44 protein-coding genes, 4 tRNA genes and 1 pseudogene (1 of these 49 running past the window's edge) are annotated in these 57,671 nt (G+C 42.4%); 21 read left to right on the top strand and 28 right to left on the bottom strand.

All coding sequences use genetic code 11. From position 1 onward, the window contains the following. A protein-coding gene (locus G561_RS0105930; RefSeq protein WP_028858727.1) for an AmpG family muropeptide MFS transporter crosses the window boundary here: on the bottom strand, window positions 1-742 show its start. Its footprint begins 1,130 nt before the window's first position; the window shows 742 of its 1,872 coding nt (coding positions 1-742); its start codon is at window positions 740-742; the stop codon falls past the left edge of the window. Between the two features lie 278 nt (window positions 743-1,020). On the opposite strand from G561_RS0105930, the gene G561_RS0105925 reads away from it, so the two are divergent. Both G561_RS0105925 and G561_RS0105920 read left to right on the top strand, forming a co-directional pair. Beyond that, entirely contained in the window at window positions 1,021-1,950 is a 930-nt protein-coding gene (locus G561_RS0105925; RefSeq protein WP_028858726.1) for a LysR substrate-binding domain-containing protein, read from the top strand. A gap of 325 nt (window positions 1,951-2,275) precedes the next feature. Continuing rightward, window positions 2,276-3,277: an LLM class flavin-dependent oxidoreductase gene (locus tag G561_RS0105920; RefSeq protein ID WP_028858725.1), complete on the top strand. Its 1,002-nt coding sequence runs from the start codon at window positions 2,276-2,278 to the stop codon at window positions 3,275-3,277. A gap of 196 nt (window positions 3,278-3,473) precedes the next feature. Here G561_RS0105920 and G561_RS0105915 read toward each other — a convergent pair whose 3' ends face one another. The 3 genes from G561_RS0105915 to mnmG all read right to left on the bottom strand — a co-directional run bounded on the left by G561_RS0105915 (window position 3,474) and on the right by mnmG (window position 6,899). Further along, window positions 3,474-3,821, bottom strand: coding sequence for a hypothetical protein (locus tag G561_RS0105915; RefSeq protein ID WP_051584394.1), 348 nt, complete (start codon window positions 3,819-3,821; stop codon window positions 3,474-3,476). 82 nt (window positions 3,822-3,903) lie between these two features. Beyond that, on the bottom strand, window positions 3,904-4,893 hold the full coding sequence (locus tag G561_RS0105910; protein ID WP_028858723.1) for an AEC family transporter: 990 nt from the start codon (window positions 4,891-4,893) through the stop codon (window positions 3,904-3,906). Window positions 4,894-5,003: 110 nt separating this feature from the next. Next, window positions 5,004-6,899, bottom strand: coding sequence for a tRNA uridine-5-carboxymethylaminomethyl(34) synthesis enzyme MnmG (gene mnmG, locus G561_RS0105905; protein WP_028858722.1), 1,896 nt, complete (start codon window positions 6,897-6,899; stop codon window positions 5,004-5,006). A 576-nt stretch (window positions 6,900-7,475) separates the two neighbouring features. Here mnmG and G561_RS0105900 point away from each other — a divergent pair. Together G561_RS0105900 and G561_RS0105895 are read left to right on the top strand one after the other, a co-directional pair. Further along, complete coding sequence (locus tag G561_RS0105900) at window positions 7,476-9,008, top strand: M16 family metallopeptidase (RefSeq protein WP_028858721.1); 1,533 nt, start codon at window positions 7,476-7,478, stop codon at window positions 9,006-9,008. A 70-nt stretch (window positions 9,009-9,078) separates the two neighbouring features. After that, the gene (locus G561_RS0105895) at window positions 9,079-10,596 is read left to right on the top strand and encodes a M16 family metallopeptidase (RefSeq protein WP_028858720.1); all 1,518 of its coding nucleotides are present in this window, start codon (window positions 9,079-9,081) and stop codon (window positions 10,594-10,596) included. Window positions 10,597-10,777: 181 nt separating this feature from the next. Here the strand turns inward: G561_RS0105895 and G561_RS0105890 are convergent, their stop codons facing one another. Continuing rightward, window positions 10,778-11,290: a hypothetical protein gene (locus tag G561_RS0105890; RefSeq protein WP_028858719.1), complete on the bottom strand. Its 513-nt coding sequence runs from the start codon at window positions 11,288-11,290 to the stop codon at window positions 10,778-10,780. Window positions 11,291-11,585: 295 nt separating this feature from the next. Further along, complete coding sequence (locus tag G561_RS0105885; RefSeq protein ID WP_227674060.1) at window positions 11,586-12,431, bottom strand: D-Ala-D-Ala carboxypeptidase family metallohydrolase; 846 nt, start codon at window positions 12,429-12,431, stop codon at window positions 11,586-11,588. 320 nt (window positions 12,432-12,751) lie between these two features. On the opposite strand from G561_RS0105885, the gene rodA reads away from it, so the two are divergent. From rodA to G561_RS0105865, 4 genes are all read left to right on the top strand, one after another. Further along, the gene (gene rodA, locus G561_RS0105880; protein WP_028858717.1) at window positions 12,752-13,894 is read left to right on the top strand and encodes a rod shape-determining protein RodA; all 1,143 of its coding nucleotides are present in this window, start codon (window positions 12,752-12,754) and stop codon (window positions 13,892-13,894) included. Between the two features lie 297 nt (window positions 13,895-14,191). Next, a complete protein-coding gene (locus G561_RS0105875) occupies window positions 14,192-15,460 on the top strand; it encodes a putative DNA modification/repair radical SAM protein (RefSeq protein WP_028858716.1) in 1,269 nt (422 codons plus the stop codon). A gap of 43 nt (window positions 15,461-15,503) precedes the next feature. Further along, entirely contained in the window at window positions 15,504-16,361 is an 858-nt protein-coding gene (locus G561_RS0105870; RefSeq protein ID WP_028858715.1) for a TIGR03915 family putative DNA repair protein, read from the top strand. A gap of 108 nt (window positions 16,362-16,469) precedes the next feature. After that, the gene (locus G561_RS0105865; RefSeq protein WP_028858714.1) at window positions 16,470-17,663 is read left to right on the top strand and encodes a glycosyltransferase family 4 protein; all 1,194 of its coding nucleotides are present in this window, start codon (window positions 16,470-16,472) and stop codon (window positions 17,661-17,663) included. A 366-nt stretch (window positions 17,664-18,029) separates the two neighbouring features. Here the strand turns inward: G561_RS0105865 and G561_RS0105860 are convergent, their stop codons facing one another. Then, window positions 18,030-19,184, bottom strand: coding sequence for an endonuclease/exonuclease/phosphatase family protein (locus G561_RS0105860; RefSeq protein WP_028858713.1), 1,155 nt, complete (start codon window positions 19,182-19,184; stop codon window positions 18,030-18,032). Window positions 19,185-19,581: 397 nt separating this feature from the next. Between G561_RS0105860 and asd the strand changes: the two genes are divergently transcribed. Continuing rightward, entirely contained in the window at window positions 19,582-20,727 is a 1,146-nt protein-coding gene (asd, locus tag G561_RS0105855; protein ID WP_028858712.1) for an aspartate-semialdehyde dehydrogenase, read from the top strand. 122 nt (window positions 20,728-20,849) lie between these two features. Here the strand turns inward: asd and G561_RS0105850 are convergent, their stop codons facing one another. The 12 genes from G561_RS0105850 to rimO all read right to left on the bottom strand — a co-directional run bounded on the left by G561_RS0105850 (window position 20,850) and on the right by rimO (window position 35,904). Beyond that, window positions 20,850-22,211 (bottom strand): sodium-dependent transporter, encoded by a 1,362-nt coding sequence (locus G561_RS0105850; protein ID WP_028858711.1) that lies wholly within the window; start codon window positions 22,209-22,211, stop codon window positions 20,850-20,852. A gap of 241 nt (window positions 22,212-22,452) precedes the next feature. Further along, complete coding sequence (gene lpxA / locus G561_RS0105845) at window positions 22,453-23,232, bottom strand: acyl-ACP--UDP-N-acetylglucosamine O-acyltransferase (RefSeq protein WP_028858710.1); 780 nt, start codon at window positions 23,230-23,232, stop codon at window positions 22,453-22,455. A gap of 58 nt (window positions 23,233-23,290) precedes the next feature. Next, a complete protein-coding gene (gene fabZ / locus G561_RS0105840) occupies window positions 23,291-23,788 on the bottom strand; it encodes a 3-hydroxyacyl-ACP dehydratase FabZ (protein ID WP_028858709.1) in 498 nt (165 codons plus the stop codon). A 185-nt stretch (window positions 23,789-23,973) separates the two neighbouring features. Then, on the bottom strand, window positions 23,974-25,026 hold the full coding sequence (lpxD, locus tag G561_RS0105835; protein ID WP_028858708.1) for a UDP-3-O-(3-hydroxymyristoyl)glucosamine N-acyltransferase: 1,053 nt from the start codon (window positions 25,024-25,026) through the stop codon (window positions 23,974-23,976). A 132-nt stretch (window positions 25,027-25,158) separates the two neighbouring features. Further along, a complete protein-coding gene (gene bamA / locus G561_RS0105830; RefSeq protein WP_028858707.1) occupies window positions 25,159-27,642 on the bottom strand; it encodes an outer membrane protein assembly factor BamA in 2,484 nt (827 codons plus the stop codon). 307 nt (window positions 27,643-27,949) lie between these two features. Further along, window positions 27,950-29,422, bottom strand: a complete 1,473-nt coding sequence (gene rseP, locus G561_RS0105825) for an RIP metalloprotease RseP (protein ID WP_028858706.1) — start codon at window positions 29,420-29,422, stop codon at window positions 27,950-27,952. Further along, entirely contained in the window at window positions 29,422-30,666 is a 1,245-nt protein-coding gene (gene ispC, locus G561_RS0105820; RefSeq protein ID WP_028858705.1) for a 1-deoxy-D-xylulose-5-phosphate reductoisomerase, read from the bottom strand. Before ispC ends, rseP begins: the two co-directional genes overlap by 1 nt. Before the next feature lie 124 nt (window positions 30,667-30,790). Continuing rightward, entirely contained in the window at window positions 30,791-31,600 is an 810-nt protein-coding gene (locus G561_RS0105815) for a phosphatidate cytidylyltransferase (protein WP_028858704.1), read from the bottom strand. A gap of 63 nt (window positions 31,601-31,663) precedes the next feature. Next, window positions 31,664-32,434 carry a polyprenyl diphosphate synthase gene (gene uppS / locus G561_RS0105810; RefSeq protein WP_028858703.1) on the bottom strand — a complete coding sequence of 257 codons (771 nt, stop codon included), beginning with the start codon at window positions 32,432-32,434 and terminating at the stop codon, window positions 31,664-31,666. A gap of 248 nt (window positions 32,435-32,682) precedes the next feature. After that, window positions 32,683-33,237 (bottom strand): ribosome recycling factor, encoded by a 555-nt coding sequence (gene frr, locus G561_RS0105805; RefSeq protein ID WP_028858702.1) that lies wholly within the window; start codon window positions 33,235-33,237, stop codon window positions 32,683-32,685. Window positions 33,238-33,380: 143 nt separating this feature from the next. Then, the gene (gene pyrH / locus G561_RS0105800; protein WP_028858701.1) at window positions 33,381-34,106 is read right to left on the bottom strand and encodes a UMP kinase; all 726 of its coding nucleotides are present in this window, start codon (window positions 34,104-34,106) and stop codon (window positions 33,381-33,383) included. Between the two features lie 256 nt (window positions 34,107-34,362). After that, window positions 34,363-35,904, bottom strand: a complete 1,542-nt coding sequence (gene rimO, locus G561_RS0105795) for a 30S ribosomal protein S12 methylthiotransferase RimO (RefSeq protein ID WP_028858700.1) — start codon at window positions 35,902-35,904, stop codon at window positions 34,363-34,365. A 502-nt stretch (window positions 35,905-36,406) separates the two neighbouring features. Between rimO and G561_RS14065 the strand changes: the two genes are divergently transcribed. The 4 genes from G561_RS14065 (at window position 36,407) to G561_RS0105775 (ending at window position 40,117) form a co-directional block, all read left to right on the top strand. Further along, window positions 36,407-37,660, top strand: a complete 1,254-nt coding sequence (locus G561_RS14065; RefSeq protein WP_037031804.1) for a two-component system sensor histidine kinase NtrB — start codon at window positions 36,407-36,409, stop codon at window positions 37,658-37,660. 85 nt (window positions 37,661-37,745) lie between these two features. Beyond that, window positions 37,746-39,503: a sigma-54-dependent Fis family transcriptional regulator gene (locus G561_RS0105785; RefSeq protein ID WP_028858699.1), complete on the top strand. Its 1,758-nt coding sequence runs from the start codon at window positions 37,746-37,748 to the stop codon at window positions 39,501-39,503. Between the two features lie 246 nt (window positions 39,504-39,749). After that, window positions 39,750-39,834, top strand: a tRNA-Leu gene (locus G561_RS0105780). 198 nt (window positions 39,835-40,032) lie between these two features. Next, window positions 40,033-40,117 (top strand) — tRNA-Leu (locus tag G561_RS0105775). A 166-nt stretch (window positions 40,118-40,283) separates the two neighbouring features. Here G561_RS0105775 and G561_RS0105770 read toward each other — a convergent pair. Continuing rightward, window positions 40,284-41,264 (bottom strand): serine/threonine-protein kinase, encoded by a 981-nt coding sequence (locus G561_RS0105770; protein ID WP_028858698.1) that lies wholly within the window; start codon window positions 41,262-41,264, stop codon window positions 40,284-40,286. A gap of 175 nt (window positions 41,265-41,439) precedes the next feature. Here G561_RS0105770 and G561_RS0105765 point away from each other — a divergent pair, with 175 nt between their 5' ends. Continuing rightward, on the top strand, window positions 41,440-42,327 hold the full coding sequence (locus tag G561_RS0105765; protein ID WP_028858697.1) for an ATP-binding protein: 888 nt from the start codon (window positions 41,440-41,442) through the stop codon (window positions 42,325-42,327). Here G561_RS0105765 and G561_RS0105760 read toward each other — a convergent pair. The 4 genes from G561_RS0105760 to G561_RS0105745 all read right to left on the bottom strand — a co-directional run bounded on the left by G561_RS0105760 (window position 42,324) and on the right by G561_RS0105745 (window position 46,763). Next, a complete protein-coding gene (locus G561_RS0105760; RefSeq protein ID WP_028858696.1) occupies window positions 42,324-43,391 on the bottom strand; it encodes a ribonuclease Z in 1,068 nt (355 codons plus the stop codon). The two genes, G561_RS0105765 and G561_RS0105760, sit on opposite strands and share 4 nt — an antisense overlap. A 2-nt stretch (window positions 43,392-43,393) precedes the next feature. Beyond that, a complete protein-coding gene (locus tag G561_RS14060) occupies window positions 43,394-43,882 on the bottom strand; it encodes a MaoC family dehydratase (RefSeq protein ID WP_037031802.1) in 489 nt (162 codons plus the stop codon). Between the two features lie 199 nt (window positions 43,883-44,081). Next, entirely contained in the window at window positions 44,082-45,371 is a 1,290-nt protein-coding gene (locus G561_RS0105750) for an adenylosuccinate synthase (protein ID WP_028858695.1), read from the bottom strand. A gap of 96 nt (window positions 45,372-45,467) precedes the next feature. Further along, window positions 45,468-46,763 (bottom strand): ATP phosphoribosyltransferase regulatory subunit, encoded by a 1,296-nt coding sequence (locus G561_RS0105745; protein ID WP_227674061.1) that lies wholly within the window; start codon window positions 46,761-46,763, stop codon window positions 45,468-45,470. A gap of 950 nt (window positions 46,764-47,713) precedes the next feature. Between G561_RS0105745 and G561_RS0105735 the strand changes: the two genes are divergently transcribed. Together G561_RS0105735 and corA are read left to right on the top strand one after the other, a co-directional pair. Further along, window positions 47,714-48,100, top strand: coding sequence for a DUF2237 family protein (locus tag G561_RS0105735; RefSeq protein ID WP_028858692.1), 387 nt, complete (start codon window positions 47,714-47,716; stop codon window positions 48,098-48,100). Window positions 48,101-48,200: 100 nt separating this feature from the next. Further along, on the top strand, window positions 48,201-49,304 hold the full coding sequence (gene corA, locus G561_RS0105730; protein WP_028858691.1) for a magnesium/cobalt transporter CorA: 1,104 nt from the start codon (window positions 48,201-48,203) through the stop codon (window positions 49,302-49,304). A 71-nt stretch (window positions 49,305-49,375) separates the two neighbouring features. Here the strand turns inward: corA and G561_RS14055 are convergent, their stop codons facing one another. Continuing rightward, a complete protein-coding gene (locus tag G561_RS14055; RefSeq protein ID WP_081794384.1) occupies window positions 49,376-49,936 on the bottom strand; it encodes a phosphate-starvation-inducible protein PsiE in 561 nt (186 codons plus the stop codon). A gap of 114 nt (window positions 49,937-50,050) precedes the next feature. After that, entirely contained in the window at window positions 50,051-50,911 is an 861-nt protein-coding gene (folD, locus tag G561_RS0105720; RefSeq protein ID WP_028858690.1) for a bifunctional methylenetetrahydrofolate dehydrogenase/methenyltetrahydrofolate cyclohydrolase FolD, read from the bottom strand. A 1,039-nt stretch (window positions 50,912-51,950) separates the two neighbouring features. Here folD and G561_RS0105715 point away from each other — a divergent pair. The 4 genes from G561_RS0105715 (at window position 51,951) to G561_RS0105700 (ending at window position 54,361) form a co-directional block, all read left to right on the top strand. Then, on the top strand, window positions 51,951-53,609 hold the full coding sequence (locus G561_RS0105715) for a sodium:solute symporter family protein (RefSeq protein ID WP_201586269.1): 1,659 nt from the start codon (window positions 51,951-51,953) through the stop codon (window positions 53,607-53,609). Between the two features lie 119 nt (window positions 53,610-53,728). Then, a complete protein-coding gene (locus G561_RS15540; RefSeq protein WP_208854607.1) occupies window positions 53,729-53,860 on the top strand; it encodes a putative transporter small subunit in 132 nt (43 codons plus the stop codon). 216 nt (window positions 53,861-54,076) lie between these two features. Continuing rightward, window positions 54,077-54,150, top strand: a tRNA-Cys gene (locus G561_RS0105705). Window positions 54,151-54,274: 124 nt separating this feature from the next. Beyond that, window positions 54,275-54,361: transfer RNA gene (locus tag G561_RS0105700), tRNA-Leu, on the top strand. 982 nt (window positions 54,362-55,343) lie between these two features. On the opposite strand, the gene G561_RS0105685 is transcribed toward G561_RS0105700, so the two are convergent. After that, on the bottom strand, window positions 55,344-56,609 hold the full coding sequence (locus G561_RS0105685; protein ID WP_228707613.1) for a YeeE/YedE family protein: 1,266 nt from the start codon (window positions 56,607-56,609) through the stop codon (window positions 55,344-55,346). A gap of 326 nt (window positions 56,610-56,935) precedes the next feature. Continuing rightward, a complete protein-coding gene (locus G561_RS14050) occupies window positions 56,936-57,343 on the bottom strand; it encodes a hypothetical protein (protein ID WP_174901058.1) in 408 nt (135 codons plus the stop codon). Between the two features lie 138 nt (window positions 57,344-57,481). Between G561_RS14050 and G561_RS0105675 the strand changes: the two are divergent. Next, window positions 57,482-57,671 (top strand): annotated as a pseudogene (locus G561_RS0105675) (IS3 family transposase); the annotation flags it as partial.

Raw genomic sequence — 57,671 nt, 5'->3', positions numbered from 1 at the left:
GGTTTAATTGCTGCTTATTCTTTTGTAAGGTCTCAGCGGTCGGCTCATAACTGGCAAAAGTAGTCAGTAAGCCTAACGTCATGACGGCTGCCATGATGTAATAAGTATTACGCCACGCCTCATAGCTATAAAAAGCTTCTGTAGAACCAAAGTAATCAGCCAGATATAACGCTCCGGCACCGGCAACAATCATACCAATGCGATATCCGGACACGTAGATCGATGATAAGATGGACTGCATGTCAGGGGGCGCCAACTCAATACGGTAAGCATCAATGACAATATCTTGGGTGGCTGAAGAGAAGCCCAAAAGCACTGCTGCGGCCGCCATATAGACCAAGACATGCTCTTCAATGGGATTGACTCGGGCCATTAAGATAATGGCCAATATCACCAACAGCTGCGACACAACCATCCAGCCGCGGCGACGCCCCAACCATTTGGTCAAAAATGGCACAGGCAACGCATCAATTAAGGGGGCCCAAATGAACTTGAACGAATAACCCAAAGCCGCCCAACTAAACATGGTCACCACACTTCTATCGATACCCGCTTCTCGTAACCACAGCGATAAGCTGGAGAAAATTAGTAGAATCGGAATACCCGCTGAGAAGCCCAAAAACAACATGATAATGACACGAGAATCCAAATAAGCTTTGGCCGCTTCAGACCATGACTTCTTGGGAGGGGCAGTTAGCTCAGCTTTTGAACCGTTTTGGTTAGTTGGGGTCGATACAGACATGGCAGACCTATGGTTTTAAAATCAGAAAACCGTTATGTTACTTTAGAATGAGGCACTTGACTAGCGGTATCGTATCAAGCATAGCATTCACTAAGTTTGCAATAATGTTGAAAATAGTGATATCTCACTAAATAACGGTATAATGTTGGCATAACTCGTCCGATCTATTGATCTCGACCCGCTTATCACCCCCTCTTCCTGCTTGATAATAAGCTTATATTTTAGGTAAGCCGATATTATTTAATGAATATTGAGCAAAAGTAATACAGGATATATTTATGGCAATTGATGTCGTCGTTAACCAAAGACATTTACAAATTCAGCTTAAGCAGTTAGAGACCGTGTGGCACACTGTCATTAATGGTTATAACCTAAGCCAAGCTGCTCAAGTACTACACACCAGCCAGTCGAGCTTATCCAAACACATATCAGCATTAGAAAACCAGCTCAAAGCCGAAGTCTTCGTGCGTCAAGGCAAGCGTTTGACTGGCTTAACCCCTGTGGGCGAAGCACTGCTGCCGCATATTGAGTCTATTTTTACTGAAATTCGCACTATCGAAAATATCAGTCTCGATTACAACAACCCACATACAGGAACCTTGACCCTAGCGACCACGCACACTCAGGCGCGCTATGTGTTACCTGACATAATTAAGAAATTCAAAGAACAGTTCCCCAAAGTGCAACTGGTACTACAGCAAGCAGATCCACAGACCATTGCCAATATGGTTATTCGTGGTCAAGCCGATATCGGTATTGCTACCGAAGCTTTATTACAAAACTCTTATCTGCGCTGCTACCGTTATTATGATTGGTCACACCGAGTCATTGTACCCAAGGACCATGAGTTGGCTGAGCTTGAGACTATCGACCTGCCTACCCTTGCAAGCTACCCTTTGGTAACTTATCACGGTGGATTTACCGGTCGTGGTGCTATTGACCAGACCTTCCATGAAGCAGGGTTAGAACCTGAAATCGTATTGGCAGCCTTGGATGCTGATGTGATTAGCACTTACGTGGGCGCCGGTCTTGGCGTGGGTATTATTGCTGAAATGGCCTTTGAGCCGGGTCACTATCAAAACCTAACCGCCATTCCTATCAGTCACTTCGGCCGCTTTACCAGTTGGATTGCGGTACGTGATGATGCTGAAATTCGCCACTTTGGTAAAGCCTTTATCAAGCTTTGCCAACAGCAATTCGGTAACTAGAACCACAATATTAATAAACCGCAATAGCAATAAGCCGTAGTATTAACAAGTTACAAAAAAGGTGCCCCTCGGCACCTTTTTGGCGTTTGGCCCTTAATTTATCAGATGATTTTTTATTTAGCAGATAGCCCTTAATTTATCAGATTGTTATGTTTTATTAATATCCAACCGGTCTACTTGAAACTCAAGCAGGCAAGTCGCATATCAATAGGTAATACAAAACTAATAATACTTAAGTTAACCAATAATATTTTAATTAAATAAGCAGCAGATAAGTCCTTGTTATCCTAACTAAGGCCTTATTGACTCTGCTAATGGATTACCTATGACTGCAATTCCTTTATCTTTTTTAGACTTAGCCCCAGTTCCAGAGGGTCAAACTACCGCACAAGGTGTGGCTTATACCGTTGATATGGCCCAAACCGCGGAAGCCATCGGTATGAATCGCTTCTGGATGGCTGAGCATCACAATATGCCAGGCATCGCTAGTGCTGCAACCTCAGTGTTGCTATCACACATCGGAGCCAAGACCAATAAAATTCGTATTGGTTCAGGCGGCGTTATGCTACCTAACCATGCGCCTTTGGTAATTGCTGAGCAATTTGGCACACTGCAAGCGTTGTATGGCGACCGTATTGACTTAGGCTTGGGCCGTGCGCCCGGTACCGATGGTGCTACCTTTAGGGCACTACGCCGTCAGATGCATGATGCAGAGCTCTTCCCACAAGATGTGCAAGAGCTTTTATTTTTCTTAGGCAAAGATTCAGACAATAGCCCGGTTCAAGCTTTCCCAGGTGCTCACAGCAATGTGCCTATTTGGATTTTAGGCTCTTCTTTATTTGGGGCTACATTGGCAGCTAAGCTTGGCTTGCCGTATTCTTTTGCCTCGCACTTTGCACCGCGTATGATGACTCAGGCCCTTGCCACTTATCGTGAGAACTTTGAGCCCTCTCAGTATTTGGACAAGCCTTATGTGATGTTGGCTGCAAATATGTTATTGGCCGATGACGATGAAACAGCCCGTTATCATTTTACCTCTGCACAGCAGAGCTTCGTTCGTTTACGCCGTGGTGGCCGTACTCAAGTTCCTGCACCAGTAGAGTCGATGGACAATATTTGGAGTGCGCCTGAAAAAGCCATGGTCGAAGATGCATTAGCAGTATCTTTTGTGGGTAGTGTCTCAGGAGTTCGTCCACTGTTAGAGCACTTCTTAAAAGAGCATAAGCCTGATGAGCTGATGGTAACTGCCAATATTTACGACCAGCAGGCCCGTATACGCTCTCTTGAACTGGTGCCTGAGCTGGGTGTGTTTGATTTACAGCCATAAATATCATTTATACTTTTATTTTCATAATATTAAAGAAAGCTTAAAAACAGTAAAGCCGATATTCAATGATATCGGCTTTTTTGCATCTAGTGGTTTTGCTAATCGTTAGCTAGTTGGCTAGTTAGTCAGTTGGCTAGTTAAGTGATTTACTAAGAGGCGTTTAGTCAATAAGTGTTATAAGCACAAAATTTATAGTTTAAAAAACACAAAATTCGATCTCACTTTTTACTCGGCCTACCATCTTAATAGTATGAGTGCCGGTATGAATGGCATTATAACTATAATTAGTGCCCCCCTTATCTTCTAATACTTGCCCTTTACTATCAGTTACCGTCTGTACGTGACCATCTGTGCTAATCACCAGCTGCTCCTCAGCGCCCATCTCTAATGAAAATAGCTTACCTGAGGTTAAATCACCCTGATAGTGACCACAATTACTGCCCTTTTCAAATATCACCTCATTGATTGGCATAGCTTGAGCGGTTAAACACAGTAAGGAGGCAATACTGAACCAACACAGCTGCATACAGCTTTTTTTTATCATAATTTAGATATTACCTTTTTGGATTTGAAAGATTCGTCTTTTGCCCTGAATACAGTTTTGATAAAAACGGTTTGATATAAGCCTACATCCAGCCAAGTGCTCTCAGAGATGCCGCCCCTATCGCCATACCAAATAACGATACCACCGTGGTAAACGCTAAGATATTAGCCGCTAACACCTCATTACCACCCATTGCTTTTGCCATGACATAACTGGCTGCGGCTGTCGGGGAAGCCACCATCAAAAATAGCACCCCCATATGTACCCCAGTTAAGCCAAACGCCAACCCGACCACCACAGCTACTATAGGCGCAACCACAATACGCCCTATACTGGCCTGCATGGATAACCCTGATAATGTCAGCATAGAACGAACATCGATGGTGGCACCAGCACATATTAATGCCAGTGGCAAAGACAGTGCTGATAGCAAAGCCCCTGTCTGGGTAATGACACTAGGCAGTGCTGGCAAGCCAAACGTCGCGGCAAGCAATTTAAAACTAAATGCTGCAATTAAGGAGAGAATTAAAGGGTTGGTAAATAACTTCTTAGTTAACATCATAGCGTAACTTTCACGCCTTGCAATCTGTTTTTGGTCGGCATCTGGGTTTATGGCGGTACGACTTAAAGTAATCACTGCCAAAATATTGAACACCAAAGTAATCACGCCCATATAAACTGCGCCAATACTTAGCCCCTCTGCCCCATAAGCATTAGCGACAGTCGCTAGGCCAATAATAGCCATGTTACTGCGAAATACACCTTGGACAAATACCCCTTTATCCTCAGCTCTTGCAATAAAAAGCTTGGCGTACAGCTCTGCACCGAAGTACAGCAGCATCGTTACTGCAAATCCAGCGCCCAGCAGATTTAACTGTTCACTGAAGTTAACCTGACTTTCAATGACACTAAAAAACAGTAAACAAGGCAAGGCATAGTTAAATACTAGCTTAGAGGCCTGATCAATAAACGCCTTGCTAATCTGCCCTTTTTTGCGCATAAAAAAACCCAACCCCATGAGTACCAGGTTGGGCAGTACAATATTTAGAGCAAATACAATGGCATCTATCATTGCTATCTCATCTGGATTTGAGGCGCTACAAGCGCCTTAGGCTGTCAGGTTAGCAATTATTACTAAATTAGCTCAGTATAGAGTCAGCTTTGTTTACAGCTTAGCTGTCTTTAGCTTTCTAAAGTTGCCTTCGCTTTTTTTTGTTTTTTTAAAGTCATACCTAGCAGCTGTATGGCGGCTGGAGTAACGCCACTGATGCGACTGGCTTGAGCTAAGGTAGCAGGACGAATCTCTTGTAGCTTTTGCACAATTTCATTAGACAAGCCTGACACTACACTGTAATCGAAGTCCATTGGCAGCTGCGTATTCTCTAAACGCTTCATTTGATCAATGTCTTCTTGTTGGCGACTGATATAGCCTGCATATTTCACTGAGATTTCAATCTGCTCACCGACATCTGCAGCCACATCCGCACCTGTTATCGCAGCAATGTCATCAAAGCCCACATTAGGACGCTTTAATAAATCATAAGCAGTCGACTCTTTTGATAAACTCTCTCCGGTACGCTCAGAGAACTTTTTGCCCAGCTCATTGTTTGGTGTGGCCCACAACTCTTTTAGACGACCTGATTCAGCAGCTACCGACTCCATTTTATTTTGATAAGCTTCCCAGCGCGCATCATCCACTAAGCCTAAGTTGCGACCAATTTCAGTCAAGCGTTGATCGGCGTTGTCTTCACGTAGTAATAGGCGGTATTCAGCACGGCTAGTGAACATACGGTACGGCTCTTTAGTACCATGAGTAATTAGGTCATCTACCAATACCCCAAGGTAAGCTTGGTCACGGCGCGGCGTCCAGCTGTCCATCACTGGGTTATCTTGGGTAGATAATGCAGCGTTTACCCCTGCCAGCAACCCTTGCACCCCTGCCTCTTCATAACCTGTGGTACCATTAATCTGACCAGCAAAATACAGGCTATCAATAGACTTAGTCTCTAAAGTTGGCTTTAGGCTTTGTGGGTTAAAGTAATCATACTCAATGGCGTAACCTGGACGGGTAATGTGCGCATTTTCAAACCCTGCCATAGTACGAATAAACTCAATTTGTACATCGAATGGCAAACTGGTTGAAATACCATTAGGGTATAGCTCATTGGTGGTCAAGCCTTCAGGCTCAACGAATATTTGATGGCTGTCTTTATCAGCGAAGCGGTGAATTTTATCTTCAATGGAAGGACAGTAGCGTGGCCCTACCCCCTCAATATTGCCTGAGAATAAAGGCGAGCGGTCTAGGTGCCTACGGATAATATCGTGTGTTTTTTCATTAGTATAAGTGATGAAGCAATTGACTTGCTCTGGGTGCATACTAACATCACCCATAAAGCTCATTACTGGCAGCGGGGTATCGCCAGGCTGCACTTTCATCACACTAAAGTCTACCGTTCTAGCATCAATACGGGCGGGCGTTCCTGTCTTCAGACGACCCACAGGCAGCTTTAATTCACGTAAACGCTCGGCCAGCTTAATAGAGGGCTGATCACCAGCACGACCACCTTTTGCGTTATCTAAGCCAATGTGAATCACACCGCCTAAGAAAGTCCCTGAGGTTAGCACCACGGTCTTGGTACGGAAAATAATGCCGGTCGAGGTCACCACAGCACAAGCTTTGCCGTTCTCTACCAAGATATCATCCGCGCCTTGTTGGAATAAGTCTAAGTTAGGCTGGTTTTCTAGAGTATGACGAATGGCCGCTTTATATAAAATACGGTCAGCTTGAGCACGCGTGGCTCTTACTGCAGCCCCTTTACGGCTGTTCAACACCCGAAATTGAATACCAGCTTTATCAGTAGCCAATGCCATAGCACCGCCTAAGGCATCAATCTCACGCACCAGGTGTGATTTACCAATTCCCCCAATAGCAGGGTTACAGCTCATCTGACCTAAGGTTTCAATATTGTGTGTCAACAATAACGTCTGTGCGCCCATACGCGCTGCCGCTAATGCTGCTTCGGTACCGGCATGCCCGCCACCGATGACGACAACATCATACGATTTAGGATAAGTAATACCAGAGGTATTTGATGGAGTAGTTGATGACATAAAGACGCCTCGCCTGCTGTTTTCAGCAATTACTGAATGGGAAAGTCACTCAAAAACAGAGTAACAGATAATTATAACAAAATTAGCTCCTCATCTGTAGCCAAAATTTATCAATAAACCCTTATAGTTATTAAGGCTATCTGTGGTGATGGGTTAATAAAATTACTCGCTAAATAGCACTCAGGGTTGGCTATTTGTAGCATCGATGGCATAAGGGTTGCATAACTTGAGTAGAAGTTGAAATAATGAGTAATAAAATCTCACATTTTAGGTCTACAACCTAGGTAATAATAGCGGTAGTCTTAGCGTCTCTATATTTAGTTATTTCTGTATTTATTGACCTGTATCTACTTAATGCTATTTTTTAGTACTGTTTTTTTAGTACTGTTTTTTTAGTACTGTTTTTTTAGTACTGTTTTTTTAGTACTGGTTATTTGACTCTGGGCATTTTATTTGGCTCTAGGCATTCTTTTTACTTTTTATCATTTACTGTTTATTATTTTTTATCGTTATTGTTTTTATCATTGATATCCTGAGGACTGCATGAAAACCCTTATAACAACAAATTCTAATTTCCCTACTAGTTCCCCTGTTAATAGCCCTGCTAACTCCCCTACTAATAACCCTGCTAGTAAAACAATTAAAACCCTATTATTGGCTAGCATCACTGCGGCGACCTTGACGGCTTGTAACAGCATGCCCCATGCCTCTGACTCCCCTTCAAATAGATCTGCTGTAAATCACATGGTTGCTAGTAATAAAGACTCACAGTTCCCAGCCGATGCCAGTCGTCACGAGTATCAATTAGATAATGGACTGAAAGTTATAATTAAAGAAGATCATAGAGCCCCGGTGGCGATGACCCAAATTTGGTATTCCGTAGGTTCAACAGATGAGCCTGAAGACAAAGGCGGTATCTCCCATTTATTAGAGCACATGATGTTTAAGGGGACTGAAAAAGTTTCTGGGGCTGATTTTGATAGACTGATTGCCAAGTTTGGCGGTGATCACAATGCTTTCACTAGCTACGACTACACTGGCTATTACGAAATGTTTCCAGTTAACCGTCTGGATTTGGCTTTAGAATTAGAAGCCGACCGTATGACCAACTTACGCTTTGACAGTTATGAATTCGTCCAAGAGTTCGAACAAGAGCGCAACGTAGTGATGGAAGAGCGTCGTCAACGTACTGATGACAATCCGCTGGCCAGAGCTTTTGAAAAGTTCCGTAAATTGACCTTACCTGATAGTCCTAAAGGTGAGTCCATTATTGGTCCTATGCAGGAAATTGCCAATACCAATATTGAAGATTTGGAAAAATGGTACAAAACTTGGTACGCCCCAAACAACGCCACCTTGGTCATAGTGGGTGACGTAGACCCGCAGCAAACTCTAAAAAAAGTTGAGAAATACTTTGGAGATTTGCCTAGTAAGCAAATCCCTGAGCGTCCTTCAGTCCTGCAAAAAGGTTGGCGTGGCTATCAACAACAAACTATAAAAGAGACGGTCAATGTGCCGACCTTGCTCATGGCTTTTAACGTGCCTACTTTACATAGTGCTATCGCAACTGACCTTCCCAAGAAGGAGGTCTATGACCTGCTAATGATGCAGTTCATTATGGATGGCGGTTATGCAGCCCGTTTTGAGAAGAGCTTGGTGCGTGAGCAAGGCCTACTGGCATCTGTAGTTTCGTACTATGACTTATACGAGCGTGGCGACGGCCTATTTATGATTCAGGCGACACCACGTGAAGGGGTCACTTTGGCCCAAGCACAGCAGGCCATTTTAGAGCAAGTAGATAAATTTAAAACCGAAACCATCAGTGACAAAGAGCTGGAGCGCGCCCGTAACAATGCCGTCAATGGCTTCGTCTTCGCGCAAGACAGCATGGCAGGACAGGCTTATATGATTGGTAATCTACAATCTCGTGGTTTAGACGATCGCCTGATTCATACCTTGCCGAAGGAGCTGGCAAATATTAGTAGTAAAGATATCAATGAGGCAGCCAACAAATATCTAGTAAAAGACAATTTAACTGTAATGTATGTTGAACCAGTTACTGCCGCAAGGCCATAAGACTGAAAAATTTATATAAAAACTGAAAACTAAAAAATTAAAAGTTATAACACCCAAATACGGATTTGATATGAAATCATACTTACCCCCCTTCTACTCTCTTAAGCCTCTTATTGTGGCCAGCTCCCTCATCATTTCAGCAGGATTAGCTACGCTTAGTGCCCATGCTGCACCTGAATTGCCCAGTGGTGAACATGCTACCAAAGACGTCGATATTACCCAGCCTATTAAAGCGCTTGATAATTTGTCTAGCCTAAAAAATGAAAAGAAACTAGACTTCTCTATTCCCAAATTTCAACACTTCACCACCAGCAATGGGGTTCCGGTTATTTTCTTTCAGACCAATCAACTGCCTATCGTTGATGTTGACTTAAGATTTAACGCTGGTAGTGCTCGTGATGAAAGTATCCGCAAAAACGGCTTTGGTCTAGCCAGCATGGTGGCAGATCTATTGACCAAAGGCACCAAGCAATTAGATGAGACTGCCTTTGCAGAAGCCACCGAACAATTGGGTATCGAGCTTGGCAGTGCTGCTTACAAAGACCAGTTTGTGATAAATCTACGCAGTCTGTCTGAGAGTGACAAGCTGGATCCAGCGTTAAAACTGCTAAGTGAAGTGCTAAGTGAGCCTAGATTTGAAGCAAAAGTTTTAGAGCGCAGTAAAGCTCAACAAATCCTAGGGCTAAAGCAGATGATGCAAAACCCCTCTTATCTTGCCAATATTACCTTTAATCAAACGCTGTACGGCTCTCATCCCTATGCCCACTCTTCTTATGGCACTATAGATAGCATTCCTAATATTCAGGTTGAGGATTTGCAGCGCTTCCATGACACCTATCTGGTCGCACAAAATGCCAGCTTAAGTCTTACTGGTGACTTAAGCTTACAGCAAGCAAAACAAGTCGCTGAGACTATTACTAAACAGCTGAATCAAGGTAAACCTGCTCCTAAGCTGCCGCAGCCGACTCCAATCAAAAGTAGTAAGTGGGTCCATGTGGATTATGACAGCGACCAAACCTCAGTAATTATCGGTCAACAAGGTCATAGCGTTAGTGTAGATCCCACACAGCTTCAGCGCAGAAGCGACTTTAGCATTGGTAATGAGATCTTAGCTGGTAGCGGATTTAACTCACGCTTGATGGGTAAAATTCGCAAAGAGCTGGGCTATACCTATGGTATTTATGGCAGTATGACAGCCATGCAAGCCCCTGGCCCTTACACCATCCAGTTCTCGACCCGTAACGAAAAAGCAGATGAGGCCATTAAAGCCACTTTACAAACTGTAGAGGATACTTTACAACAAGGGGTCACTGCAGAAGAGTTCAAACTGACTCAAGAAAGCTTAATCAATAGTTATCCGATGGGCTTCTCTAGTAATGCCGGCATTAATGGAATGCTAGGTGTACTCAACTTCCACAAGCTACCTGATAGCTACATCACCAACTATATCGACCGCGTAGAGAACAGCAGTGTGAAGCAGGTTAATAAGGCGCTGCAAGAGACGTTAACGCCAGATAAATTTATTATAGTTACCGTCGGCAAGCCTAATATTGCCAAAAACTCTGAGCTAAATAAACTCAAAAAATAGACTTAAAGCCGCACAGATAGCGATAATATCTTTCAAATTATAGTCATAAGAAAGCCATAAAAAAAGACACTCCGCAGTGTCTTTTTTTATTAGTCAAAATATAGAGCAATAAACCTCAAGTTTTTAGCAGTCGCTTAATTAGCAGCTAATCCCTGTATATATTGCTCACTGAAGCTATTGCTTATTGCACTTGTATAGTAACTTCATAATCTATCGCATCATTCATAGGCTCAACACCCTCATAACGCAAACGTATCAAATACTGATCGGCCTGATCGACCAGATAGCTACCGTTGGCAAAGTCGTGATACTCAGGGCTGATTAGATCAGCAGCAATATAGTTCGGATAGCTTTCTATAAATATTCGCTGTCCTTTTTTGGGATAAAGGTAGTAATCACAATAAGCGCCTTGCATCACTTCATTTTCACGCACTATTTTTGTTGAACCTACAGGGAATTCAACTAGCTTAGGGCAAGTATTTTGATTGGCTGTCGCAAGCTTAGCTTTATCAATAGTAACAGAGCCACTCTTAGCTGTATCTTGCCCTGCTTGTATAGGTTCCAACTGATTTGTGTGACCTAGTGAAGGCAGATTGTCTCTTTCAAGTCTAGGTAATCCTGAATCTGTTATGTCTTGCCACTCTTCGTTAGCCTGGGTTATAGGAAGTAGGCTATCAGCAGGTTTACAAGCCATAACCGTACTCACTACAACAAAACAAATTAATATGGCCAGATAGGATGATGATCTTATATTCAAATCTTATGCCTCGAATAGTATATGCCTTCTTACGTCTTTTGATGACTTAAAAACCAATGATTTCACATAGAGAATTTAAGTTTATTAGCTACAGACAGTTTATTGAAGGATGTCTTAAGTCAGAAGTAACAACGCCTTAATTTAACAAGGCCACTATATACAAACCGGCTTAACACATATTATACACTATTTTTACATAAGTATAAAGAATACTATCAGAATATAAATTGACTTAATTCAAATATCGACAATAAGAGCCAGGATCAGAATTATTAGCTCCCCAATATCGATAGCCCTGAGTATCTAGATGGATGGCTCCGGTAGCGTATAATCCCAGACCAAAGTTATATCTCTCACCTTGGCTCGACCAAAACTGACATAATCTTTCTTTCATACTATCTATATACCAAGGTTGTCCCTCATACTCTGGCACCCAAATATCGATGGCTCCATTACTCATATGCTTACTGCCAGCAGCCCCTCCTGCACAGGCATTTAAAGACGGAGAACGGTAAGTAGATCTAATTTCAGCGGTGGGCGGTAAGATTCCCTGCTTTTTTAGATCATCATAAAGTCTTAAGGTCGGTACCATATTTGTCCAAAGCTCACGAGGTGGTAGTTGATACTGCTCATAACCACAACTCTCCCAACTGCGGGCAGTGGTTAACAGCTGATCAAAAGGAGGAACCGCCTGCTCACCCAAGTAGTTTGCTAAATAACTTCTATATTGAGCCACCTCATTAGCCCGATAACTACTCATATTTAACCACTGCACATAGTTATAGTTGGTTTCCCCAAAGGTAGCTGACTGACCATAATTTGTTGAAGAAGAGCCGCCAAAAGGGCGGATACGGGAGTTTTGTTCAATAGTCAATCGCTCGGACTCTCGAATTAGGTTGCCTAAACTATCGGTTTTAGCTGCTTGACGGGTCACCACTTTTTGCGGACGATTATTGTTATTAACCACTCTTACCTGTCTTTTCTCATTAATATTGGCTCCGGATGACGGCTTGGGGGCGGTAGAACAGCTGGTGCTTAACAGAGCAAGTGATGCAATGATGCCTAAAGAGTATTTCATCGTGCTTTTCATAGCTTGGTAGTTTCCAGTCATATTATTTTTTTATAGTTAAGGTAATCAACAGGCATTCGTGAGGGTTAGCCAGTAGAAGTAGAATAGATTATAAATAGGCGATAAAGATAGAATATTGATACTATCAAATTTGCTACAGTCACGCTAAACTATAGTGTCTTACTTCTTACCAAACTATTGCTGCTATTTAGATAATTTGCTATCTAGATGTCTAAAACAATACTGCCCTTAGTAAAATGAGTAAATCTGGTGATAATATCAGGTGATTAACCCCCTCCTCCTTTGCGAACTCAATAATAAACTGCCTTATGTCAAAGCAACAACAGTATCGATTTTCTCGACAAACCCATCATTTTGGCCGGGATGATAGCACTAGTATCTGGGAACGTATTCATATTGACCCATGGCTGATGCTGCTTCTGCTCACCTTGAGCTTTATTGGTCTGGCAATCTTATATAGCGCCTCTACTCAAGATGTGTCTATGGTTATCCGCCAATCTGTCAGCTATTTGCTAGGCTTCGCCGTCATGATTGGTATGGCTCAGATTCCACCCGGTGTTTATCGAAACTTCACCCCGTTTTTTTATATTATCGGTCTCTTTTTATTGGTTTTAGTAGAGCTGATCGGTGAAGTACGCATGGGGGCACAGCGCTGGATTGGTATCCCAGGCTTTGGTAGTGTCCAGCCCTCTGAGTTCTTAAAACTGGGGCTGCCCATGATGTGCGCTTGGTATCTATCTAGACGGGATTTGCCACCAAACCTCGTTACGGTGTTCTCAACGCTTGCCATTATCGTTTTGCCAGTATTACTAATTGCCAAGCAGCCAGACTTAGGCACGTCACTACTGGTAGCCGCTAGTGGGATATTTGTGTTGTTTTTGGCAGGACTACCGTGGTGGATGATTGGTTCAGCGGTGGCGATGATGATCCCTACGGTATGGTTTGGTTGGACTTTTTTGATGCGCGATTATCAAAAACAGCGAGTTTTAACCTTATTTAATCCCGAAGCAGACGTGTTAGGGGCAGGTTGGAATATCACCCAATCCAAAACAGCGATTGGCTCGGGAGGACTGACCGGCAAAGGCTATCTTGAAGGCACCCAGTCGCACCTTCACTTCTTACCAGAAGGCCATACTGACTTTATTATTGCTGCTTTTTCTGAGGAATTCGGTCTACTAGGGGTTAGCGTACTGATGTTTATTTACTCTTGTATTTTGGTACGCTCGTTATACATCGCCGCTATCCACGTTGATACCTTTGGTAGATTATTGGCCGGCGCTATCGCCTTATCTTTCTTCGTCTATGTCTTTGTCAATATCGGCATGGTGGGAGGCATTCTACCTGTGGTTGGTGTCCCGCTTCCTTTGGTAAGTTATGGAGGAACTGCCATCCTTACCTTAATGGCAGGCTTTGGACTACTAATGTCCATCTACACTCATAACACACGATAATTAACTAACTCTAGGTCTAAGATTAGGGCTACCTAGCTTTATTTATTAGACTCCACTTCCTACACGCCACTTATTAAACTCCTATGCCAGGTCAACTCGTCTGGATAGGAGTTTTTTTGGTCATGTTATTTGTTGATTACAGCTATTTCTATCGATACTAATTATTACTCATTATCTTATCGACAATCCTTATTAGCGACACTATTTGTCGTATAGAATCTAAACAGCGCCCGTAAAGCATAGGGTCTGAGCCTTATATTTGTTATCATAATTCTCTATGGTTAGTAGGATAAAAATATGGGTTCAATTAATTATGAAAGGTTACAAGGCAAGTTAAATATTTTAGCAGATGCTGCTAAATATGATGTGTCTTGCTCCTCTTCTGGGAGCACCCGAAAAAACCAAGGCGGTAGCTTAGGGGATGCCTCCAAATCTGGAATTTGTCACAGCTATACCGAAGATGGCCGCTGTGTCAGCTTACTGAAAATATTGCTTACCAATCATTGTATCTACGACTGCGCCTACTGCACCTCAAGACGCAGTAATGATACCCCACGTGCAGCTTTTACTGTCGAAGAGGTGGTAGAGCTCACCATGCAGTTTTATCGCCGCAACTATATTGAAGGACTGTTTTTAAGCTCAGGTATTTTTAAGGATGGTGATTACACCATGGAACGCCTGGTAGAGGTGGCCAAGTTGCTGCGTACTCGTGAAGGCTTCAATGGCTACATTCATCTTAAGACCATACCTGGTGCCAGCAAGGAGCTACTGTACCAAGCCGGCTTATATGCCGACCGATTAAGTGCCAATATTGAGATACCTACTAAGTCTGGGCTTGCTTTATTAGCGCCAGAAAAGAGCCATGACCAACTTCAAGCGCCACTGCAGACGGTTAAAGAAGAGATTATCACCATCAAAGAAAGCCGCAAAAAGCATAAGTCAGCCCCTAAGTTCACCCCTGCGGGTCAGACCAGCCAAATGATCGTTGGTGCCAGTAATGAAACTGACTTACAGGTTATTCAGCTCTCTAGTCACTTTTACCAAAAGTATGACCTAAAGCGGGTCTATTATTCTGGCTATGTCCCTATGCTATCAGACAGCCGCTTGCCAGCTGTCGGCACCCCTGTGCCTATGGTTCGTGAAAATCGTCTATATCAGGCCGATTGGTTAATGCGCTTCTATGGTTTTGGCGCTCATGAAATCTTAGAGCCAGACGACCCCTTCTTAGATCTTGAGTGTGACCCCAAGCTGGCTTGGGCCATTCGTCATCGTGAGCATTTCCCAGTTAATATTCAAACCGCGCCGTATGAAGCCATTATCCGCATACCTGGTATTGGAATCAAAACCGCAAAAAAGATTGTCAAAGCCAGACGCTTTAATCAAATCACTCTTGAGCACCTAAAAAAGATGGGGGCTGCGGTCAATCGAGCCAAGTACTTTATTGCTACCACTGGCAAAAACGAGCACCTTGCGCATTTGACTCGAGATAATTTTAGGCAATATGTATTGGCCCAAACCCAGACCAAGTTCAAAGATCAACGCAGTGGGCAACTTGCGCTATTTTAATGCTCAGTCCTGTTAAGTTAAAAGCTTATGAGAGGGTAAACCGATGCCTTTATACAGCACACCCGCAGTAACTCCGCCAACTTTAATTGTTTATGAATCGAGCTTTGAGGGCTGGCTCAGTGCTGTGTTCTATGTCTATGAGCATAAGCTACAAAATCAGCCTTATTTGCAACTAATTGACAGCAGTGACTATCAACCCTCTCTTATCGATACTGCTACTTATGTCGCTATCGATGAAAATAAAGCACAAAGAGTGCTTACCAAACTAACTACTTTATTAGGACGGTCAGGAATGCGTCAAATACTGTGGGGTTTTTTGTCTGAAAAACCAGATATTGGTAGCACTCTGTTTGAAGTGGTTAAATACGCCCTAAACTACCCCAATCGTCAAGTGTTGCAAGACTTAGGCAACCTATCGGTTCTGGAATTGGCCCAAACCGTTAAATCAGTGGGCAGAGAAAAGCACCGCATGGAGGCTTTCGTGCGTTTTGAGCATACCACTGAAGACATCTATTTTGCTCGAGTAGAGCCTGACTTCAATGTTCTGCCGTTAATTGGAGAGCATTTTCGCCAACGTTATCAGGACCAACAGTGGGCCATCTATGATATCAAGCGGGGTTATGGTATTTTTTATGACCAGTCCAAAGCTGTCAATAACAAGCCCGCCGAACTACAAACCATTGTCGATGTAGCAGATGAGGTATTGTTGAATCCCAGTAGCCTACATAGCGAACAAGAAAAACAATATCAAAAGTTCTGGCAAGGCTATTTTGCCAATGTTAATATCAAAGAACGTAAAAACCCTCGCTTACACCGACAATATCTGCCTCAGCGTTATTGGAAGTACTTGACTGAAAAACAAGTATTGCCCAATGCTGAGCACCTTAGTCAATCACGCTGATTTCACGGCTGACGTAAATTTAACGCGCACCTTGTTTTTTGCTTCATTTTCACTGACAATGTGCTCAATCCATTGCTTTGTTATCCACTAATCTGCCCAGTTGCTACTATGAAAGTCATGCGCCTGCTCTCCTCTTTAAAGCACGACGAATCCGAGCGCGGAATTTTTCATCTTGGACGGGCTTTGGTCAAACGTGGCCATACCTCAATTATTATCTCATCAGCAGACACCGAACATGAGCTGGTAAAACGCCTTAAGCGCGACGGTAATATCTATCATCAATTGTCTCTCGAAAAAAAATCATGGCTTGCTCTACGCCAAATTTGGCCATTACGCCAACTTATTGAAAAATATCAACCAGATATTATTCATCTTCACTCTCGCACCCCGGCTTGGATTTTGCACTGGGCACTCAAAGGGGCCAAACTAGCTCGCAAGCCTAAGCTGGTCTCTACCATGTATGGCTTTTATCCCTTAAATAGTTATTCTCGAGCTTTTTTGAATGTTGACTGCCTAATTACTGTCTCTGATAGTGTGAGTGAATATTTATCTAAAGGCTTAAAAGAGCTGAAGCACCCACCCCGATCTGTCATTCGTATTTATCGCGGCGTGGATACCCGTAACTTCCCTTATCGCTACAATCCTTCGGTATATTGGATTCATAGAACTTTTGCTGAGTACCCTGAGCTTGAGCACAAAAAATGGTTATTGTTTCCCACCATCATCGGCCAAGAGTACGGACAAGAGTGGCTAATTGATATTTTGGGTAACCTTAGCGAGGACTTCCCCAATCTGCACATCATTATTATGGATGACGACTCACGCCGTGAGGTAGTGCATGAAGAGTTTATGCAGCGTATCAACGCCCTAGAGTTACGAGACAAGTTTACTTTTATTGGTAACAAACGCAATGACATGCGAGAATGGTTAGCCGCTGCAAACTTAGTACTAGGCTTGGCAAATCAGCCTGAATCCATCGGTATTAATGTACTACAAGCGATTCACTTAGGAACCCCTGTAGTGGGCTGGAACAAAGCTGCTTTTAGTGAGATTTTAAAGCCGCTTTATCCACAAGGATTGGTCAAAGAAGATACCGCTTATGCTTTATGCAAAGTCATTCGCATCCAGTTAGAAAACGCAATGCGTCCCCCAATTACTGACAAATTCACCATGCAGCAAATGATTGATGAAACTTTAGAGGTCTATCGCTCTTTATACCAAAGCAGTCAATTAAAGGATAACAACCGCTCTGTTAAAGCCAATAACAAGAGAGCATTACCAAAAGACAAAGAGCAATCCTAGAATAACAGCAAAGAAAAAACCCAAGTCTAGGGCAGAGACTTGGGTTTGGGGCGCTATTTAATTGTTGTTATTATTATTTTCCTTACGGCTAATCCTTAGCCATACTTTTGCGTAAACTTGATAAGACTCAATCTACAGGGCAATAGATCAACTTTTATCTGCTGCAAATCCTAACAGCTCATCTACGCAAACCAACACTGCTATCCATGCATCCTTGTGTTGATGAGTCTATTGTATGCGGTTACCCCACCTCTGCCTAGCAGGCAAAAGCCCATTTTTACGTAAGCATATGCTTACAACTTGGCACCCAGTCGCCCTTTTTATTTAATTACTCGTATTAACTCAGAGCTACGCTTAGAGCTACTATCATAGCTGCTGACACTGAGCGCTAGATTTTTCTTGCTCAGCTTTTTCTTCAGCCTCAGCATGCTCTTGCGACAGTCGCTCTCCCTCCTCTTTTCCTTCTTCAATTTTCTCTGCCGTTTCTTGCTCATCTTTCACGCTAGCTTCAATAGCATTCTCTTGCTGTTCAGACTCAGCAGCTGCTTCATATTGCAAGGTAGTCAATACTGGAAAATGATCCGAGCCTATGGATGGCAGGCGTTCAATATCTACTAAAGTAAAACAAGGACTATGGAAAATGTGATCCAATGCCCAGCGTAAAACAGGATAGTTGACATGAAAAGTATTAATAAAAAATCGTCCAATGCGAGGATCTAACAATCCTGATATCCGCTGGAACATAAGCGTTGTTTTTGACCAAGCTACATCGTTTAAATCACCAGCTAAAATAGCGGTTTGATTATTTTCTTTGATATGTCGTCCCACCATCAATAGCTCAGCATCGCGAGTGGTCGATTTATCGGCCTCTGTTGGGCTAGGCGGCATAGGGTGCAGGCAATAAAGCCAAATAACCTCATCGTTAGGCAATCGCAGCTGAGTATGAATAGAGGGGATATCATCAATCAATAAGTATTTGACCTCAGGATCAATCAGCTCAAACTTAGAATACAGGTGCATGCCATATAGATTGTCCAATGGCACCTTAACATTATAGGGATAGTCTGACTCTATTACGCTTAGCGCATCCTCCCATTTTTGATCCGACTCCAAAGTTATTAGGACATCGGGCTGCTTTTGTTGTACTAAATCTACTAAAGCTTGAGTGTTATCATTGGGCGTTAGCACATTCGATACCATTAACTTTAATTGCACTGCATCTGGTAGCGGCAAAGCTTGACGTACCTCTTTTTTCCACAGTCTGGTGTAAGGCAAAATCATACGTAACTGCAATCCTACCGCGCCTATTAAAGCCACGAGCAATAGTACATCCCAACTTTGCCACTGCGGAGCCAATAACAATAAACCAATAAGACTCACCACGCCGATAACTAGGATCTGTATTCTTGGAAAATCAACTCCCCTTATCCACCAATGATCTAAAGGCAATAACCCCCACACACTAACGAAGACCACCAAGCCTGCTAGTATTTGGAAGATAAGATAGAGTGAATCGAGCATAAATCACCAATTTAAAGTTTAGTAAAGCCACGGGGCTATAAGAGAGAAGAATAAAGCCTATATAGTGACAAAGCCAATGCAACAGTTATCGCTATAAGTCAGCTTAATAATACTGAGATTCTAACCAATATATATATAAATTGGTAAATATAGTTCTATCTTATAATTTATAACAAAAAAAATGTTAAAAATTAAAGCCCAACTCTTGCAATTTGACTCATATCAAGGCAATGTAAAGGGTTGCGTATTATAAGTTTGCTGCGGCAATAAGCAGCAAGGGATACAAATACTGCAAATTCAGATACAGCGTCGGTTGTTTATTCAGGGCTAGGCTTATCTGGGCTTAACGTTCTTAATCTAACAAATAATTTTAGCTAGATACACAAAGGATATATTCATGAGTCAATTAAAAGTGGGTCTTGTTGGATGGCGTGGCATGGTAGGTTCTGTGCTAATGCAGCGTATGGTTGAAGAGAAAGATTTCGCTAATATCACCCCTATTTTCTTCTCAACCAGTAATGCTGGTGGTGATGCCCCTACCTTTGAGGGCATTAAACACACTGAAGCCAGTGCCAAGTTAAAAGATGCTCATGATATTGAAGCACTTAGTAGCTGTGATGTTATTATTACCTGTCAGGGTGGCGACTATACCACAGCGGTACATGGTCCGTTACGTGATTCTGGGTGGACCGGTTACTGGATAGATGCTGCTAGTAGCTTACGTATGGAAGACAATAGCGTTATCGTTTTAGACCCAGTAAACCGTTCAGTTATCGATAGCGCTCTACAAAACGGTACCAAAGACTTCATTGGTGGTAACTGTACTGTATCGTTAATGCTTATGGCCATCGGCGAGCTATTTAACCGCGGCTGGGTTGAATGGGTATCAGCAATGACTTATCAAGCAGCCAGTGGCTCAGGTGCCAACAACATGCGTGAGCTTATCAGTGGCATGGGAATGTTGCGTGATGCCGTAGCTGACGAATTGGCTGATCCTGCTAGCGCTATTTTAGCCATCGATAAAAAAATTGCTGAGACTCAGCGCAGTAGTGAGTTTCCAACCCAGTATTTCGGTGTGCCTTTAGCGGGAAGCTTGATCCCTTATATCGACAGTCAACTTGAAAACAAACAATCTCGTGAAGAGTGGAAAGGTGGCGTTGAGACCAACAAGATTCTAAACAACGAAGGCGACGATATCATTCCTATTGACGGTCTATGTGTCCGTGTAGGCTCTATGCGTTGCCACGCTCAAGGCTTAACCATCAAACTAAAAAAAGACATTCCTTTAGAGGAAATCGAAGCAGCATTAAAAAATAGCGGCAATGAGTGGTTAGATCTGGTAGAAGACGACAAGGAAGCAACTATGCAGCGTCTAACTCCTGTGGCAGTAACCGGAACATTGACAGTGGCACTTGGCCGCCTACGCAAGCTTAAAATGGGTCCTGAGTATTTGGGTGCCTTTACCGTTGGTGACCAGCTATTATGGGGTGCTGCTGAGCCATTACGCCGTATGCTTAACATTATTCAGCAGTCTAAGGCTTAATTACTTAATTGTTTTTAACCATAACTGCTTCAAGCATTTAAGAACCTATAATTCAACAACCTATAAAAAAACCCCCAACTTAAAGTTGGGGGTTTTTATTTTGGTTAAACCTAAAACTGTGTTTAACTTAGAACAGTGGTAATGAAGACGATTATTACACCTATAGGGGCCACAAACTTGGCAATTAACTGCCATAGTGACCAACTGCCTCCTGATAAGCCAAGCTCTTGGCGTACGCTCTCTTGATTCATGACCCAACCTGCAAAGACGATAGCCGCTAAACCTGCGATCGGCAACATAAATTTACTGGTTAGCTTGTCTAAGAAATCAAAGATATTATTACCAAAAATCATAACCTCTGACCACATGTTGAACGACAATAACGCCGCCACACCTAGCAACCAGATAGCCACACTGGCTACAGCAACCGCTGTCTTACGACTCATTGATGTACGCTCTTCTAAAAACTCAATAGAAGGCTCAATCAAAGAAATTGAAGAGGTTAGCGCCGCGAAAGTAATCAGTAGGAAGAACAACGCCCCTAGGACTGCCCCTGCTGTCATGCTACCAAAAGCGATTGGCAAGCTGACAAAAATTAGACCAGGTCCGGCTGCAGGGTCCATACCATGACTGAATATAATTGGGAAAATAGCCAAGCCAGCAGCCAGAGCAATGACGGTATCAAGGATAACCACAGTACGCGCCATACTTAATAAACTGATGTCTTTACCCAAATATGAGCCATAAGTCACCATGATGCCCATACCCAGTGACAGGGTAAAGAAAGCGTGGCCTAACGCAGACAGATAAATATCTGAAGCGCCTTCCCCAAATAGCTTAGCCACATCTGGTGTGAACAAATAATCAACAGCTTCAGCAAAACCACCATTAACGACGTTATAACCCACAATTACCAACAGAATTAATGCCAGTAATGGAATCATAACCTTAGCGGCTCTTTCAATACCACCAGTTACCCCAAGGGCCACAATACCTGCTGTAATGCCCATGAAGATCGTATGCCAAATAGTTAGCGTACCAGGAGATGCCAGCATGGTGTTAAACACCCCTTCTACTGCTGCCCCATCTAGCCCGTTAAAATCACCACTGGCTAACTTGGTCATATAGTTTAGAGCCCAACCGCCAATAACACTATAAAAAGACAGGATTAAAAAGGCCCCTAAAATTCCGACTGCACCCACAATGGCCCAGTTACGAGTCTTACCTTCCGAAGCGGCCACAGTAGCATACGAATCCATTGGGTTACGTTGACCACGACGACCAATCATCCACTCGGCTACTAAGATTGGAAAACCAATCAGGGCAATACACACTAGATAAGCCAGTACGAAAGCAGAGCCTCCGCTTTCACCGACCATATACGGGAATTTCCAAATATTACCTAAACCCACAGCAGAACCAACAGCGGCCATAATAAAGCCGACGCGAGATCCCCATTGAGCGTGATGCTGTTTGTTTGACATTTTAATCCTCCAGCCATCCAAGGCTTATACTTTAGCTGTCTAACATCCTTATTAGACAGTTATTGAAGTTACTAACTACAGCCAATAAGTTGGTTGTATAGCAATATGTATTTACATCATTTAACAAAGTAAGTCTGTTTCATAAGCGATTAAAAGTCAAGCGACTAAAAACTAAAAAAGCCATAACTAAAAGTTATGGCTTAATGTTAGTTTTACTTAAAGTAGTTTTCAATCAACTAAATTATCGGGTAATTCCTCGATTACTATTAATCAAAGAGTCTATTAATAATTGAATTTTTGGCTCTTGCAGCAGATAATCGGCAGTCAATTCTTCGATTACCTGTTCAGTAGTTTTACCAGATTTAAAAATTAGTTTATAAGCTGCTCTTAAGGTATTAATAGTATCCTTAGACCACTGCTTACGGCGCATGCCCTCAATATTAAGGCCATGTGCTGCCGCAGGATTGCCCGAAACAAGCGTCATTGCTGCGACATCTTTTAAAATAACGCTCCCCCCGCCGATAAGACTGTAGTCACCAATCTGGCAAAACTGATGCACCCCTGCATTACCGCCAACTATGACATGATTGCCAATATGTACATGACCAGCAATGCCTACGTTATTAGCCAATACATTGTCATTACCAATGACACAGTCATGGGCAACATGGGTATTCACCATAAACAGGTTGTTGCTACCGATTTTGGTCAGGCCATTGTCTTGAACCGTTCCTCTATGAAAGCTACAAGCTTCTCGAATAGAGTTATTGTCCCCAATTTCAAGCCAAGTCTCTTCACCGGCATACTTTAAGTCCTGACAGTCTTCGCCAATACTAGCAAACTGGAATATCTCATTGTTTTTGCCAATGCGTGTGTTTTTAGTCACCACGACATGGCGTAGCAGCTTAGTCCCCGCATCAATCGTAACATTATCGCCAACAATACAATAAGGTCCAATCACTACGCTGTCATGGATTTCAGCTTTACTTGAGACGATGGCAGTGTGGTGTATCTGTGTCATTAAAAACAACCTGTTATTTTACGAAAATTATATTATATTATTTGGTGAGCTTTTTAATTTAACCCTTATCAGTTCTATCTTGGCGCATAATCATTAATTGGGCACTGGCTGCTAATTTGTCGTCCACATAAGCTTTACAATCAAACTTATAAAGCTCTCGCTTCTGCAATAAAAGCTTAGATTTTAAAACCAGTTGATCACCAGGGACCACAGGAGCTCTAAATCTCACTTTATCCATCCCTGCGAATAAAAACAGATAGCCGTCTTCGGCAGTGACTCCTTCGCTAATAAAGGCCAGTATACCTGACAACTGAGCCAATGCCTCAACTATTAGCACTCCAGGCATTATAGGCTCTTTTGGAAAGTGACCTTGAAAAAAAGGCTCATTGATAGTGACATTCTTATAGCCGGTAATCCAGGAGTTTGAGCCACAAGCGGTCACTCGGTCCACAAGCATAAAAGGATAACGGTGTGGCAAGTAACGTTTTAATTGCTCATACCCCATCGGCAAGCTTACTGATTTATCTAACAGTAGCTGTGCATCCTCAGCGGTCATTTGCCATTCGTCTTGTACGGGGATTACTTTAGCCTCTGAGTTTTCGCCCTTACTCTGCTGTGTCATGAGTTGTCCTTATCAAAATTTTAAGCACACAAATCTTAATGTTGCTTATGCTGCTTATATAACCTTAACAAAGCCTGCTAAAGCTAGGCTTAAAAAATTTCTGTGAGCATCCAGGCCTATTATTTCTTACCCAGCGCTCTAATTTTAACCATCGCCCGACGCCAATCCATAGCTGGCATTGAGCTTACTCCAGATGAATACACTCCTGGCTTTTTTATCGACTTACTAACCATAGTCATACCAGTTAATACCACCCCATCTGTGATCTGTAGATGACCGGCAATACCAACACCGCCACCAATCATGCAGCTCTTACCTATAATCGCACTTCCGGCGATACCTACCTTTCCGGCTATGGCAGTACCTGCACCAATTTTTACGTTATGGCCCACTTGAACTAAGTTATCAATGATAACGTTATCTTCAATAATAGTATCGTCAACCGCCCCTCTATCAATACAAGTTTGGCTCCCGATACGAACATTATTACCTATAATAACACGACCCAGCTGTACAATACGCTCCCAACCTTCAGTGGCAGTATTAGCCATAGGTGCGAAACCAAAGCCTTCGGAGCCAATGCTGGCACCGGCATGAATCCTGACCTTATCCCCTAACTGGCAGCTATGACCTATGAAGCTGTGGGGATATAGCAGGCAATCTTTACCAATTATGGCGTATGGCTCAAGATGCACATGTGACTGCAGTCGACTGCCTGAGCCGACCTTCACTTGCTCGCCGACCACACAAAAAGGCCCAATATATACCTGTTCACCCAGTTCAGCAGAGTCAGCCACCTGCGCTGTAGGGTGGATAAAAGTATGCGACGGCTTCGCCAAAAAATGCTTCGAACGATCAAACAGATGGGTGATACTGGCATAAGCCACGTAAGGAGCTGATACAATCAGCGCAGTGCTACTTTCAGGAACTTGGTCCGCATAATCTGCTGATACCAAAACTACCGCAGCTTTGGTTTGTGGTAAGACCGAGGCGTAAGCCTTATCTGCTAAGAAGCTCAGCTCATTATCACTGGCTTGATCTAAGCTACCAATACCGGTCAACAGAATCTGTAACTGCGCCTCTGTCAACTGTTGTTGATTTATGATGGGCTGGCGAGCCTCGATTGCTGTTATTACCTCAGCAAGACTTACAGTAGAAGCAGAAGGATTCATAGATATGCCAGATGTCCTTTTAATGTTTTATTCAAGGGTTTAATTAAACGAAAGCTCAAAGTTACTAACTTTGAGCCTACATAAAATAGCCACAGTAAACAATATCAAAAACTCAGATTAGCTTGCGATAAACTAGAATGTACTACCAATCTGGAATTGTACTTCTTCAGTTTTATCACCTTTCTTATCACCAAATGGCTTCGCATAGCTCAGAGAGATAGGCCCAATCGGTGTGAACCAAGTGATACCGGCACCGGCACTGTATCTGAAGTCTTTGTCTTGGATTAGCAATGGTGTCCCATCGTCAGCTTCGACAAACTTACCAGCAGCCTTATCAAACTTAACTTTTTTGTCTTCTTTATCCGTTGTATCAAATACTTGACCACCTTCAACAAACACTACTGGACGTACTTGATCCGCCCAATCGCCTTTGAATGGCATAGGTAATACCAGCTCAGCACCAACAGTCGCTAGAGCATTACCCCCTACTTCCTCACCGACAGCATACCCATAATCTTTAAGGTTTTTGTCATGGTTACTCATGTCTGTAAAGTAAGGAGAACGAGGACCTAGGCTTGAAGACTCATAACCACGCACTGAACCATAACCACCAGCATAAAAGTTCTCATAGAAAGGCAAATCATTACCATAGCCAAGCTTAGCATAGCCACGGGCAACAAAATCTCTACCTAGTGGATAGTAAACGTTCCCGGTATAGGTAAGCTTTTGGTAGGTGTGATCACCAAAACCTAAATTGGCATTAACCGTATGGCTCATACCTTTAGTTGGAAACACAGGTCTATCTAACGTGCTGTAATCCCAGCCTAATAATAAACTATAGGTATCGTAGTCATTTTTAAAGCCGCCTATATAATCTTCATCAATGACTTGACCTTTATCATCCTCTACTTGTCTGGTATAAACAGAGGACTTGCCGCCCTCTTTTAATAAGTCATAAGCATTGGAGATACCCATATAGCGCCCACCACGAACTTCGGTATTATCGTAGTTAAAGCCGGCACTAATACGCTTGGTTTCATCAATCGGATAACTGTAGCTTAAGGTAGCTCCATAAGAGTCCGTCACGTAGTTACTAACGTTACGATCATCGTATTTGGTTTTTCTATAATAAGCACTGACACCTTGTGATACCCCGTTTTCGGTGAAGTACGGGTCAGTAAATCCTAAACTATAAGAGTCACGGGTCTGAGAACGAGATAAGGCAGCATTAACGCGGTTACCGGTTCCCATGAAGTTTCTTTGACTGAAGTCTAGCTGGAATGTTACCCCGCCACTTTGCGAATAACCCGCTGCGATGGTTGAACTTCCTGAAGGCTGCTCTTCAACACTGATATTTACATCCACTTGGTCTGGGGTATTGGGTACTGGCTTAACATCAACGTTAACCGCTTTAAAGAAGCCGGTACGCATTAGGCGCACACGTGAATTTTGAATTTTCTCGTTAGAAGCCAGCGCCCCTTCCAACTGACGCATTTCACGACGTAGTACTTCATCTTCAGTCTTAGTGTTACCGGTGAAGTTAATACGACGCACATAGACCGGACGGGCAGGATCGATAAAGTAATCAATATCTACTGTTTTGGTCTCATCATTAATTCTAGGTACTGGACGAACTTGAGCAAAATAATAACCATCATCGCCATATTGGTTCTTTAGGGCACTAGTAGAAGCCTCCAATTTGGCTTGAGAGAACTGCTCACCTGGTTTGAAGGAGATGTTTTTCGCCAACTCTTGTTTGTCATAAGAGGGGTTGCCTAAGAAGTTGATTTCACCAAACTTATATTGCTCCCCTTCGGTCAAACTTACTTCAATAAATACTTTGTCTTTTGAGTCATTGATATTCAAGATGGCATTGTCAACGCTAAAGTTAACAAAACCTTCGTTCATATACATCGACTTCAAGTTCTCTAAGCTGGCTGCTAATTTTTCTTTCGCATAGCGGTCTGACTTAGAAAGTAGACGGGTCCAAGAAGTTTCTTTTACCGCAAACACATCTTTAATGTCTTCATCACTAAAGTGCTTATTACCAATAACGTTAATATCGACAACTTTAGCGGCCTTACCTTCAATAAAGCGTACTGTCAGCTTCACGCGGTTACCGTCTAACAGCTCTTGATCCACTTCAATATCACTGTTGTAGTAACCTTGGCCAATATACTGCTGTTGTAGCTCGTTGGCCACGTTCTGCACCGTTGACTGCTTTAAGACGCTACCCACAGAGATGCCGGCGTATTTAAGACCTTCTTCCAAGCCCTCTTTTGGAATAAGCTTATTGCCCTCGAAGTTTACTTCAGCAACGATGGGGCGCTCTACTACGTAATAAGTCACCCGTCCATTTTCGTTTTTGGCTTGAATGTTAGCAAAATCACCAGTGGCATATAAAGCTTGGATACTGTTAGCTAAATCTTGATCGGTAATCGTCTCGCCCACATTGGTAGTGAGTAGAGGATATAAGCTTTCCGGAGTTAAACGTTGCAGACCCACAAATTGGACGTCGGTTAATACAGCATCCGCTGCTTGCGCCGATACGGCCATAATTGCTGCAAATGCAGGCACTGCTATTAGTTGTGACATTTTAAATAAAGACGTTTGCATACATACAATCCGTGATTCAAAGAACGTGCTAAAAGTAAGGGGGTTTAAAAATTTGTCTTTCACTACTTTTATAGTGAATGAGTAAGCTTATGTCTATTTTACAAAAGTAAAAGGCAGAATATGGTGTTAAAAGTTACTTCGAATATCCGTTTACTTCAAACTTCAAACCGAAATACCGCTTTACTTTATATTAAACTTATTAGGTTGTTGCAAAAAAAATTTAACTTTAGAGGAAGATTCGCCCCTATTGTGTTGGTTATAAGCGACTATTTAAAGCTATTAAATTAATAAAATCCAGTATTTTTGTTTAAAAATAACGACTAAAGTCATTAGTTATGGCCAAAATCATAAAACCAAGAAGAAGTAGGAAGCCAATATTAAAGCCAACAATCTGCATTCTTTCAGAAACAGGTCTGCCTCGAATGAGCTCTATAAAATAATATAATAAATGCCCACCATCTAAAACAGGGATTGGCAATAAGTTCAATACTGCAAGGCTTAAGCTAATAATACCGGCATTGGCTAGTACCTGCTCCCAGCTAATCTCAAAGCTTTGCTTACTGATAACTGCAATAGTAATCGGGCCCGATAGGTTATCTAACCCCACTTTTCCGGTGATCATTTTACCCATCGAATTTAAGGTCATGGTCGCCAATTGACCCGTTTTAGCAAAAGCTTTGCCGATAGCGGTCATAGGGTCGTAGGATACCATCGTTTTGTAGTCATCTGGTACTACAATATCAATAGGAGCAATCCCCGCCCCAATCTGACCATATTTCTGGCCAGCTGGACCTTTCTTGCCTTGTGGCATGATCTGTAACTGCACTTCACGGCTTTGGCCTTGCTCATTTTTTCGCAGCACGGTGAAGTTAAGCAAGGTTTCAGGATTGTCTCTGATAATACGCGTGACCATTAGCCAGTCTTCTACCGGCTCACCATTAATGGCAATAATCTTGTCACCAACCTGCATTCCTTGACGTCTGGCAGCACCCTCTTCTGATAACTGCCCTATCACCGGCTCAACTTTGGGCTGCCAAGGCAGTATTCCCAAGCTGGTTAGAGTGTCCTTGCCAGCTTGTGTGCCCTGCATGAAGTTATTAATAGGAACATCCACTTCAGTGCTCTGGGCATAAACTGACGAGGCTTTCTTAGTGGCTGAAACATTGGCCGAGACGTTGGCTGAGTCCTCTGTACCTTCTGCTACTTTTTCTGTACTGTCGGCTACTTTTTGCAGTGCAATAGAGACGGTACCTGTCTCTCCCATACGGTCAGCTAGACGATAATTAATCTCTTCCCAAGTTTGTACTTTATAACCATCTACCGCAACGATTTTATCGCCTTTTGGTAAGTTCACTGTAGCCGCTGGTGTATCGGGAAGAATTGAGCCAATACGAGTATTTAGCTGTTCGCTTGGCACCAAAAATAATACCCAAAATAAGGCGATGGCAATGACGAAATTCATCAAGGGGCCGGTGGCAACAATGGCAATCTTCTTCAAAGGATGCTGATTATTAAAAGCCAAATGCTTCTCTTCTTCAGCCACTGGCCCTTCTCGTTCATCCAGCATCTTCACATAGCCGCCAAGTGGTAAAGCGGAAATGCGATAATCGGTACCGGTCTTCTTACTGCTCCAACTGGCAAGTTTAGGACCAAAGCCGATAGAATAAGTCAGCACCTTAACCCCGCACAGTCGAGCCACGATATAGTGTCCCCACTCATGCAGTGCTATCAACGGGCCTAAGATAGCCGCAAAAGCTAAGATAAATAGAGCCAATGCCATTAACTGTGACATTTTGCTACCTGTTGTTGGGCTTGGATTCTAGCTAACTTATCTATGGTTAAAATATCCTCTAAGGTTTTAATATCACCACTGAAGCTATCTGTATCACCCTTTTTATTAGATGTAACAGAATCTTGCTGATGCATAGTGTCCAATACTCGGCCATTAATCAAGGCAATATCGGTTAATGAAACTTGCTCTTTTATAAATGCCTCTACCGCAACCTCATTGGCCGCGTTTAAGGCAATGGTTGCTGCCTGACCAGATTGCATAGCTTCTCTGGCTAATTTCAGACAGGCAAACTTCTGTAAATCAGGCTTGATAAATTCCAGTGCAGATAACTGATACAAATCCAAAGACTTAACCCCAGCACTAATACGGTTGGGATAAGCCAAAGCATGAGCAATTGGAGTACGCATATCAGGGCTGCCCATTTGCGCTAAGAAGCTACCATCACAGTACTCAACCATAGAGTGAATGATACTTTGCGGGTGAATGACCACTTTGATTTGTGACTCGTCTAGATCAAATAAGTGACAGGCTTCAATTAGTTCTAGTCCCTTATTCATCATGGTCGCAGAGTCTACTGATATTTTTTGGCCCATAGACCAGTTGGGGTGCTTGACCGCTTCACTGACGCTAGCAGCCTGCATCTGCTCCCAGCTTTTGTGTAAAAAAGGTCCGCCAGAAGCCGTCAGCCACAGCTTACTAATGCCGTAGCAAGCGTTATGAATATGGGTGTTTTTTTGCTGTACTTCTGCAGGCAGGCATTGAAATATGGCATTGTGCTCAGAGTCTAACGGCAATAAGGTAGCCCCATTATCCCGAACCGCCTGCATCATCAGACTGCCGGCCATGACCAAGGCCTCTTTATTGGCTAACAAAATACGCTTACCTGCTTTGGCAGCGGTTAACGTTGAAGCCAGTCCTGCGGCACCGACAATGGCAGCTACCACGGTATCAACCTCAGTATCTGCTGCGATATCATCTAGACCGGCTTGCCCCCCTACCACATCACAGCTGATATTGGCTTGCTGTAATCGGGCGGCAAACTCATCTACCTTGTCTTCAGGCACAGCAACTCTACTCGGCCGAAACTGTTGGCACAGCTCAAAGAGCTTATCTAATCGACCATGACCTGATAGGGCATAAACTTGATAATGCTGGGGATGGTCAGCCAATATTGATAAAGTACTGTCACCAATAGAACCGGTGGCGCCGAGGACAGCGATGCGTTGGGTCATAACTTACCTTTTAAAACCATTGCTAGTTTTTATATAAAAAAATAATGAGAATAGTTGAGTCTTTGCTAACTCTACAAATATAAGTAGCTTAAGTCTATGTTGCTCCAAGCTATATTGGTTCAATCTATATCGTTAAAAAGCCAAAGTACTGCAAGGTCCAAAAACCCAAAGCAAAAATTGGCGTGGCGGACAATAAGGAGTCAATGCGATCTAATACCCCACCATGACCTGGTAAAATAGTACCAGAGTCTTTGACACCTGAGCGACGCTTCAGCATAGACTCAAATAAATCACCCAGTACTGACGCTAAGATAGTCACCAAAGACAGCAGAACAAATAAAACCAAATGCATACCGGTAAGTTGTAGCTTAAATAAGCTAATACCTAATACCACTATCATTCCCGTGACTAAGCCACCAATCAACCCTTCGATACTCTTGTTAGGAGACACATTGGGCGACATTTTGCGTTTGCCAAATTTTCGGCCGACAAAATAGGCGCCACTATCTGCACACCATACCAATAAGAACACATACATTAGCCACCAAGGTGACTGTGACCATAAGAAAAACATGGCACTAATGGCTGCAGTTAATATGACCATCCCCATAATAGATAGGCGCTGGCCATACCAATTGGTTGAAGTGGGGAATTTAATCACCCAAGATAGGGCCATAATCCAAATTACGACCGCTGCCGCCCACCATAGCGGCCAAGTGAAAGGAACCAATAAGGTTAGCATGGTGATGCCTAACATCAATACCACAAACAAAGAAGGCGTGCGCCATTTAGGCATCAACTTGGTCCACTCATGAGAGGCAATCACCACCCCAGTGGCCAATAAAGGAACAAAAAGATAGGGCGTATCACTAGCAAACATTGCGATCCCCACAATCAAGACCAAGATCAAAGCCGTCTTAATGCGTATCCACATACTAGGCACCCTCTTTTATGTTATTTATTTGATTTTAAGAAACGTGCTCAATTAAGGCAAACGTTAGGTTTCTGATTCTACTTGTTCACTGGTTTTACCAAATCGGCGCTGACGACGTGAGAATTCAAACATCATCTCATTCAACTCTTTGGCAGCGAAGTCTGGCCACAAAGTATTGGTGAAAAACAGCTCAGCATAGGCTGATTGCCATAATAAGAAGTTTGAAATTCGGTACTCACCACCGGTACGGATAAGCATATCCACATCTGCCAAATCCGCTAACTGAACTTGACGATCTAAGGCTTCAACCGTTAACTGCTCGGCGCTCATCTCACCTTGTTCAACTTTTTTAGCAAGTTGTTGTGCAGCATTGGCGATGTCCCACTGCCCGCCATAACTGATAGCAATAACCAAAGTCATTGCCTTATGCTCTGCTGTTTCGGCTTCAGCATCGGCCATTTGTTGCTGCAATTCTGGACTTAGCTGACTTCTATCCCCAATGAATCTCAAACAAATATTGTACTTTTTCATACGCGGCAGCTGCTCACTGATAGTAGCAGAAAGCAGTCGCATCAGTAACGCCACCTCATCGGCTGGACGTTGCCAATTCTCACTGGAGAAAGCAAAAACAGTTAATACCTCAATGCCTACTGCCACACAATACTCTACCAAAGGATCTAGAGATTCTTTACCAGCAACGTGCCCCTGGCCTTTGGCCATACCATGTGCTTTGGCATAGCGGTTATTACCATCCATAATAATAGCAATGTGCTTTGGTAACACAGAAGGAGTAGGCAAGGAATCGTAAGCGTTTGAGGTTTGTGGCTCAGTCATAATAGTCTTTATCTAGTGTTTTGGGTAGGTTTTGGTTTTATTAGTCTGTATTTTTTGCAAATACATTGTAATACAGACTCAATAAAACCTTATGAGTTAAACCTAGCCTACCAGCCCCGAATATATGATTCTGAATACATGTTTTTGAATACATGTTTTTGAATACAAAATATCGAGGGACAGCAGGCTAGGCTTGAAATGGCTTACTGGCTTATTGCTTAATTGGCTTGTTAAGCCTACAAGAAGCCTTATACTTCCATTAGCTCTTTTTCTTTGGCTTCAAGCTTACTATCGATAGAAGCGATATATTTGTCCGTGAGCTTTTGGATATCATCACTAGCACGGCGCTCATCATCTTCACTAATTTCTTTTTCTTTTGCCAAGTCTTTTATGTCATTTAACATATCGCGGCGGATATTACGTACTGAAACACGGCTGTTTTCGGCTTCACCACGCGCTAACTTCTGCATATCACGGCGGGTCTCTTCAGTTAATGCTGGCATAGGTACACGGATCACGTCAGCAGTCATTGGGTTTAAGCCCAAGTCCGCTTCACGAATGGCTTTGTCTACCGCTTGCACCATTGAACGCTCAAATGGCTGAACCAATAGAGTGCGAGAGTCTTCAACGTTAACACTGGCCACTTGGTTAAGCGGGGTGTCTGCACCATAGTAGTTTACCATCACACTAGATAACATACCTGGATGAGCACGGCCGGTGCGTACTTTACTAAAAGCATTTTCCAATGCTTCTAGTGTTTTTTTCATACGTTCTTCGCCGTCTTTTTTAATGTCATTAATCATAATTTTTTCCTTACTCTATAATCAGTTAACAATACATAATCGATTAACAATTTATAATCGGTTGACAATATAATTGCATAAATGTCGAGCCAGTTTTATAAGGCTAGTCAGTTTTATAAGTCTAGCTAGTCTTGTAGGAGTCACTAGTGAAAGACTTTTGTGCCTTCATTTTCACCCATAATTACATTCAATAGTGAGTTTGGCTTATTCATATCAAATACTTGTAAAGGAACATTGTGTTCACGACATAAAGCAATGGCTGTTAAGTCCATAACCCCTAGCTTTTGCTCTAATACTTCATCGAAAGTTAAAGCATCATATTTTTTGGCATCATCATGAATACTTGGGTCTTTGTCGTAAACGCCATCAACTTTGGTCGCCTTGAGGATAACGCCAGCCTCAATTTCAATACCGCGTAGACAAGCAGCTGTATCAGTCGTGAAGAATGGGTTACCTGTTCCTGCCACAAAGATACACACATCGCCATTTTTTAGGTAACGAATAGCATTTCTGCTACTGTAACTCTCGGTAACTTCACCGATAGGCAAGGCTGACATCAAGCGGGTATTGATATTACGGCGCTCTAGAGCATCTCGCATTGCCAAGCCATTCATAACTGTGGCCAGCATCCCCATTTGGTCACCGGTTACTCGGCCTACCAACCCCTCTTTTTGTAACTGACTGCCACGATATAAGTTACCACCGCCAACAACGATACCTACTTGCACTCCCAAACCACATAAATGAGCAATGGACAGGCTCATCTTGTCCAGTACAGAAGTATCAATCCCCATACCTTGACCGCCAGCTAAGGCTTCTCCAGATAGCTTAAGTAAAATACGTGAGTACTGCGGGTTTTTATCAGACATAAGGCACCTTGTTATATTGTTTGCACTAATTTATTCTGTCTTAAACTTGCTAACCTTTCATTAGTTTGACCATAAATTATGACCCACTGATTAAGCACAGCTAAGATGAAATAAATAGCTAAATAAAAAACTAAGTAAAAATTAAGCTAAATTCGGTAAAGTTTACCAAAAAACGCTATCTGCTTATAGTTCTATTTTGATACTAAGGCCGTCCTTTGCTCTCAAAACCATTATCCCTCAACAAATCTTCTAGCCGTTAGCCATTATAAGAGGCAAATAAGTCGTATTCGCTAGCTTCATCTATGGTTACAGTAATCATATCCCCTACTTTTAAGGCGACCTGACCGTTTTGTACAATATCATCGACGTACACGTGGCCATCAATCTCTGGCGCATCCGCGTAACTGCGACAAATAGCGATAAAGTCTTCGTTATCAATCTCATCGACCAATACCGTCATGGTTTTACCAACTTTATCTTGTAGCTTTTGCTCAGAGATCTGTTGCTGCACCGCCATAAATCGCTCGTAGCGCTGCTGCTTTACTTCCTCAGGTACTGGGTTTGGTAAATCGTTGGCCACAGCGCCTTCAATTTCTGAATAGGTAAAGCAGCCCACACGGTCAAGCTTCGCTTGCTTCAACCAGTCCAGAAGATATTCAAAATCCTCTTCGGTTTCGCCTGGGAAGCCTACCACAAAGGTTGAGCGAATCACGATATCAGGGTTAATCTCGCGCCATTTTTGGATACGTGCCAACGTGTTTTCACTGTGTGCAGGACGCTTCATCGCTTTTAACACGCTAGGGCTGGCATGTTGTAGCGGGATATCTAGATAAGGCAATAACCCGCCGCGATCGCCTGGCTTCGCCATAAGCTCAACCACTTTATCGACATGCGGATAAGGATATACATAATGCAGACGTACCCAGATGCCCACTTTGGCGAGCGCCTCACACAGATCAAAAAACTTTGATTTCAGCGGCATACCGTTCCAGAACGTGGTTTTATACTTTAAATCTAGACCGTAAGCCGAGGTATCCTGAGAAATAACCAACAACTCCTTCACCCCAGCTTTTTTTAGGGCCATGGCTTCATTCATCACCTCGTCAATAGGACGAGAAACCAAGTCACCGCGTAAGCTTGGGATAATGCAGAAGGTACAACGGTGGTTACAACCTTCTGATATTTTTAGGTAAGCATAATGACTTGGGGTCAGCTTTACGCCTGCCAAATCAATTAAATCAATTTTGGGATCATAAGCTTTTTTATCTTTAATTGCTTGCGGCATTGGTGCATGCTTTGACACTGCGGTAATGACTTCATCATAAGCATGAGCCCCTGTTACTGCGAGCACAGCGGGATGCATATCACGGATTTTTTCAGCATCTTTACCCAGACACCCAGTCACAATAACTTTGCCGTTTTGGCTTATTGCTTCACCGATAGCATCTAAAGACTCTTGTACCGCTGACTCAATAAAGCCGCAAGTATTCACCACCACCAAATCTGCTCCCTCATAATCTGAGGCCACACGATAACCATCGCGGGTTAATTCAGTAATGATACGCTCACTGTCTACTAGCGCTTTAGGACATCCTAACGAGACGAAGCCCACTTTTGGGGCAACGGAAGAAGCTGTAGCTGTATGCTGCTGACTGGCTTGCTGTCCACTTTGTTCGACACTGCGATTTTGATTGTGGTTGGCTTTATGGTGATAAGCACCTTGAGAGGTTGTGTCCGAGGTTGCTGAAGCACCTGGCACGTAAATAGAAACGGAGTCCGCTGAATTTTTGCTTGGCATAGACAAATACTTTTAAGAATAGTGAAAATTGAAAGAGGATAGATTGAATGATTTGCGAGGCAGTGGGTAAACACTAAAATTTGATGTGCATTGTACGAATTTTAGCAGCGCTATACTAGCACCAATGCGTTATTCATATGTTTTTCATCTCATTATTAAGCCAAATAAAAACCTAATACCGCCCTTCCCTGCCTCAAGCATGTGCTTTTATATAGCTTATCCTAACTTTTATAGTGCTTATTTTGTTATTCAGCACCAATAAATCGTAAAAAAATACATTTCCTCGCTTTTTATGCACTAAAATATACCAAGTACCTTAGTTTATGCACTTATTTAGGTCATATTTTAGATCATATTGTTGAATAAATATTTTCTGCAACTTTGTGAGCTAGACAATTTACCCTAAAAGTAAAACTGCATTCCCTTATTTAGCGCCTTTTCTAGCTTGGTACTATTCTTGCAGCTTTATACTTGCCGTCCTGACTCTGGAAAAAGATCTCATATGAAGCAGTTACAAGCCGTCTCCTTATTACAAAACCTATATACCGGCGTCATTTGGGTGACGGAGGATTTGACCATCCAATGGGTTAACAGCCAAACTGAGCAGCTGCTTTCAGTAAGTAAGTCACGTTTGGAGGGGCTTAGCATTTTAGACTTATTAATGCCTACTATGAGTCAAACCAAAGTCGTTGCTCCTGACAGCCATACGCCGCATAGCTCAAATCCGTCTGCAGAGTCTGAAACGCAGCTTTCAGAGAACAAATCTTGTTTGCAAGCCTCAAGAGACAAGCTAGAAATACAGTTTCATAACGCTAAAGAGTATCTGCAACCTTTTATCGAATACAGTCGCCATATCAGAGGCATCACCCAGCCATTGTATGTGCATTACAGTGTGACTCCGATGATTCAGCAAGGCAAGTTCTACTACCTAGTTGAGATATGGCAAGGAGATCGCCAGAGCCGATTAGACAAGGAACAGCGACTACAAGAGCAGCATGATGTCTCCAGAGAAATGCTTCGCTCTGTAGCCCATGAAGTAAAAAACCCACTAGCAGGTATCCGAGGCGCAGCACAGCTTTTAATTAAGCAAACTCAACACTCTCCTGACCACACTTATGACAATGAAAACACCGTCTTAGTGGATGCCAAAAAACTGACCACCTATGCCAGTATCGTTATCAGTGAAACGGACCGCTTAACTAAGCTTATCGAACAGCTGCTCGGCTCAAACCAACTGCCAGAGTGGCAAGAGGTCAACATACATGAGCCTTTGGAGCATATCTTACTGCTGATTCAATCTCAGTACCCACAGGTAACTATCAAAAGAGATTATGATTTGTCGCTGCCGGAGATTACTGCTGATAAAAACCAACTTATTCAGGTGTTTTTAAACTTGGCAAATAATGCTTGTGAAGCATTGTTGGAACAAGATACTGCCTTACTGGCTGCAGATTACCAACCTGAATTAACTGTGGTTACTCGTATTGAGCATCAATATACCATCGGTGCTCAGCATCACCGCCAAGTCATTCGGGTCAGTATCCAAGATAATGGTGCCGGTATTGCTGATGACTTAATCGAACGCATCTTTTTTCCGTTAGTAACCGGTAGAGCTAATGGTACTGGATTGGGACTGGCCTTAGTCCAAGAGATAATACACCGTCATGAAGGGACCATTGAGGTCAGCTCTCAGCCTGGAGACACCCAGTTTAATGTCTATCTGCCCTTACAAATAAGCAATCTTCAATCCCATTAATAGTCGTGATATAAAACCAAAACATCCTCATACATATAAACAGCTTCTATAACTGGACCACATTCATAAAAATGGAACACATAGCATGATAATTAAACACAGCCTGTGGCTAATCGATGATGATCCTGCACTAAGATTAATCTTAGAAGATACTTTTAATGATGCTGGACTTGAAGTACAAGCTTTTAGTAATGCTAAAGGCGCTTGGGCCAAGCTAAATGACATACTAAATAACCATCAAAATCAAGCCAATTTGCCCGATGTGATCTTAACTGACATTCGCATGCCGTTGATGGATGGGCTGTCTTTTAGCCAATGGATGAACAAGAACTTTCCAGGGTTACCCGTTATCATTATGACCGCTCACTCTGACCTAAAGTCGGCAGTGGACAGCTATGATACGGGCGCATTTGAATATTTACCCAAGCCTTTTGACTTGGATCACGCCGTCACAATTGTCAAAAAAGCCATCAATACCAATCCCAAAGCCTCAACACACAAATCAGAGAACAAGCCTGTTGCTGTCTCTGTACCCGCAGCTGATGAGTCGGCAATCCCTGAGCCACCGACTTCTGATTCTGCTTCCACCAAAGCTCCAAAAACCACTGCCACAAGACCTTCCAAACCTGAAGGGGTGCAATCCAGTCCTATTATTGGTCAATCCCCTGCAATGCAGACTGTGTTTCGAGCCATAGGACGACTCGCCTCCTCGCCAATTACGGTATTGATTACGGGTGAGTCTGGTACCGGTAAAGAGCTTGTGGCGGGTGCTTTACACCAAAACTCTCCACGCCAAAAAAAACCTTTTATTGCCTTAAACATGGCTGCCATTCCTCATGAGTTAATAGAGTCTGAGCTTTTTGGTCATGAAAAAGGGGCATTTACTGGGGCTACTACTCAGCGTCAGGGTCGCTTTGAGCAGGCCAATGGCGGCACCTTATTCTTAGATGAAATCGGTGATATGCCCTTTAGCACCCAAACCCGTCTGCTGCGAGTGCTGGCCAATGGTGAGTTTTTCCGGGTGGGTGGCCAAAAGCCCATTAAAGTAGATGTGCGCATTATTGCCGCTACCCATCAAAATCTAGAGCAGTTGGTCAAGGAAGGTAAATTCCGTGAAGATTTATTTTATCGACTCAATGTAATTCGCCTACCTTTGCCCCCACTACGTGCCCGTGCTGATGATATTCCTGAGCTGATAGAATTCTTTATGAGTAAAGCAGCTACCGAGATGAATACCGATAAGAAGCAACTATCGCCAGAAGCTTTACACATCATGCAAGCCTTTGATTGGCCAGGCAACGTGCGTCAGTTAGAAAACGCCTGCCGCTGGATCACAGTAATGGCAACAGGTGAAATATTGGGTATTGAGGATTTACCTCCTGATCTTACTGAATTTGCTCAAAGATATCTCACAGATCAGCAGCAGTTATCAGCTCAACAATTACCGTCTCATGACGCTGACAATAACCCCTTAATACTGCCCGCGGTAAATCAAAATACCACACCGGCCAGTGAGCCTCTAGCCTCAAACTCGGATGTCTCTAGCAGCCTATCAGCAGCTAATTTAGCTACTGGTAATTTAACTGCTGGAGCACACACTCATAATCGCCCTTTGGACTGGAAAAGTCAGCTGCAAACTTGGGCCACTACTGCATTAAACCAAGGTGAAACAGAGATTTTACAACTGGCTACCCCCGAATTTGAAAAAGTATTGATCACAGTGGCTCTAGAACACACCAAGGGCCGGAAAGGAGAAGCTGCTGACTTGCTAGGTTGGGGGCGTAATACTTTAACGCGTAAGATAAAATTACTAGGTATTACCGAAAGCAGTCGTTCCTCTTAATCTGCTTTGACGTGCTCAAAGTACTTTTACGACTTAGATACTTAATGGCTTAACGACTATCAATCAACATTGCATGACCGCTGGTAAGGGATTTTTTAAGTCAAAATCGCTTCAATTCGACTAATATTGATAAAAAAAGAGAAAAATTTAAAAAAAGGGCTTGCCAATTGATTTAAAATCTATATAATACCCAACCACTGAGAAGCACTAGCCCAGTACACATCGATTGAATGTGTAGATTAGAATGGGGATGTGGCGGAATTGGTAGACGCACCAGATTTAGGTTCTGGCGCCGAGAGGTGTGAGAGTTCGAGTCTCTCCATCCCCACCATTTTATGCGGTTAGTTACTCTCAACCAAATATTAAAACCCACTAATTTGTGGGTTTTTTATTGTCTAGATTTCAATTTTTAGTATTTAGACCTTAATGTCTAAAAAAAGCACTTGCGTAGTTAATTAATTACTATATAATAGTCAACCACTGAGAAGCACTAGCCCAGTACACATCAATTGAATGTGTAAATCAAAATGGGGATGTGGCGGAATTGGTAGACGCACCAGATTTAGGTTCTGGCGCCGAGAGGTGTGAGAGTTCGAGTCTCTCCATCCCCACCATTTTATGCGGTTAGTTACTCTCAACCAAATTCTATTAAATAAAAACCCGCTTATGGCGGGTTTTTTATTGCTTGTATGGTTTTTATTATTTGTAAAATTATCTTCCTATCTCTTTTTTTATTATCTTTCTTTACCGCCTACCTAACTATTATTTAGGCCCATCCGTTTAATCAATCACTTGTAGCAACTTAATAACTTGTTGCATGGTTTCAAATCTATTTTCCGTTCGTTTTGCCAATAGTTTATCTATGACAGGTTGTAGCCAAGACCACTGCTCGGGTAATAAAGGTATCGGCTGTTGGCAGTGCAATCTTGCCCATTGCGAAGAAAGCATTTGTTTATCTGCCTCCTTATTATGTAACTGATAAGGCTTCTCCCCTACCAATAATTCAAACAAGGTTACTCCAAAAGCATATAAATCACTTTGCACTGTTACCGGCTCCCCCTGCCAGCATTCTGGTGCTAAATAAGCGGGTGTACCCTGAACTTTAGAGTTTGTCTTGATTTCATTTACGTCAATATCTTTAAACTGCGGCTGTGCACAAGCCCAATCATTTAAATACACCTGTGATGAGGTCAAAAGAAAGTTACTGGGCTTAATATCTCCATGTACCCAGCCTATTTGGTGTATCTGCTGCACACACTCAGCCAAGGCAAGTGCTAACTGTAGCTTTTGTGGCTTAGACAATATATTGACACGCAGGTAGTGCTTGAGACTGCCTAGATAAAGATAAGGCATTACCAAGCCAGTTAGCTGCCACTGCTCATCCTGTATATCAATGATGCTCGTTGTTATAAACTGATATTGTATTAATTCTGGATACGATGCTTGGCATTGACGCCGACCCTGTTGTTGAAGCTGCTTTATATTGGCGATTTCAGCATCTAAGCTTGTGTTATAGCTTGTAGCTGTTGGCTGCAACTGCCACTTAATGATATATTCAATATTCTCATGCTCTGCCCTAGTAATGCCCTGATAACTAGCTTTATTCAGCTCATTTACCTCATAGCTCAAACGCAGTGCTTTACATGAAGTATAACCTTGCTGGACAAGCTGAGAGTCAACCCGCTGCGTTATCATTTTGTGCTTAACGTCTTGCCTAGTATCTTGCCTAGCACTTTGCGTTGTATGTTGCTGATTAGACATAGTTGTCACATTTAAGGGTGATTAGTTAAAGACAGATTAGTAGTCAGTATTGAATAAAGAGTTAAGTTAAGAGTCATAAAGCAGGCTATGGCTTGCATTCACTGGGCTTTACTGGCACTATTTTTGACTCTATTGTTTCTTATTTATAATCATAACCTGATGGGGCTGAGTCAGCATGGCAAATTCTGTAAATACGCTTACCTTAGATGATCATTTAGCTCACTTATTGGCTGAGTTCCTAAAACAAAACATCACCCCTCCTCTTAAAATCGACCCTAGTCAACTCGCCTATCGCTGGGTTGGTGGCATCAAAGGCAGGCTCGAGCCTATTAAGGTTAGCTCCGCTTTGGCGCTTGACGACCTGATAGGTATAGATACTCAAAAACAAAAAATAGTCCAAAATACCAAGCAGTTTTTGGCCGGTTATCCTGCCAACCATGTGTTAATGACAGGCACTCGAGGGGCGGGGAAATCCTCTATCATCCGAGCATTATTGAACGAATTTAAAGACCAAGGTCTACGCATGATTGAGGTATCGCGTGATGATCTGCAAATGCTTGATAAGATTCGAGACGCTATTAATGAGTTGCCAGAAGACACCAGTTGTCGCTATATCGTCTATTGCGATGACTTGGCTTTTAATGGTCAAGATGAGAACTACCGCACCCTAAAAAGTGTACTAGATGGAGCACTGGACTCAGAGCAAGATAAGCTTCTGGTCTATGCCACCAGTAACCGTCGTCATTTATTGCCTCAGCTAATGAAAGACAACGTTAACATCTACGATGGTCAGACCGATGAGGTCAACCCTTACGAGACCATTGATGAAACGGTGTCATTATCGGACCGTTTTGGACTTTGGCTGTCGTTCTATCCAATGAACCAAGAGACTTATCTCAATATCGTTGCCCATTATCTGCAAGCTGAAGGTATTGAGTGGAGTGATAAGATACGTCACGAAGCCCTGCTTTGGTCCTCAAGCCGTGGTGGCCGCTCAGGCCGTGTGGCATATCAGTTTGCCAGACACTGGGTGGGTCAGCAGTTATTAAACCAAGATAGCTAGTTTGGTAACTGCCGCACAGCTTTATGACTCACCTCAAAGCGCATAAAGTCTCGAGCCAGCCACAAATTCCCATCATAATACTGCTCCACCTCTAAGCGGATATCAGCCATGTTCGGTGTCTTCGATTCAGGGTCATCATAAGGCTGATAACGAGCGCTAAAGTGAGTCAGTATTAAGTTATTTAATTTGGCCGACTGCGCAAAGCTCGCAATCCGCATGGCAGGGGTATGCATTGGATCAAAGGCATCTTCACGTGTCATTATTTTATCCAATACCGCTTGAGTATAAGTGGCTTCATGCACCAATAAATCTACATCTTTAGCCGCTTCATTAAGCAGCTGTGGATTATCGTTATCACCCGCCACAATCACCTTTAGTACCTGAGCCACTCGCTGTGTATAACTCAATGATTTCAGTTGACTGCCATCGGGCAAAGTCACATCTTCCCCGGCTTGCAGCCTACCCCACGCAGCAGTAGGCTCAATACCCTCCGCTTTAAGCTTTTCAGTATCCAGCTTTATGGTCTGCACAGTTTGGGTAATTTTAAAAGCGTACGATTCTACCCGATGCGATAACTTAATAATCTCAATATCCAGCTGATGCGTGGTCGATAATTTTACCGACACAGTACTTGACTGTGACTCCTGTCTGGACTCCAATAAGCTTTCAATGCTGATAAATTCAATCTCAAAGGGAAAATACAGCTCAGTGGTTGCCTTAACTGCCTCTATAAACTGCTTAATAGCCTGAGGCGCAATAATGGTTAATGAGTCCTTACGCCCTGACATGGCCATACTAGCGAGAAGCCCTGGCAAACCATAACAATGATCCCCATGCACATGGGTAATACAAATCACCGCTAGCTGATGGCTGCTAATTTTGGTCTGTAGTAACTGATGCTGAGTCGCCTCTCCACAATCAACCAAAACCCAAGGCTTATTTTTCTTACCAGCGGGGTTGCCCGCAGAACCAAAAGGATTTAGGCACTCAATAGCCAGCGCTGTGACATTACGCTTCTTAGTCGGTACGCCAGCTGATGTGCCCAAAAAGGTAAGGTGTAACATGGTTATTTTTGATTGCCTAATAAACGCTCATTATTTAGTGGTGGTATCCCAGAAGAACGACTCAACGTTAGCATGTTGCAGATAAACAACTGTACCACTTCATTGTACTGATTCAAGGTTTTGACTTCCACCGTCACTATACCGCGGTCCGACTTAGACTTTGACTCTTTAATCTCAATGACCTCAGCTTCAATACGTAGCGTATCATCAGGATAGGTAGGTGTAGGCCATTTAATCTGGGCACTTGCGCCTATTAATCCGCTTGCCATCGGGATAGACTCTACCATTAAGCGCATGGTAATACCGGCGGTTTGCCAACCACTCGCTACCAATTGACCGAAAAAAGTATCTTTGGCTCTTGTCTCATCCATATGATAAGGCTGTGGATCATAACTTGCCGCAAACTCTTTTATTTCTTCTATACTTATTGTTTCAGTACGGCTTGTCCATCTGTCACCGACCTTGATATCTTCTAAATATAATTGCTGCATCTCTAACCTATAATTGTATTATTTATTCTAAAAGCTATATTTTCTATGACTTGTTTCTTATTTAAGTCTTATCAGTCTATGGTCACTGCAAAATGTCTTATTAATTTCCATTCAATATAACAAAGAACCCTACGTTACTTTCATAACATAGGGCTCTTAACAGTCTATCTGTTTCGATTATCGAGTAATCTTCGATAAATTACGCATCATACGGATCGCGTAATACGATAGTCTCATCACGATCAGGACCGGTAGAGATGATATCTACTGGGCAATCGATTAATTGCTCGATACGCTTGATGTAAGCTTTGGCTTCCTCTGGTAAGTCTTCGTATTTAGTGATACCAACCGTTGAACCTTTCCAGCCTGGTAGGGTTTCATACTTAGGCGTTACAGTTTCGTAGAACTCGCCGTCATGGGCAGCCGCAACCTCAGATTCAGGAATGTCATAGCCAACACCAATACGGATTTCATCTAAGCCATCTAATACGTCAAGCTTAGTTAAGCAGATACCTGACAGTGAGTTTAATACCACCGCACGGCGAAGTGCTTCGGCATCAAACCAACCACAGCGACGCGCACGACCGGTAGTTGCGCCAAACTCATGACCTACTTTGGCTAGGTGAGCACCCACATCGTCAAACAGTTCCGTTGGGAATGGACCGCTACCCACACGTGTGGTATACGCTTTAGTGATACCTAATACATAGTCTAGGTATAAAGGACCAATACCGGTACCTGTTGATACACCACCGGCAGTAACGCTTGAGCTGGTAACAAATGGATAAGTACCATGATCGATATCAAGTAAAGTACCTTGAGCCCCTTCAAACATTAAGTTTTTGCCAGCAAGACGTAATTGGTTTAGCTCTTCAGTTACATCACATACCAGGTCTTTTAGCTCATCGCGCCACTGTTGGCATAAAGCATAAGTTTCGTCAAAGTCAATTGCGTCAACTTTGTAGTATTGAGTTAGTTGGAAGTTATGGTATTCAATTAAGTTACGTAGTTTTTCTTCTAAATCATTACGGAATAAGTCTGCAAGCTTGATAGCACGGCGAGCAACTTTATCCTCATAAGCTGGACCAATACCACGACCGGTAGTACCGATTTTACCAGTGCCACGTTTTGCTTCACGCGCTTGGTCTAAAGCGATGTGGTAAGGAAGAATTAATGGACAGTTTGGTGAGATTCTTAAACGCTCACGAACTGGCACATTATTGCTCTCAAGCTCTTTCATCTCTTTTAGTAAGGCTTCTGGTGATAACACCACACCGTTACCGATGAAGCAAGTCACGTCATCGCGTAAGATACCTGATGGAATTAAGTGTAGAACTGTTTTTTTGCCATCTACTACCAATGTGTGACCCGCATTGTGACCGCCTTGGAAGCGTGCTACTGCAGAAGCTTTTTCGGTTAGCAAGTCAACAATCTTGCCTTTACCTTCATCACCCCATTGGCTACCAAGTACTACAACATTCTTTCCCATAACAAATCCTTAACCACTCGTATTGAACTGTAAAAATTAAATTGCGTCATTGTGGCGCAGTTATTTTGAGACAAAAAACCAGTCTTCAACCAAAGTTTAAACTGCTCTTAAGACCCACTCACCATCTTCTAAAATTAATTTGTGTGTCACATTATTAGGAACATCATCATCACTTAAAGGACGTACCACTCGATGACCTAAATCACGTAACTCTGAAATCTTATTGACTAAATCTTTTTCAAGCTTAGTATTGTCATCATTACGCACGCCTTGCATATCTGCAAAACTTACCAATACCAGCTTCGACTCATTTAGAGTAATAAAACGCTGTAAACGGGTAACCTCTAAGCTAAACCCAGTGGCGCTACGTGAGGGCAACTCTTGGGCAATAGCCGTTGGGGCATTACTTGCTGCGTCAAAGCTCTCCCCATTAAAGCGGCCGCCACGAACCACCGCTTGTGACTCATTTTCAAAGTAAGCATTAAAGACAATACCTGTGTGGTAGTGATACCCCAATTCGGTGATATCAACACTAACATTACTTTGATAAGTGTCTTTGATATGACGAACCATAGTCTGAACTTCGCCCACTGCTTTGATAATAGCAGCGTCCTTGGTGGCCGTATCTGATAAGGCTTCTTTTAAGGCAGTCATGTCATGACCATAAACAGCTAAATGATAAAAATCACTGCCCATCGGTAGCTCTTCACAGACCTGCTTCAGCTCAGGTAAAGCCTTATTGGCATATAAATTCATCAATACCGAGGCGTCATTATCTGATAATCCTGCCAGCTCTTTTAGGCGAGCAAAAATAGCCACGTGACCGATATCTATGTGTAAGTGTTTCTTTAGATCTAGATTGTCGATTAGGCAGTAAAGCACATCAATCAATTCGATATCTGCGTCAAAACTGTCGCTACCGAATATCTCCGCACCCAACTGCAAGGGCGTACGTGAGCCAAACAGACCATCTGGTAGAGTACGAATAACATGACCAGCATAACAATAACGGGCAATTTTATTGGCCTTACCCATTTTATTTAGGTGCGCATCGATACGTAGGATTTGCGGGGTAATATCAGCACGTACCCCCATAAGACGACCTGACAACTGATCAATAATTTTAAAAGTTTGACGTTTTAGGTCTTCTGAAGCGTTGCCTAATAATGATTCGGTAAATTCAATCATTGGTGGGCAAATAAGCTCATAACCCCGACTTACTAACAGTCGGGTTAACCTATAACGTAGCCACTCTTGCTTTTGTGCCTCTTCAGAAAATAAGTCACTCACCCCATCTGGTAACAGCCAGATGTTATCAACATCTGCTACTGGGGCTAGTTTATCTGAAGACTGGCTTTTATTTTTACTGGAGGTTATAGAACTATCAGACACAAGTAATCCTTGTTTGGAGGCGATACTCATTACTCAAGCCGGTTCGCCATCACCAAATCGTTAGTTAAAGTGTAGTATTAGTAATCGATATTTTAAGAATATATAGTTTTGAAAAATTAACCTTGTACAAGCAAAGCCATGAATAACAGTGGCTTTGGCACTCTGTACATTTTGGCTGAGCACACCATTAAACGGCGTACACCGTTTTGCTGTGAATTATTAAATTCTTTTAAGCCCTGTTTTGTATGTCATCTTTTAGATTTCGTACAAAAGCTATAACAACTTGCCTGATAAGGCCAAAGGCATCTTAATTGCCGATATATTGACAGTAAGATTCAAGGCTTTAACGCCATTTTAACACGACTTTATCCGGTCATGGTTAAATTCGACACTCAATAAGCCAATTAATTTGTGACTTTAAGTCTAGCATAGCTAACCGCTTTCGCCTAGAGAAACCCATGATAAAACTCGAAACTCATTTCATTAATTACAGCTTGGCCCACTACTTAGCCTTTTATTAACCTCTTGCAGCTAAAAAATATTGCTCTAGAACTTTTTAAATTAAAAAGCCATTCAGCTTCCAACTGAAGTTAACACTCTACACCAAGAATTTATTAACAAACAATGAGTTTCAGCTTGCTTATTATAGCTATCGACCCGACTATCTCCGCCATGAATATGTTACTATTTGGTTTAATTTTATCGCTTAACCAAGGTTTAGATACTATCGGTTTAGATACTATCTATTTAAATACTATCTATTTAAATATTATCGGTTTAAATATTATTCTACTTAAATACTACCCTACCCTGCTCGGTTACGCTAATCTCAATATAAGGTATAGGTGGGCACAGTGTGCTGTTGCCTTATCGGACTTGATATTTTGTCAGCCAGACCGAGTTATAGAGCCAACTGATCTTAAAATCTTATCTTAAAGAGATACCTAACTATGTCTAGCCATCATCCTGACCCTAAATTAAACCAAAGAAATGTTCTGGGCACTGCTTTGGCCAGCTGTTGTTTTGACCCCATCACTGGATATTATCGTAACGGATTTTGCCATACCGGTCCGCACGACATTGGACAACATACCGTCTGTGCCAAAATGACCAGCGAATTTTTAAGCTTCTCTGCCAAGACTGGCAATGACTTAATCACTCCGGTTCCTGAGTTTGGCTTTCCAGGATTGAAGCCAGGCGACTATTGGTGCATCTGCGCCCTACGCTGGTTAGACGCCCTAGACCATGATATGGCTCCAAGGATTAAGCTTGAAGCCTGTCACGAAAGCCTACTAGAGTTGGTCGATATAGAAACTCTAAATAAATACGCTTTATAATAAAGGCGTCTTTAGAATGCAGTGCTGTCAGTAAACATTATAGCCATTCGCCCTTAACACCTTAGCACCTCCTCATTTACCAAAGTCATGAGAGTTAACTATGCCCGATATAAGAATAAAAGAAGAGCAACAAGCTCTGTCCTTTATGTCGCCCACTATGCCGGTCTATGATCCTGATGCAGAGCGAGTAGAGGATTTTGAACGATCGGGGATTAACGAGATTGTTAACTGCTGCGTTTACTCTCGTAAAACAGGTGAGTTTGTTGAAAAAATAGACTTAGACGAGGTGAGCAGAACTCTAACTAATAAAGGGGAGTTTATCTGGCTTGGACTGTATGATCCTAGCATTGAGACCATCGAGGCGGTACAAAAAGCTTTTGATATTCACGAGCTGGCTTTAGAGGACGCTTTTAATGAGAGTCAACGCGCTAAAATCGAGTCCTATGGTAACGACTCTTTATTCGTAGTGGTCCGTACGGCTTATTTGGCCCAAAATAATATTCACTATGGTACTACCTCAATGTTTATGGGCAATAATTATATTATTACCATTCGCACTGGAGCCTCCAACTCTTATGCCCCAGTTCGGGCTTACTGCCATCGACGCCCAGAAAAAATGTCTATGGGCCCAGTCTTTGTACTACACGCAGTATTAGACTACGTGGTCGACAGCTATTTGCCTATCATCGACAGCCTAGGTGAGTATTTAAAAGAGCAAGAGCGTAATATTTTTTCTTATAAATTCAGTAAGGAGATTCTACAGAGTTTATATATCTTAAAATCACAGCTGGTGCACATGCGAGCGGTAATGATGCCGGTGCAAGACATTTGCAACTTCTTTATCAATCACAAAAAAAACGAGCTGGTCTCTACTTTTCCCAGCATAGCTAAACCTTATTTTCGCGATGTAAATGACCATCTTTTACGCGCTATTGATGCGGTTAATGGCTTAAATGAGATGCTCAGTGTGGCGATGGATACCTATATGGCGATGGTCAATATGGGACAGAACGAGGTGGTACGAAAATTGGCTGCTTGGGCCGGTATCTTGGCGGTACCGACAGCAGTGGCGGGAATATATGGCATGAACTTCGACTTTATGCCAGAGCTACATTATGAATATTCTTACTTTGTGGTGTTAGCCGTGATTTTAACCACTTGTGTGGTGTTATATCGTCAATTCCGTAAGTCAGGCTGGTTATAGACACTGCCAATGGCGTGTGCTTGGCCCAACTACTATTAATTGATATTTATTGATATTAATTTTGATTGCGACTACTTTTCGCTAGGGTCAGTTTTAATACTAGTTATGTGGCTATTATTATCCTGATTAATGTCAGTACTGTTTTTTTTAGCACTATGTTCCTGCAAGCTGTGCTGCTGAGAGCTGTCCTCGCGTAATAAATTATCTTCTGGACGACCAAACTTGCTTGCCGTCCACGTTAATATAAAGATAGCGATACTGAGAATAAAGATAGAAAAAGTGGTGGTTATTAATAACCATAAGTGAAAATCTTCGGAAACCGCTTGCACATCTACTACCAAGTGTCGTGACAAGGCAGTAATAGCAATATAAATCAAAAACTGTACCGGCAGTCTATGGGTTTTAAAATAAATCCCTATCATGGCCAACAGCTCAAGATAAATAAACAACATAAGGATGTCTTTAAGCTCCGCTTTGCCAGCTTGGACAATACTAATAAACTCAGCACCCCCTGCCCAAATTACCACCAGTCCTATCACTAACAATGCTAAATAATGACTGATATCAATCATAAGCATCCCAAATGCCTGTGCCTTTGCTTGCCAGCTATTATTTGGGTGATGAGAACTCATTAGCAATACTCCGTTAACTTAGATAGTCTGGGGACTGGGGAGGCAGGATATTTGCATACCTGCCTCCTTAAATTAATTTACGACAATTTTAAGGTGTGATTACTTTTTAATATCTTAACGAGCTGCTTTTTCAGCGGCTTCTACCGTCTGACGAATCAAAGTATTAATCGTCATTGGTCCTACCCCGCCCGGTACTGGGGTATAAGCCGCTGCAATTGACTCGATACCTTTTAGTTCGATGTCGCCCACTCCGCCGTCATCAGTGGGATGGAAGCCGGCATCAACAACGATAGCGCCTGGCTTAATCCAGTCTTTTTTGATCAGCTCTGGTACACCTACCGCCCCAACAATGATGTCTGCACGGCCAACGTGCTCAGCAAGGTTTTGAGTGCGTGAGTGACAAGTGGTCACTGTGCAGTTAGCGTTCAATAGCATTTGTGCCATTGGTTTACCCAAAATGGCACTGCGGCCCACCACTACTGCATGCTTACCTGCAAATTCAATGCCATTGTGCTCAAGCAAGTACATGATACCTTGCGGTGTACATGAGCCATAAGCAGGCTCACCCATGCTCATACGACCGAAGCCTAATGAGGTCACACCGTCCACATCCTTTGCTAAATCAATAGCGTCAAAGCAAGCACGCTCATCAATTTGCTCTGGTACTGGATGCTGTAACAAGATGCCGTGAACATCTGGGTTATTATTTAGCTCATCAATTTTTGCCAACAGCTCTTCTGTGGTGGTGCTAGCTGGCATCTCAACTTTGATAGATTCCATACCGACACGCTTACAAGCATTGCCTTTCATGCGCACGTAAGTGGCAGAAGCAGGGTCATCGCCGACTAAGATAGTCGCTAAAATAGGCGTGCGGCCTGTTTTCTCAATAAGGGCAGCCACGCGTTGGCTTAAATCGGTTTCAATTTGTTTTGCTAACGCTCTACCATCAAGGCGTGTTGCAGTGGCTTCAGTCATATCTGGCTCCATCTTTTCTCACTGTGAGGGATTACTAATTTTTAAGCGATTTCGCTTAGGGATTTCTTTATTGGCAATATTGTAACCTATGGCGACTATATATTCCGAGTCACTTTTGTTGTGCGCTATGACTTATCTGTCATTTAGCCCGTATTTTTTGGGTCTTTATACAAATTCTAGCTCATCTTATGGTTTATCTATAAAACCAGTTCACCCATAAAATTTTATCAATAGTTACCTTTGTTATGATTTCTTTTGAGAATATTTGAAATTGATCAGCGATTACGTTACTCTATGTTTCGCAATTATTGCTGTCTATTTTTTGAACAAAGCTTCTAAACAAAGCGTGAAAAAGTAGCTGTACAGCAATTGGTTAGAGTCATAGAGGGCTTAACGCAACACCTCAGTATTAACTCTAACCCCTATACATCTCGTTGAGATGAATTGGCTCGATTAACCAATCAAATGCCGCCTCAAATCAACGGCGATGTTGTCAAAAAGGTACGAACACACTGCACCATCTTGGCTCAGTGCGCTGCTCGGTGTCAGTTTATTTTATGGCTAGACAAATAAACTATAAAAACCTGCAGTACGTTCGATACGTATCCAATGTTTTTATCTTTTGACATTTGATTTTGTTCGCCCGCTCACAAGCGACTTCACAACCAACAACAATCAAAACAGAAGTTAAATTAGCATTTGCTGACTATTTAGACGATAAGTTATTAAGACGACAAGTTTTAACGTCAGCTCATCAAGTGTTTTAGAGAAAGAGTGTTATTCAGCCTAGCGGCGTATTTTTTTACGATGCTTTTTGCCGCTTAAATTTTGTCAAAGCTGTCCTTTGACAAATGGATTTGCTCACCCTTTAGAACGACAACTAAGCAGGATTTGAAGTTGGTTATGAATGACTAATATGTTTTGCATATTTTTATGAGAACAAAACAACTAAGGATGGTTCAGATAGTTACTGTTAAATAATAAGACTGTCATCCTTTCCCCTAATTTGTTTAAGGAGAATGGTTTGCAAACTCAAGAACTGTTTCAGTTTTCAGCCTGGGCAATCATTATTATGATGCTGGTTTTTTATGGGGGTACCTACTTACTCTCATTACTTATTAAGAAGGACAAAGAAAGCACCTCAGGTTTTATGGTCGCCGGACACGGAGTCGGCTTTGGTATGGGTGCTGCCAGTATGACCGCCACCTGGATTTGGGCTGCCTCCTTTTATGCAGCGGCGACATCAGGCTATAAATATGGCCTATCAGGCCCTATCCATTATGGATTCTGGGGCGCATTGATGATTTTATTTATTTATCCTTTTGGCATGCGCTTTCGCCAGTTAGCACCAAACGGTCACACCTTGGGTGAATTAATTAACGCACGGCATGGATCCTCAAGCCAATTAATCTTAGCAGTCTCAAACCTCATGGGTAGTTTAATTAGCTTGATGGTCAACTTCACCGCCGCTGGTGCTCTGGTTTCGGTACTTTCACCCCTATCGTTCCAAACAGGGGTGATTATTGCAGCTGTTGGCGTCTTAAGCTATACCTTAACTTCAGGTTTCCGCGCTTCAGTATTTACCGACTTTGCACAATTGGTGGCACTAATGGCCATCGGTGTGGTCATTATTCCTGCCGTACTATTTGCTATGGGTGGTCCACAAGCCATGGTTGATGGCCTACCAAACTTGACCCCGCAGCAACAGGACTTCTTCTCATCAGAAGCCTTTTTGCAACAAGGCGCCCCCTACTTCGTAGCGGTATTGGCCTATGCTATTGGTAACCAAACCATTACCCAGCGTTTATTCGCCATTGATAAGACCAAAATTAAAGCTACTTTCGTTACCGCTACCGTAGGTTACGCCGGTATCGTGATTGGTCTTGGTATGATTGGTTTAATGGCATTAACTGTAGGTATCCAGCCTCTTGATGGAGATATGAATAATATTATCCCGCAGATGGTAAGCACCTACCTACACCCAGTGTTTATTGCTCTATTCTTTATCTTAGTAATTGGCTCTCTGTCCTCAACGGCAGACTCGGACTTATCAGCCCTATCCACCATTATGATGGCGGATGTCTATGGTAAAAATATTGCCAAAGACAACCCAGATCCAAAAAAGATGTTGATTGTTGGCCGTGCCACCATGATTATTGCTACGGCACTTGGTCTAATCTTCGCAAGCTTAAAGCTTGATATTTTAGTAATGCTGGTCTTTGTTGGTGCCTTATGGGGTGCGGTGGTATTCCCAGTTATCGCTAGTGTTTTCTGGGATCGTGTCACTAATCTAGCTTTCACCGCTTCGGTAATCGTCGCACTGATCTTCTTCTGTATCGCCCGTTTTGAGCTGCTGCCTATCGAGGGTGGTATCGCCCTGATGTTTGAAGTCTTTGCTAGTGTCGGTGCTGCCGTTGTGATTGGCTTAATGGTATTTGGATTCTTCGGCCGTAAGCTGGGCCTGACCGCAGCCTTAATCACCTTAGTGCTAATGCTAGTCTATGCAACCGGCTTCTTACGTGATTATGAAGTAATACTATCGTCATTAACTGCTTACGGTGTCAGTACTATTGTTTGTATAGCATTAAGCCTAATAAGCAATGAGCGCTTTGACTTTGAGCTAATCAAAGAGCGTGTGGGTAGTTATGATAAACCGCAAGGCAAGGCGAATAGTGCTCAAGCACAACCAAAAGCCTAATTAGGTGCTTAACGCTAACTAAGCGCAGCTTTAAATACGTCCACTGTTGTGCTTAGATAGTAGTTAAGCCTTATCATCATTAATAATAAATAAATGGATCAAACAATAAGGAGTATATTATGAGTGCATTTGCTTATGGCTTGTATATTTTAATTTGGCCGGCAATCACCTTAGCTGTATTGATACTCATCTGTACGGCAACTTATCGCGATGTAAAAAAAGCGAAAGCTGCGAACAAAAGTATTGTATAACTGCTCAATAGCAATTGTTCATTAGCGATAATGACTTGATTTTAAGTCAATATAAAAGCATATTTGGTAATGTCTCAAAGCGTACTAAATATGCTTTTTTAGTGGAGAGAGGCCTCTAAATCACTAAAAAGTATCGGAAAATGCGAATATTTTCAAAATACTCTCAAGTGACCCTTGTATTTTAATTTTTTTTTGGTATTATAGGTCACCTCAAATGGCTGGGTGGCAGAGTGGTTATGCAGCGGATTGCAAATCCGTGGACGCCGGTTCGATTCCGACCTCAGCCTCCAATTTTGTTTCTAAAACTTTTAATAAGTTAAAGAAAAAAAGTGTTGACGAATATTAATTTTATGATAATATACGCGCACTAAATAAGTTGCTAGCAACACTAAGCAGCTTAATTAAAAAAGTTTTGCCCGGGTGGTGAAATTGGTAGACACAAGGGATTTAAAATCCCTCGCTAGCAATAGCGTGCCGGTTCAAGTCCGGCTCCGGGTACCATATATTAAAAGGCTTCCAAGCAATTGGGAGCCTTTTTCTTTTGTGCGCGTTTTATGAGATTTAATAATAATACCCCTATAGTACCCCTTACGACATAACTCGAAGTATTTATGTAGCTAAATAATACTGGCTACAAAATAATACTAGAAATACTATACCAACTCGCTATTTTAGATCCTAGCGAGATATCAGTTGATGCAATCAAAGCCAACCTAAAACAGCAGGCTTCTAACAAGTACCAGCACCAAAAAATAACCCAAAACCATATTAAACGTATCTCCCCATCTAATAAACCAAGGCCTATCATCACCATCTTCTGTCGTATCTTTCTTCCAGTCTTTGAGAAAATACATAATAAGTTTATATGAGGCATAAGCCCATAACAGCACACTTATAATGCTATTAAACGTAAACCCAAAGTAAATAAAAATTATTGAATGTATTAATAACAAGCTTATAAATAATTTCAACTAATCATCACTCCCCAAAAAAACCTATATACAAAAAGAACAGATAAAAGAATATTGCAAAGATTACTCCAACAATCCTGCTCGCTTGTGAGTCAGATGCCTTTACTGTCGACAAATATACTTGAAACTCACGCCCATAAAAATAATTCTTTATTGCATTTGATACAAATGTCAGAACAACGGCAAATAGGAGAAAGAAATACCAATCAAACTCAAACCCATCTTTAAAAGACGTAGATATAATGGCACTCATTAGAATATTGAACCCAATACTTATTATAGTCACAATACCTTCATATTTTCGATTTAGCATAGTTAAAATCTCATTTGGTAGTCTTAAACCCTTTCCTACCTCTTACATCAAAACTGGAAGCTTTTTTATTAACTCCATTATATTCTTTGAATAATTACTCTCAATTTTAATTTAAGTTATTAGACATAAAAAAAGAGCTGAAATTTCAGCTCTTTTTTAGTTGTGGATCGTTATATTTACCGGTTAACTCTAAAGGTGATTAACAAAAGGTATCGGTTGGCTTAGGCACAGACAACCCAAATAGTGGACGTAAGTATAATGCTAAGAAAGTACCTGCTAATGCTAGCACGCCCCAAATATAACCATGTAAACTAAAAGAGGCGATACCCCCAAAGTAAGCCCCAATATTACAACCAAATGCCAAGCGTGCGCCGTAACCCATTAATAGGCCGCCAATCACAGAAGCAGCAAAGTTGCCAGGTGTAATCTTAGTAAACTTAAACAGACCACCTGCTGCCGAAGCAATAAAAGCACCCAAAATAATACCCAAGTTTAATACCGTGGTTGAATCAGCAAAAATCGATGCTTGCAAGGCTGCGGCATTCTCTCCCTGCCAGTAGCCCCAACTTGCGACATCAATACCTAAGCCACTAGCGACTTTAGAGCCCCACAGTGCAAATGCCGAGGTGATTCCCCAAGGTTGACCACGTGTCATCAATGTTATGGCATTAAGTACAGCTAAGATAATAGCTGCAGCAAATAATGGCCAAGCACCACGGAAAATGCGTTTCCAGCCTGTTTCAGTGGGTAGTGGTGCCATTTTGGGTGCGTTTCTTTTCTTTTCGATTATCAGGCTAATCCAAGCAATAATTCCAAATATGATTAATGACAGTGCCCATGCTCCGCCATAACCAAGGCCTGTAGAGGTTGCTAAAGAGTAAGATCCCATTGAAGGCATCTCTTCTGTCCAAAACGGTAAGTGGTAGGCACCGATAGTCGCACCAATAATAAAGAATATTAGAGTAATAAGCATTACCGAACGGCCACCACCGACAGCGTAAAGCGTTCCAGAAGCACAACCTCCGCCAAGCTGCATACCGATACCAAACATAAAAGAGCCAACCACAAGGCTAACGCCAATTGGTGCTACATATCCAGCTACGGGTCCACCAAAAAAACTAATACCATAAGCCAAAATTGGGGCAAATAAGGTTACCGCAACCGCAAGCATCAGCATATGCGCGCGTATGGCCTGGCCATTACCGACAGAAGCTAAACGTCTGAATGCTGAAGTAAATCCAAAGCGGGCATGAAATAAGGTATAACCAAATAGTAGACCAATGATAAGCAGCATTGGCTGGGCCACAGGTTGCGTTACTAGCAAATACACTAGTAATACCAAACCAACGATACTAGCTCCTGCTATTAAACCTTTCTGCGGCGGATCTAAGGACAAATTATTTGTGGATTTAGTATAATTTGAAGGGGGTCTCTCAGTCATCGACTGAGTGTTTGTCATAGTCATAATATCGTCCTAATGAAATCTATCAAGCCGGAATAATCCGCTTGGTAGCTTATTATAATTAATGGGGTGTATTTACTGTGTTGTTAGGGCTATCAACACACATTGAGTTAGGTAGGCCGCCTATTATCTCAACACTTGTGACTTACTGCCACCTACGTTAAAAATAAGTAAGCTATAAGTACTAATTGAGAAGCGAAATTCACAGAAGCTCAGCAAGCTAGGTTCAATAAAAAAAGCTCAAGAAAACCTAAAAGGTCGTCTTGAGCTTAAGTTTAGTAATAACTATTTAAGGGAGCTAAGTTTAAGGGAGCTAAGTATACGGCTTATTATTCACCTTGTAGTAAGTCAATCATGCCTTGATATTTGTCTTTTTTGGCTTCAATCTTGCTACGCTCTTCTTCAGCGTTTTCTACAGGCTCTTCTGATTCTTCAACTTTTTTATCAAAAGCGTTTAACTCTGTTTCTGCCGCATTTAAAAGCTTAGTAAGCATAATTTCCAAAGCTTTTTCAGAAACATCATGAGTCATACTGGAAGCTTCAGAAGCAAAGTCTTCTTTTAGCTTAGCTGCCCATTGATAAAGATTAGCAATCGATGCACTAAACTTGTCTTCTTTTTCAGACTCTTCAGAGCTGTCTTCTTCAGACGCCTTATCTTTTATGTCAGAATCATCAGAATCTTTTTTTTCTTCATTTGAAGTTTCTTCTGAATCAGTTTTTTTGTCTTTATCTGCCATTAGTTCATCTTTTAGCTTGGTCGCCCATTGATAAATATTGGCAATCGCAGCGGTGTACTTTATAATACTCCCGGAAAACTAGACCAAAAAATTGTAGCAAATAAGATAGAATAACCTTTAGAAAAAGAGGTCTATCTAATGACGAAAGTACGTAAGCGTCACAATGCTGAATTTAAAAGCAAAGTCGCCGTTGAAGCCATCAAAGAACACAAGACCCTCAACGAGTTAACCGCAGAATATGGGGTTCATGCAACCCAAATCAGCAACTGGAAAAAGCAGGCTTTGGCAGTTATCCCTACGGCATTCAATACCAAACAGCAAGCCAACG

It is taken from the genome of Psychrobacter phenylpyruvicus DSM 7000 = NBRC 102152 (assembly GCF_000685805.1).
Taxonomy (GTDB): Bacteria; Pseudomonadota; Gammaproteobacteria; order Pseudomonadales; family Moraxellaceae; genus Psychrobacter; species Psychrobacter phenylpyruvicus.
Note: the sequence above shows the minus strand (reverse complement) of the source record. Positions and strands in the feature narration are given on the sequence as shown.

Bases quoted from the DNA above. Each gene is read 5' to 3' on its own strand.
- G561_RS14055 (WP_081794384.1), bottom strand. From the start codon at position 49,936: ATGAGTTCTCATCACCCAAATAATAGCTGGCAAGCAAAGGCACAGGCA.
- G561_RS0105870 (WP_028858715.1), top strand. From the start codon at position 15,504: ATGCCTTTATACAGCACACCCGCAGTAACTCCGCCAACTTTAATTGTT.
- G561_RS0105735 (WP_028858692.1), top strand. From the start codon at position 47,714: ATGTCTAGCCATCATCCTGACCCTAAATTAAACCAAAGAAATGTTCTG.
- G561_RS0105865 (WP_028858714.1), top strand. From the start codon at position 16,470: ATGAAAGTCATGCGCCTGCTCTCCTCTTTAAAGCACGACGAATCCGAG.
- G561_RS14060 (WP_037031802.1), bottom strand. From the start codon at position 43,882: ATGCAGCAATTATATTTAGAAGATATCAAGGTCGGTGACAGATGGACA.
- G561_RS0105685 (WP_228707613.1), bottom strand. From the start codon at position 56,609: ATGACTATGACAAACACTCAGTCGATGACTGAGAGACCCCCTTCAAAT.
- G561_RS0105875 (WP_028858716.1), top strand. From the start codon at position 14,192: ATGGGTTCAATTAATTATGAAAGGTTACAAGGCAAGTTAAATATTTTA.
- G561_RS14065 (WP_037031804.1), top strand. From the start codon at position 36,407: ATGAAGCAGTTACAAGCCGTCTCCTTATTACAAAACCTATATACCGGC.
- G561_RS0105850 (WP_028858711.1), bottom strand. From the start codon at position 22,211: ATGTCAAACAAACAGCATCACGCTCAATGGGGATCTCGCGTCGGCTTT.
- G561_RS0105785 (WP_028858699.1), top strand. From the start codon at position 37,746: ATGATAATTAAACACAGCCTGTGGCTAATCGATGATGATCCTGCACTA.
- frr (WP_028858702.1), bottom strand. From the start codon at position 33,237: ATGATTAATGACATTAAAAAAGACGGCGAAGAACGTATGAAAAAAACA.
- lpxD (WP_028858708.1), bottom strand. From the start codon at position 25,026: ATGAATCCTTCTGCTTCTACTGTAAGTCTTGCTGAGGTAATAACAGCA.
- G561_RS14050 (WP_174901058.1), bottom strand. From the start codon at position 57,343: ATGGCAGATAAAGACAAAAAAACTGATTCAGAAGAAACTTCAAATGAA.
- G561_RS0105910 (WP_028858723.1), bottom strand. From the start codon at position 4,893: ATGATAGATGCCATTGTATTTGCTCTAAATATTGTACTGCCCAACCTG.
- G561_RS0105895 (WP_028858720.1), top strand. From the start codon at position 9,079: ATGAAATCATACTTACCCCCCTTCTACTCTCTTAAGCCTCTTATTGTG.
- G561_RS0105920 (WP_028858725.1), top strand. From the start codon at position 2,276: ATGACTGCAATTCCTTTATCTTTTTTAGACTTAGCCCCAGTTCCAGAG.
- corA (WP_028858691.1), top strand. From the start codon at position 48,201: ATGCCCGATATAAGAATAAAAGAAGAGCAACAAGCTCTGTCCTTTATG.
- fabZ (WP_028858709.1), bottom strand. From the start codon at position 23,788: ATGACCGCTGAGGATGCACAGCTACTGTTAGATAAATCAGTAAGCTTG.
- asd (WP_028858712.1), top strand. From the start codon at position 19,582: ATGAGTCAATTAAAAGTGGGTCTTGTTGGATGGCGTGGCATGGTAGGT.
- G561_RS0105750 (WP_028858695.1), bottom strand. From the start codon at position 45,371: ATGGGAAAGAATGTTGTAGTACTTGGTAGCCAATGGGGTGATGAAGGT.
- G561_RS0105915 (WP_051584394.1), bottom strand. From the start codon at position 3,821: ATGATAAAAAAAAGCTGTATGCAGCTGTGTTGGTTCAGTATTGCCTCC.
- G561_RS0105815 (WP_028858704.1), bottom strand. From the start codon at position 31,600: ATGTGGATACGCATTAAGACGGCTTTGATCTTGGTCTTGATTGTGGGG.
- uppS (WP_028858703.1), bottom strand. From the start codon at position 32,434: ATGACTGAGCCACAAACCTCAAACGCTTACGATTCCTTGCCTACTCCT.
- G561_RS0105760 (WP_028858696.1), bottom strand. From the start codon at position 43,391: ATGTTACACCTTACCTTTTTGGGCACATCAGCTGGCGTACCGACTAAG.
- bamA (WP_028858707.1), bottom strand. From the start codon at position 27,642: ATGCAAACGTCTTTATTTAAAATGTCACAACTAATAGCAGTGCCTGCA.
- G561_RS0105885 (WP_227674060.1), bottom strand. From the start codon at position 12,431: ATGAAATACTCTTTAGGCATCATTGCATCACTTGCTCTGTTAAGCACC.
- G561_RS15540 (WP_208854607.1), top strand. From the start codon at position 53,729: ATGAGTGCATTTGCTTATGGCTTGTATATTTTAATTTGGCCGGCAATC.
- ispC (WP_028858705.1), bottom strand. From the start codon at position 30,666: ATGACCCAACGCATCGCTGTCCTCGGCGCCACCGGTTCTATTGGTGAC.
- rodA (WP_028858717.1), top strand. From the start codon at position 12,752: ATGTCAAAGCAACAACAGTATCGATTTTCTCGACAAACCCATCATTTT.
- G561_RS0105925 (WP_028858726.1), top strand. From the start codon at position 1,021: ATGGCAATTGATGTCGTCGTTAACCAAAGACATTTACAAATTCAGCTT.
- G561_RS0105900 (WP_028858721.1), top strand. From the start codon at position 7,476: ATGAAAACCCTTATAACAACAAATTCTAATTTCCCTACTAGTTCCCCT.
- G561_RS0105860 (WP_028858713.1), bottom strand. From the start codon at position 19,184: ATGCTCGATTCACTCTATCTTATCTTCCAAATACTAGCAGGCTTGGTG.
- folD (WP_028858690.1), bottom strand. From the start codon at position 50,911: ATGACTGAAGCCACTGCAACACGCCTTGATGGTAGAGCGTTAGCAAAA.
- rseP (WP_028858706.1), bottom strand. From the start codon at position 29,422: ATGGCATTGGCTCTATTTATCTTAGCTTTTGCGGCTATCTTAGGCCCG.
- G561_RS0105890 (WP_028858719.1), bottom strand. From the start codon at position 11,290: ATGGCTTGTAAACCTGCTGATAGCCTACTTCCTATAACCCAGGCTAAC.
- lpxA (WP_028858710.1), bottom strand. From the start codon at position 23,232: ATGACACAGATACACCACACTGCCATCGTCTCAAGTAAAGCTGAAATC.
- G561_RS0105770 (WP_028858698.1), bottom strand. From the start codon at position 41,264: ATGTCTAATCAGCAACATACAACGCAAAGTGCTAGGCAAGATACTAGG.
- rimO (WP_028858700.1), bottom strand. From the start codon at position 35,904: ATGCCAAGCAAAAATTCAGCGGACTCCGTTTCTATTTACGTGCCAGGT.
- G561_RS0105765 (WP_028858697.1), top strand. From the start codon at position 41,440: ATGGCAAATTCTGTAAATACGCTTACCTTAGATGATCATTTAGCTCAC.
- pyrH (WP_028858701.1), bottom strand. From the start codon at position 34,106: ATGTCTGATAAAAACCCGCAGTACTCACGTATTTTACTTAAGCTATCT.